General features: G+C 68.4%; 60 protein-coding genes. 46 read left to right on the top strand and 14 right to left on the bottom strand.

The features are described 5' to 3' along the window. Positions 1–174: 174 nt before the first annotated feature. On the bottom strand, positions 175–1,302 hold the full coding sequence (locus ACFVIV_RS22870; RefSeq protein ID WP_379199422.1) for an acyl-CoA dehydrogenase family protein: 1,128 nt from the start codon (positions 1,300–1,302) through the stop codon (positions 175–177). A gap of 2 nt (positions 1,303–1,304) precedes the next feature. Continuing rightward, a complete protein-coding gene (locus tag ACFVIV_RS22865; protein WP_379199395.1) occupies positions 1,305–2,540 on the bottom strand; it encodes an acyl-CoA dehydrogenase family protein in 1,236 nt (411 codons plus the stop codon). A gap of 161 nt (positions 2,541–2,701) precedes the next feature. On the opposite strand from ACFVIV_RS22865, the gene ACFVIV_RS22860 reads away from it, so the two are divergent. The 5 genes from ACFVIV_RS22860 to ACFVIV_RS22840 all read left to right on the top strand — a co-directional run bounded on the left by ACFVIV_RS22860 (position 2,702) and on the right by ACFVIV_RS22840 (position 5,054). Continuing rightward, the gene (locus ACFVIV_RS22860; protein ID WP_379199393.1) at positions 2,702–3,139 is read left to right on the top strand and encodes a DUF1707 domain-containing protein; all 438 of its coding nucleotides are present in this window, start codon (positions 2,702–2,704) and stop codon (positions 3,137–3,139) included. 5 nt (positions 3,140–3,144) lie between these two features. Next, on the top strand, positions 3,145–3,432 hold the full coding sequence (locus tag ACFVIV_RS22855; protein ID WP_379199391.1) for a hypothetical protein: 288 nt from the start codon (positions 3,145–3,147) through the stop codon (positions 3,430–3,432). Between the two features lie 9 nt (positions 3,433–3,441). After that, positions 3,442–3,618 (top strand): hypothetical protein, encoded by a 177-nt coding sequence (locus tag ACFVIV_RS22850; RefSeq protein WP_379199389.1) that lies wholly within the window; start codon positions 3,442–3,444, stop codon positions 3,616–3,618. Between the two features lie 150 nt (positions 3,619–3,768). Beyond that, positions 3,769–4,554, top strand: a complete 786-nt coding sequence (locus tag ACFVIV_RS22845) for a class I SAM-dependent methyltransferase (protein ID WP_379199387.1) — start codon at positions 3,769–3,771, stop codon at positions 4,552–4,554. Next, on the top strand, positions 4,551–5,054 hold the full coding sequence (locus ACFVIV_RS22840) for a GNAT family N-acetyltransferase (protein WP_379199385.1): 504 nt from the start codon (positions 4,551–4,553) through the stop codon (positions 5,052–5,054). The genes ACFVIV_RS22845 and ACFVIV_RS22840 overlap by 4 nt, the downstream gene beginning before the upstream one ends. A 75-nt stretch (positions 5,055–5,129) precedes the next feature. Here the strand turns inward: ACFVIV_RS22840 and ACFVIV_RS22835 are convergent, their stop codons facing one another. Beyond that, on the bottom strand, positions 5,130–5,333 hold the full coding sequence (locus tag ACFVIV_RS22835) for a cold-shock protein (RefSeq protein ID WP_379199383.1): 204 nt from the start codon (positions 5,331–5,333) through the stop codon (positions 5,130–5,132). A 285-nt stretch (positions 5,334–5,618) separates the two neighbouring features. Here ACFVIV_RS22835 and smc point away from each other — a divergent pair, with 285 nt between their 5' ends. Next, positions 5,619–9,227 (top strand): chromosome segregation protein SMC, encoded by a 3,609-nt coding sequence (gene smc / locus ACFVIV_RS22830; protein ID WP_379199381.1) that lies wholly within the window; start codon positions 5,619–5,621, stop codon positions 9,225–9,227. A gap of 4 nt (positions 9,228–9,231) precedes the next feature. On the opposite strand, the gene ACFVIV_RS22825 is transcribed toward smc, so the two are convergent. Both ACFVIV_RS22825 and ACFVIV_RS22820 read right to left on the bottom strand, forming a co-directional pair. After that, positions 9,232–9,900, bottom strand: coding sequence for a lysophospholipid acyltransferase family protein (locus tag ACFVIV_RS22825; RefSeq protein ID WP_379199379.1), 669 nt, complete (start codon positions 9,898–9,900; stop codon positions 9,232–9,234). A 64-nt stretch (positions 9,901–9,964) separates the two neighbouring features. Then, complete coding sequence (locus ACFVIV_RS22820; protein ID WP_379199377.1) at positions 9,965–10,504, bottom strand: DoxX family protein; 540 nt, start codon at positions 10,502–10,504, stop codon at positions 9,965–9,967. Between the two features lie 173 nt (positions 10,505–10,677). Between ACFVIV_RS22820 and ACFVIV_RS22815 the strand changes: the two genes are divergently transcribed. Further along, a complete protein-coding gene (locus ACFVIV_RS22815) occupies positions 10,678–11,340 on the top strand; it encodes an HAD family acid phosphatase (RefSeq protein WP_379199375.1) in 663 nt (220 codons plus the stop codon). Positions 11,341–11,397: 57 nt separating this feature from the next. On the opposite strand, the gene ACFVIV_RS22810 is transcribed toward ACFVIV_RS22815, so the two are convergent. Next, complete coding sequence (locus tag ACFVIV_RS22810; protein WP_379199373.1) at positions 11,398–12,294, bottom strand: NmrA family NAD(P)-binding protein; 897 nt, start codon at positions 12,292–12,294, stop codon at positions 11,398–11,400. 106 nt (positions 12,295–12,400) lie between these two features. On the opposite strand from ACFVIV_RS22810, the gene ACFVIV_RS22805 reads away from it, so the two are divergent. From ACFVIV_RS22805 to ACFVIV_RS22790, 4 genes are all read left to right on the top strand, one after another. Next, positions 12,401–13,225: a TetR/AcrR family transcriptional regulator gene (locus ACFVIV_RS22805; RefSeq protein ID WP_379199372.1), complete on the top strand. Its 825-nt coding sequence runs from the start codon at positions 12,401–12,403 to the stop codon at positions 13,223–13,225. Positions 13,226–13,234: 9 nt separating this feature from the next. After that, positions 13,235–13,630: a VOC family protein gene (locus ACFVIV_RS22800; protein WP_379199371.1), complete on the top strand. Its 396-nt coding sequence runs from the start codon at positions 13,235–13,237 to the stop codon at positions 13,628–13,630. A gap of 86 nt (positions 13,631–13,716) precedes the next feature. Further along, positions 13,717–15,078, top strand: coding sequence for a hypothetical protein (locus ACFVIV_RS22795; protein ID WP_379199370.1), 1,362 nt, complete (start codon positions 13,717–13,719; stop codon positions 15,076–15,078). A 106-nt stretch (positions 15,079–15,184) separates the two neighbouring features. After that, entirely contained in the window at positions 15,185–15,595 is a 411-nt protein-coding gene (locus ACFVIV_RS22790; RefSeq protein ID WP_379199369.1) for a hypothetical protein, read from the top strand. A gap of 75 nt (positions 15,596–15,670) precedes the next feature. Here ACFVIV_RS22790 and ACFVIV_RS22785 read toward each other — a convergent pair whose 3' ends face one another. Together ACFVIV_RS22785 and ACFVIV_RS22780 are read right to left on the bottom strand one after the other, a co-directional pair. Beyond that, positions 15,671–16,153, bottom strand: a complete 483-nt coding sequence (locus tag ACFVIV_RS22785) for a pyridoxamine 5'-phosphate oxidase family protein (RefSeq protein ID WP_379199368.1) — start codon at positions 16,151–16,153, stop codon at positions 15,671–15,673. 107 nt (positions 16,154–16,260) lie between these two features. After that, the gene (locus ACFVIV_RS22780) at positions 16,261–16,650 is read right to left on the bottom strand and encodes a DUF2237 family protein (RefSeq protein WP_181581079.1); all 390 of its coding nucleotides are present in this window, start codon (positions 16,648–16,650) and stop codon (positions 16,261–16,263) included. Between the two features lie 215 nt (positions 16,651–16,865). Here ACFVIV_RS22780 and ftsY point away from each other — a divergent pair, with 215 nt between their 5' ends. From ftsY to ACFVIV_RS22745, 7 genes are all read left to right on the top strand, one after another. Next, positions 16,866–18,494, top strand: coding sequence for a signal recognition particle-docking protein FtsY (ftsY, locus tag ACFVIV_RS22775; RefSeq protein ID WP_379199367.1), 1,629 nt, complete (start codon positions 16,866–16,868; stop codon positions 18,492–18,494). Positions 18,495–18,726: 232 nt separating this feature from the next. Then, positions 18,727–20,067, top strand: coding sequence for an ammonium transporter (locus ACFVIV_RS22770; RefSeq protein WP_379199420.1), 1,341 nt, complete (start codon positions 18,727–18,729; stop codon positions 20,065–20,067). A 4-nt stretch (positions 20,068–20,071) separates the two neighbouring features. Further along, complete coding sequence (locus ACFVIV_RS22765) at positions 20,072–20,410, top strand: P-II family nitrogen regulator (RefSeq protein WP_379199365.1); 339 nt, start codon at positions 20,072–20,074, stop codon at positions 20,408–20,410. A gap of 105 nt (positions 20,411–20,515) precedes the next feature. Continuing rightward, a complete protein-coding gene (locus ACFVIV_RS22760) occupies positions 20,516–22,987 on the top strand; it encodes a [protein-PII] uridylyltransferase (RefSeq protein WP_379199363.1) in 2,472 nt (823 codons plus the stop codon). 156 nt (positions 22,988–23,143) lie between these two features. After that, positions 23,144–23,458, top strand: a complete 315-nt coding sequence (locus ACFVIV_RS22755; protein WP_379199361.1) for a hypothetical protein — start codon at positions 23,144–23,146, stop codon at positions 23,456–23,458. 67 nt (positions 23,459–23,525) lie between these two features. Then, the gene (gene ffh / locus ACFVIV_RS22750; RefSeq protein WP_379199359.1) at positions 23,526–25,103 is read left to right on the top strand and encodes a signal recognition particle protein; all 1,578 of its coding nucleotides are present in this window, start codon (positions 23,526–23,528) and stop codon (positions 25,101–25,103) included. Between the two features lie 323 nt (positions 25,104–25,426). After that, positions 25,427–26,353 (top strand): LysR family transcriptional regulator, encoded by a 927-nt coding sequence (locus tag ACFVIV_RS22745; protein WP_379199358.1) that lies wholly within the window; start codon positions 25,427–25,429, stop codon positions 26,351–26,353. Positions 26,354–26,426: 73 nt separating this feature from the next. On the opposite strand, the gene ACFVIV_RS22740 is transcribed toward ACFVIV_RS22745, so the two are convergent. Beyond that, positions 26,427–26,813, bottom strand: coding sequence for a hypothetical protein (locus tag ACFVIV_RS22740; protein ID WP_379199356.1), 387 nt, complete (start codon positions 26,811–26,813; stop codon positions 26,427–26,429). Between the two features lie 125 nt (positions 26,814–26,938). Here ACFVIV_RS22740 and ACFVIV_RS22735 point away from each other — a divergent pair, with 125 nt between their 5' ends. Beyond that, positions 26,939–28,033 (top strand): amidohydrolase family protein, encoded by a 1,095-nt coding sequence (locus ACFVIV_RS22735; protein WP_379199354.1) that lies wholly within the window; start codon positions 26,939–26,941, stop codon positions 28,031–28,033. A 29-nt stretch (positions 28,034–28,062) separates the two neighbouring features. Here the strand turns inward: ACFVIV_RS22735 and ACFVIV_RS22730 are convergent, their stop codons facing one another. Continuing rightward, on the bottom strand, positions 28,063–28,236 hold the full coding sequence (locus tag ACFVIV_RS22730; RefSeq protein WP_379199352.1) for a hypothetical protein: 174 nt from the start codon (positions 28,234–28,236) through the stop codon (positions 28,063–28,065). Positions 28,237–28,357: 121 nt separating this feature from the next. Between ACFVIV_RS22730 and ACFVIV_RS22725 the strand changes: the two genes are divergently transcribed. The 20 genes from ACFVIV_RS22725 (at position 28,358) to ACFVIV_RS22630 (ending at position 45,573) form a co-directional block, all read left to right on the top strand. Further along, on the top strand, positions 28,358–28,912 hold the full coding sequence (locus ACFVIV_RS22725; protein ID WP_379199350.1) for a dihydrofolate reductase family protein: 555 nt from the start codon (positions 28,358–28,360) through the stop codon (positions 28,910–28,912). A 656-nt stretch (positions 28,913–29,568) separates the two neighbouring features. Next, the gene (locus tag ACFVIV_RS22720) at positions 29,569–30,147 is read left to right on the top strand and encodes a Uma2 family endonuclease (RefSeq protein ID WP_379199418.1); all 579 of its coding nucleotides are present in this window, start codon (positions 29,569–29,571) and stop codon (positions 30,145–30,147) included. Positions 30,148–30,396: 249 nt separating this feature from the next. Further along, the gene (rpsP, locus tag ACFVIV_RS22715; protein ID WP_379199348.1) at positions 30,397–30,840 is read left to right on the top strand and encodes a 30S ribosomal protein S16; all 444 of its coding nucleotides are present in this window, start codon (positions 30,397–30,399) and stop codon (positions 30,838–30,840) included. After that, positions 30,840–31,082 carry an RNA-binding protein gene (locus ACFVIV_RS22710; protein WP_029930032.1) on the top strand — a complete coding sequence of 81 codons (243 nt, stop codon included), beginning with the start codon at positions 30,840–30,842 and terminating at the stop codon, positions 31,080–31,082. Before rpsP ends, ACFVIV_RS22710 begins: the two co-directional genes overlap by 1 nt. Continuing rightward, positions 31,083–31,619 (top strand): ribosome maturation factor RimM, encoded by a 537-nt coding sequence (gene rimM, locus ACFVIV_RS22705; protein WP_379199346.1) that lies wholly within the window; start codon positions 31,083–31,085, stop codon positions 31,617–31,619. It abuts the gene before it with no gap. Between the two features lie 5 nt (positions 31,620–31,624). Further along, complete coding sequence (gene trmD, locus ACFVIV_RS22700; protein ID WP_379199344.1) at positions 31,625–32,308, top strand: tRNA (guanosine(37)-N1)-methyltransferase TrmD; 684 nt, start codon at positions 31,625–31,627, stop codon at positions 32,306–32,308. 48 nt (positions 32,309–32,356) lie between these two features. Further along, positions 32,357–32,683 carry an SANT/Myb-like DNA-binding domain-containing protein gene (locus tag ACFVIV_RS22695; protein WP_379199342.1) on the top strand — a complete coding sequence of 109 codons (327 nt, stop codon included), beginning with the start codon at positions 32,357–32,359 and terminating at the stop codon, positions 32,681–32,683. 49 nt (positions 32,684–32,732) lie between these two features. Continuing rightward, positions 32,733–35,186, top strand: coding sequence for a Tex family protein (locus ACFVIV_RS22690; RefSeq protein WP_379199340.1), 2,454 nt, complete (start codon positions 32,733–32,735; stop codon positions 35,184–35,186). A 293-nt stretch (positions 35,187–35,479) separates the two neighbouring features. After that, positions 35,480–36,433: a hypothetical protein gene (locus ACFVIV_RS22685; protein ID WP_379199338.1), complete on the top strand. Its 954-nt coding sequence runs from the start codon at positions 35,480–35,482 to the stop codon at positions 36,431–36,433. Positions 36,434–36,601: 168 nt separating this feature from the next. Continuing rightward, complete coding sequence (rplS, locus tag ACFVIV_RS22680; RefSeq protein ID WP_033086110.1) at positions 36,602–36,943, top strand: 50S ribosomal protein L19; 342 nt, start codon at positions 36,602–36,604, stop codon at positions 36,941–36,943. A gap of 74 nt (positions 36,944–37,017) precedes the next feature. Beyond that, entirely contained in the window at positions 37,018–37,827 is an 810-nt protein-coding gene (gene lepB, locus ACFVIV_RS22675; protein WP_379199336.1) for a signal peptidase I, read from the top strand. Positions 37,828–37,859: 32 nt separating this feature from the next. Next, on the top strand, positions 37,860–38,594 hold the full coding sequence (locus ACFVIV_RS22670) for a ribonuclease HII (protein WP_379199416.1): 735 nt from the start codon (positions 37,860–37,862) through the stop codon (positions 38,592–38,594). A gap of 43 nt (positions 38,595–38,637) precedes the next feature. Beyond that, on the top strand, positions 38,638–38,943 hold the full coding sequence (locus tag ACFVIV_RS22665; RefSeq protein WP_011210678.1) for a DUF2469 domain-containing protein: 306 nt from the start codon (positions 38,638–38,640) through the stop codon (positions 38,941–38,943). Positions 38,944–39,030: 87 nt separating this feature from the next. Beyond that, the gene (locus ACFVIV_RS22660) at positions 39,031–39,387 is read left to right on the top strand and encodes a YraN family protein (RefSeq protein WP_379199334.1); all 357 of its coding nucleotides are present in this window, start codon (positions 39,031–39,033) and stop codon (positions 39,385–39,387) included. Continuing rightward, positions 39,387–40,895 (top strand): YifB family Mg chelatase-like AAA ATPase, encoded by a 1,509-nt coding sequence (locus ACFVIV_RS22655; RefSeq protein WP_379199332.1) that lies wholly within the window; start codon positions 39,387–39,389, stop codon positions 40,893–40,895. The genes ACFVIV_RS22660 and ACFVIV_RS22655 overlap by 1 nt, the downstream gene beginning before the upstream one ends. Before the next feature lie 123 nt (positions 40,896–41,018). Beyond that, positions 41,019–42,173 (top strand): DNA-processing protein DprA, encoded by a 1,155-nt coding sequence (gene dprA, locus ACFVIV_RS22650; RefSeq protein ID WP_379199330.1) that lies wholly within the window; start codon positions 41,019–41,021, stop codon positions 42,171–42,173. A 433-nt stretch (positions 42,174–42,606) separates the two neighbouring features. Continuing rightward, positions 42,607–43,530: a tyrosine recombinase XerC gene (locus ACFVIV_RS22645; protein WP_379199328.1), complete on the top strand. Its 924-nt coding sequence runs from the start codon at positions 42,607–42,609 to the stop codon at positions 43,528–43,530. Beyond that, positions 43,505–44,329, top strand: coding sequence for an N-formylglutamate amidohydrolase (locus ACFVIV_RS22640; protein ID WP_379199327.1), 825 nt, complete (start codon positions 43,505–43,507; stop codon positions 44,327–44,329). The genes ACFVIV_RS22645 and ACFVIV_RS22640 overlap by 26 nt, the downstream gene beginning before the upstream one ends. A gap of 88 nt (positions 44,330–44,417) precedes the next feature. Continuing rightward, entirely contained in the window at positions 44,418–45,182 is a 765-nt protein-coding gene (locus tag ACFVIV_RS22635; protein WP_379199325.1) for a siderophore-interacting protein, read from the top strand. Between the two features lie 13 nt (positions 45,183–45,195). After that, on the top strand, positions 45,196–45,573 hold the full coding sequence (locus tag ACFVIV_RS22630; RefSeq protein WP_379199323.1) for a hypothetical protein: 378 nt from the start codon (positions 45,196–45,198) through the stop codon (positions 45,571–45,573). Positions 45,574–45,642: 69 nt separating this feature from the next. Here the strand turns inward: ACFVIV_RS22630 and ACFVIV_RS22625 are convergent, their stop codons facing one another. From ACFVIV_RS22625 to ACFVIV_RS22615, 3 genes are all read right to left on the bottom strand, one after another. Next, positions 45,643–45,975 (bottom strand): NIPSNAP family protein, encoded by a 333-nt coding sequence (locus ACFVIV_RS22625; protein ID WP_379199321.1) that lies wholly within the window; start codon positions 45,973–45,975, stop codon positions 45,643–45,645. A 39-nt stretch (positions 45,976–46,014) separates the two neighbouring features. Continuing rightward, positions 46,015–46,530 carry a DUF1990 family protein gene (locus ACFVIV_RS22620; RefSeq protein WP_379199320.1) on the bottom strand — a complete coding sequence of 172 codons (516 nt, stop codon included), beginning with the start codon at positions 46,528–46,530 and terminating at the stop codon, positions 46,015–46,017. A gap of 202 nt (positions 46,531–46,732) precedes the next feature. Further along, complete coding sequence (locus ACFVIV_RS22615; protein WP_379199318.1) at positions 46,733–47,329, bottom strand: M23 family metallopeptidase; 597 nt, start codon at positions 47,327–47,329, stop codon at positions 46,733–46,735. Between the two features lie 241 nt (positions 47,330–47,570). On the opposite strand from ACFVIV_RS22615, the gene ACFVIV_RS22610 reads away from it, so the two are divergent. From ACFVIV_RS22610 to tsf, 4 genes are all read left to right on the top strand, one after another. Next, positions 47,571–47,912, top strand: a complete 342-nt coding sequence (locus ACFVIV_RS22610) for a YidH family protein (RefSeq protein WP_379199414.1) — start codon at positions 47,571–47,573, stop codon at positions 47,910–47,912. Further along, positions 47,909–48,238 carry a DUF202 domain-containing protein gene (locus ACFVIV_RS22605; protein ID WP_379199316.1) on the top strand — a complete coding sequence of 110 codons (330 nt, stop codon included), beginning with the start codon at positions 47,909–47,911 and terminating at the stop codon, positions 48,236–48,238. The genes ACFVIV_RS22610 and ACFVIV_RS22605 overlap by 4 nt, the downstream gene beginning before the upstream one ends. Before the next feature lie 245 nt (positions 48,239–48,483). Next, positions 48,484–49,341: a 30S ribosomal protein S2 gene (gene rpsB / locus ACFVIV_RS22600; RefSeq protein WP_379199314.1), complete on the top strand. Its 858-nt coding sequence runs from the start codon at positions 48,484–48,486 to the stop codon at positions 49,339–49,341. Between the two features lie 100 nt (positions 49,342–49,441). After that, positions 49,442–50,266, top strand: a complete 825-nt coding sequence (gene tsf, locus ACFVIV_RS22595) for a translation elongation factor Ts (protein ID WP_379199313.1) — start codon at positions 49,442–49,444, stop codon at positions 50,264–50,266. Between the two features lie 105 nt (positions 50,267–50,371). On the opposite strand, the gene ACFVIV_RS22590 is transcribed toward tsf, so the two are convergent. Continuing rightward, positions 50,372–50,902, bottom strand: coding sequence for a cupin domain-containing protein (locus tag ACFVIV_RS22590; RefSeq protein ID WP_379199311.1), 531 nt, complete (start codon positions 50,900–50,902; stop codon positions 50,372–50,374). A 111-nt stretch (positions 50,903–51,013) separates the two neighbouring features. On the opposite strand from ACFVIV_RS22590, the gene ACFVIV_RS22585 reads away from it, so the two are divergent. The 3 genes from ACFVIV_RS22585 to frr all read left to right on the top strand — a co-directional run bounded on the left by ACFVIV_RS22585 (position 51,014) and on the right by frr (position 53,372). Further along, the gene (locus tag ACFVIV_RS22585; protein ID WP_379199309.1) at positions 51,014–51,952 is read left to right on the top strand and encodes a helix-turn-helix transcriptional regulator; all 939 of its coding nucleotides are present in this window, start codon (positions 51,014–51,016) and stop codon (positions 51,950–51,952) included. Between the two features lie 91 nt (positions 51,953–52,043). Continuing rightward, the gene (gene pyrH, locus ACFVIV_RS22580; protein ID WP_379199307.1) at positions 52,044–52,778 is read left to right on the top strand and encodes a UMP kinase; all 735 of its coding nucleotides are present in this window, start codon (positions 52,044–52,046) and stop codon (positions 52,776–52,778) included. 36 nt (positions 52,779–52,814) lie between these two features. Next, positions 52,815–53,372 (top strand): ribosome recycling factor, encoded by a 558-nt coding sequence (frr, locus tag ACFVIV_RS22575; protein WP_379199305.1) that lies wholly within the window; start codon positions 52,815–52,817, stop codon positions 53,370–53,372. Positions 53,373–53,523: the final 151 nt, after the last annotated feature.

The following is a 53,523-nucleotide window of genomic DNA, read 5'->3' as shown; positions in this document are numbered from 1 at the left end:
CCACACATCGAGGTGAGATCCCGGCCAAAAGCACGCCGGGATGACCGGGGTGGCCACGCCGGACTGACGGGGTGGCCATGCGGGATGATGGGTGGCCACGCCGGGATGATGGGTGGCCACGCCGGGATGATGGGTGGCCACGCCGGGATGACGGTGGGTGACGGGGACCGTGGACTACGGGCGGGTCAAGGCCGCGTAGCGGGTGATGTGCTGATCGGTGCTGCCGAATTCGTGCTGAACGGCGGTGAGGCGCTTGAAGAAGTGGCCGATGGCCAATTCCTCGGTCATGCCCATGGCGCCGTGCAACTGCACCGCCTCCTGGCCGATGAGGCGGGCGGCGCGGCCGATGGTGGCCTTGGCGGCGGAGGCGGCCTTGGCGCGATCGGCGGGGGCGGCATCCAGTTTCAGCGTCACCAGATAGGTTGCGGCAATGGCCTGTTCCAGCTCCAGGTGCATGTTCACCATGCGGTGCTGCAGCGCCTGGAAGCTGGCGATGGGGACGCCGAACTGCTTGCGCTGCTTGGTGTATTCGACGGTGTCGGCCACCACCTTGCGCATGATGCCGACCGCCTCGGCGCAGACCGCGGCAATGGCCTCGTCCAGGGTCGCGGCGATGGCGTCGGCGGCATTGCCGATCAGCAGGGCGTCGGCGGGCAGGCGCAGCCCCTCGAAGGCGAGGTCCGCGGCGCGGCGTTCGTCGATGGTGCGGTAGGTCTGCGCGGTCAGCCCGGCGGGCGGGTCGGCCGGATCGAAATCCACAGCGAACAGGGCGATCTCACCGCTGTCCAGGCGGGCGCTGACCAGCAGGTGGGTGGCCAGCGGGGCGGCGGTGACCACGATCTTGACGCCGTCGAGAATCCAGTCCTCGCCCTCGCGCCGGGCCGTCGTGGCGACCTTGGTGTAGTCGTAGCCCGAGCGCGGCTCCAGGGCGGCGAAACCGGTGATCACCTCGCCGGCGGCAATGCCGGAGAGCAGATCCTCGGCGCGCTTGCCGTCGGCGCGGCGCAGCAGGCCGCCGCCGACCACCACGGTGTCCACATACGGTTCGACCACCAGCGCGCCGCCGAGGGCCTCGGCAATGATCATCGTCTCGACCGGTCCGCCGCCGATGCCGCCCACCGATTCCGGCAGGCCCGCGCCGAGAATCCCGACCTCCTCGGCCAGTCCGCGCCAGATCTCCGGCTGCCAACCCGCGCCGACGCGCGCTGCGGCCCGGCTGGATTCGAGGTCGTAACGGGCCGCGAGGAATTCCGTGACGGTGTCGCGGAGCAGATCCTGTTCTGCGGTGAAAGAGAAGTCCATGGTCACAGTCCCAGCGTGGCTTTGGCGATGATATTGCGCTGAATCTCGTTGCTGCCGGCGTAGATCGAGCCGGCGCGGTCGTTGAAGTACCGCAGCGCGGCGACGGCCTGCCAGTCCGCGCCGCTGACGAAGCCATCGGCGGGAGCGGCGTAGTCGACGACCGGGCCGCCGGGCATGGTGGCGTGCGGCTGATAGGCGCGGCCCTGCGGGCCCGCGGCCTCCAGGGCGAGTTCGGTGAGGATCTGGCTCAACTCGGTGCCCAGGATCTTGATGGTGGAGGCGGCCGGCCCCGGATCCTTTCCGCTGGAAACCAATGCCAGCGTGCGGTATTCGAGGATCTCCAGCACATCCGCGCGAATGCGGGCATCGGCCAGCTTGGCGGCGAAGGCCGGATCGTCGATGAGCGCGCCCTCGCCGTTCGGATTCGGCTGCGCGAGCGCGGCCTGCGCCAGTTCCTCGGCCATCACCTGCAGGGCCGGGGCCGCCGCGCCGCCGCCGCGCTCGAAGTTGAGCAGGTATTTGGCCACGGTCCAGCCGTCGTCGATCGCGCCGAGCACATTGGCCTTGGGCACCCGCACCTGGTCGAAGAAGACCTGGTTCTGCACCTGCTCGCCGGAAATCATGACCAGCGGCCGGATTTCGATGCCCGGCGTGCGCATATCGATGAGGACGAAGGTGATGCCCTGCTGCTTCTTGGCCTGCTTGGAGGTGCGCACCAGGGCGAAGATCCAGTTGGCCTCGGTGGCGTGGGTGGTCCAGATCTTGGATCCGGTGACGACCAGATCCGCGCCGTCGTCCACGGCCGCCATGTTCAGCGAGGCTAGATCGGAACCGGCTTCGGGCTCGGAATAGCCCTGGCAGAAGAAGACCTCGCCGGTCAGGATGCGGGGCAGGAAGTAGTCCTTCTGCTCCTCGGTCCCGAACGCCATGATCGCGTGCGACACCATGCGAATGCCCATGGGGGACAGGTTCGGCGCACCGACGAGGGTGCATTCGCGCCCGAAGATGTAGTGCTGGGTCAGGCTCCACTTGCAGCCGCCGTACTTCACCGGCCAGGCGGGCGCGGCCCAGCCCTGCGCGTGCAGGATCTCCTGCCATTTCATGCTGGCTTCGTGATCGGGGTAGACGCTCGTCGCCAATCGACCGGCCCGGCGAAGATCGTCGGTTAACTTTTCGTCGAGGAAACGACGCACCTCATCTCGAAATGCCAGATCGTCGGGCGACCAGTCCAGATCCACGATGACTCCTTGTGCGAGAACCGACCCTAACCATCTCACCGCAAACCCCCTGCTGGCAAATGTGCTGGCACCCGCCCTCACTTCAACTCATTGACATTCCACAGTGGGTTGTTATCATCGAATAACAACGTTCCACAGTGGAACATCTTGGAAGGATCGACATGGACATCAACACCGGCACTCGCGCCTCGGACGCCGAGCGCGCCCAGATCGCGGATCTGCTCGGCCGTCACATGTCCGACGGCCGCCTCGACCTCGCCGAATACAACGAGCGGGTCGCCCGGGTCTACACCACCGTCTATCGGGAAGAACTCCAGCAGGTCCTCACCGACCTCCCCGAACTCACCAAAGCCGCTGTCGAGAAGCCGCGGTCGCGCACCCGTTTCCCGATCTGGCAGCGCATCGAGGGCAGCGCCTGGCTCGGCGTCAGCCTCCTGGTGCTCGGCATCTGGGCCGCGATCTCGCTGGCCGCGGGCGAATTCACGTACTTCTGGCCCGTCTGGGTAATCGTCCCGTGGGGCGCCGTCCTGGTCTTCCGGGTCCTCACCGGCTGGGAAGCCGGCGCCGCGAAGCACTGCGGGAGAGCCGTAATGAGGTAACCGTCATGTCCGCTTACGCCACCCTTCTCGCCTTCCACATCGTCGTCGGCGCCGCCGGGCTGGCGCTCGGCCCGGTCGTCGCCTGGGCCGACGCGCACACCTGGCCACACTCCCGCGAACTGGGCGCCTGGTACCTGGGACTCGTTGTCGCCGTCTGCATTTCCGCCTGCGCCCTGGTCTTCTGGCGCCGCACCGACCTGTGGTGGCTCGTCCCCGTCTCGGCCCTGACCGTGGCCCTGGCCCTGCTCGGCCGCTACGCCGTCGCCCGCCGCGGGGCCTGGACCCACGCCTAGGTCCACGGCATGGGCGGCTCCTATATCGCCCTGCTCACCGCGACGATCGTGGTCAGCGTCGCCATCGACGGCCCCCTCTACGGCGCGGCCCAGCTCATCGCCTGGCTCGCCCCCACCGCTGTGATCACTCCACTCCTCGAGGTGTGGCGACGCCGCATCACCCCCGCCGTCCCGGCGCGCGCGTAGCCCGACACTCCCGTACCAATCTGAAACAGCATCGACCGGGAACTGGTGGCGGTGGCTACTCGGGCGATGCCGCCACAGATTCCCGGTGATCGTCTGTCCAGGTCTACCAATGGGATTCGGGGGTGCCGGCCACGTGCTTAACATGGCTGGGTGGGCTCAGGCGGCAGGTGGGAAGTCGAGCATTCCGAGGTGTGGGCGCGGCGGGCGCGGTCGTTCGGGGCCGAGGCGGCGGCCTATGACCAGCATCGGCCGGACTACCCGATGGCGGGGGTGCGGTGGGCGCTGGAACCGTTGGGGGACAAAGACGATGCCGAGGTGCTGGATCTCGGGGCCGGGACCGGGAAGCTGACCGGGGTGCTGCTGGCGGCGGGGGCGCGGGTGCGGGCGGTCGAGCCGGACGACGCGATGCGCGCCACCCTCGCGGCGCGGTATCCGGAGGTGCCCGCGCTGGCGGGCACGGCGGAATCGATTCCGCTGCCGGATGATTCGGTGGACGCGGTGCTCGCCGGACAGGCGTTTCACTGGTTCGATCTGCCACGGGCGTTTCCGGAGCTGGCGCGGGTGCTGCGGCCGGGCGGCGTGGTCGCGGCCTTCTGGAACACCCACGACAGTTCGGTCGACTGGGTCGCCGAACTCGATCGGATCTCCCTCACCCGGCTGTCCTTCCGGCGATTCCCGGGCGACGGACTGCCCTCGCACGCCTTGTTCCACCCCTTCGAGCAGCGCGAGTTCGCGCATTCGCAGCGCCGCACCGCCGAAAGCCTGGCCGCCACCATCGGCACCCATTCCACCAGCCTGGTCGTCACTCCCGCCGAGCGCGGCGAGCTCCTCGATCGGATCACCGGCTATCTGAGGAGCCGTCCCGAGACCGGCAGCGGCGAATTCGAAATTCCCTTGCGCACAAAAGTCGTCCGCGCCACCATACGACCGGCATGACCAGTCGAAACGCATGGATCATCACCCCCGCCCCGGTGTGCGATCCCGAATCCGTGGCACTCCTGCGCGACTACCTCGTCGACGTGGCCAACAGCTACCGGCTGCATCGGCTGGGGCGGCTCTCGACGCGCGCCGAACTCGATGACGACTGGGCCGGGTTCACCACCGACGACCTCGTGCCGCCCCGGGGCGTCTTCCTCGTCGGCCGGTACGCGGGCCGCCCCGCCGCGTGCGCCGGGCTGCGCCTGGCCGAAACCGGCACGGTCGAATTGACCAGAGTCTTCGTCCGGCCCGCACAGCGCGGCACCGGCGGCGCGAAACGCCTGCTCGCCGCCATCGAGGAGGCGGCGATCGGCTTGGGGGCCAATCGGATCAGGCTCGACACCCGCCTCGACCTGATCGAGGCCCGCACCCTCTACCTCGGCCACGGCTACGTCGAGATCCCGCCGCACGAGGACCGCGAATACGCCGAGATCTGGTACGCCAAGGATCTCGCCTGACCGCCCGCCCGCCTCGGAATGCAGAACGACCCCGGAGCCACTCACTCCAGGGTCGTTCTATGTGAGCGAAATCGCTCAGATGGCGGCGATGTTCTCCGCCTGCGGGCCCTTCTGGCCCTGCGCGATGTCGAAGGAGACCTTCTGGCCTTCCTGGAGCTCGCGGAAGCCGTTGCCGGCGATGTTGGAGTAATGGGCGAAGACGTCGGGGCCGCCGCCGTCCTGCTCGATGAAGCCGAAGCCCTTCTCCGAGTTGAACCACTTCACGGTGCCGGTAGCCATTCTGGCTCTCCTTTTTACTGGTCGGAGGTCCGCACCTTGCGGACCCGATGTCGCTCTGGGGTGATTCCGGGTGGAATCACTGGGAAACACAAAAACGCGCCTGCTGAATTGTGTGCAGGCGCGTACAGAAGTCTGTGAGAACCAAGAATTGCAACACCGAAGACAATACCCGATCTTCCAGTCATCGGACGAATCGGCCTGTCATAGGGCGTGCCGCGGCACGGAACCGGACGCGTTGTCGGCATACTCGGGGCAATCGAGCCCGACGGGGTAACCTCGACGGCTGTGCACCTGAAGAGTCTGACGCTGAAGGGGTTCAAGTCCTTCGCGTCCGCGACGACCCTGCGGTTCGAACCCGGGATCACCTGTGTGGTGGGGCCCAATGGGTCGGGCAAGTCGAATGTCGTCGACGCGCTCACCTGGGTGATGGGTGAGCAGGGCGCGAAAGCTCTGCGTGGCGGGAAGATGCAGGACGTCATCTTCGCCGGCACCGCGGGCCGCGCCCCGCTCGGCCGTGCCGAGGTCACGCTGACCATCGACAACTCCGACGGTGTGCTGCCCATCGAGTACTCCGAGGTGTCCATTACCCGGCGCATGTTCCGTGACGGCGCCGGCGAGTACGAGATCAACGGCAACTCCTGCCGGCTCATGGATGTGCAGGAACTGCTCAGCGACTCCGGCATCGGCCGTGAGATGCACGTCATTGTCGGGCAGGGGCAGCTATCGGCGATTCTCGAATCGCGGCCGGAGGACCGGCGCGCGTTCATCGAGGAAGCCGCGGGTGTGCTCAAGCATCGGCGGCGCAAGGAGAAGGCCGTCCGCAAGCTCGATGCCATGCAGGCGAATCTGGCGCGGCTCACCGACCTGACCACGGAATTGCGCAGGCAGCTCAAGCCCCTGGGGCGGCAGGCCGAGGTGGCGCGGCGTGCAGCAACCGTCCAGTCTGAATTGCGGGACGCGCGTTTGCGGCTGGCCGCCGATGATCTCGTGACCCGGCGGCGCGAGCTCGAATCCCAGCAGAGCAAAGAGGCGTACGCACGCGAGCAGCAGGTGAACGTGCACGCCGAACTGGATGCCGCGAATGCCGCGCTGGCCCAGCAGGAATTCGAGCTGTCGCGCCTGACGCCCGGCGCGGAAGCCGCCGCGCAAACCTGGTTCCAGCTGTCCGCGCTGACCGAGCGCGTCAATGCCACTATCCGGATTGCCCGAGATCGTGCACGCAACCTGACCATCGAGCAACCCACCGGCGCCGGGCGCGATCCGGAACAGCTGGAGCGCGAGGCCGAACGGGTCGAGGCCGAGGAGGCCGAACTCCTCGAGGCCGTGGAGATCGCCACCGAAACCCTGGAAGCCGCGCGCGACGCCCTGCACGAGCGCGAACAGGCCGCCAAGGCCGCCGAACAGGCCCATCTGGCCGCGGTACGCGCCATCGCCGACCGCCGCGAGGGCCTGGCCCGGCTCTCCGGCCAGGTCGACACGCTGCGCTCACGCGCCCAATCCGTGGACGGCGAGATCGCCCGCATGTCCACCGGCATTGCCGAGGCCCGGCAGCGCGGCGCGGCGGCGGACGCCGAATTCGAGGCCGTCCAAGCCGAATTGAGCGAGCTCGACGCCGGTGAGGCAGGTCTCGACGCGCAGTACGAGCATGCCGCCCAGGCCCTCGAGAACGCCGACCAACGCGTCACCGAACTACGCGAGAAGGACCGCGAAGCCGGTAAGCGCGTCGCCTCCCTGACCGCCCGCATCGAGGCCCTCACCATGGGCCTGGCCCGCAAGGACGGCGCCGCCTGGCTGCTCGAACACCGCACCGACGGCCTGCTCGGCCCGCTCTCGGGCCTGATCAAGGTGCACGGCGGCTTCGAGGCCGCCGTCGCCGCCGCCCTCGGCCCCCTCGCCGACGCCGTCGCCGCCGACACCGGCCCCTCGGCCCACGCCGCCGTCCGAGCCCTCAAGGAAGCCGACGGCGGCCGCGCCGCACTCGTCTACGCCGGTGCGGCCCATGCTGGTTCGGGTTCCGGCGGTGCGCTGCCGGGTGGTGCGCGCTGGCTTGCGGAGGTTGTCGACTGCCCGGAGCGCATGCGTGCCGCGATTACCGCGCTGACGACCGGTATTGCTGTCGCCGAGGATTTGGACGCGGCCGCGCGGGTGCTGGCTGCGCGTCCGGAGTTGCGCGTAGTCACCCGCGAGGGTGATCTGACCGGTACCGGGTGGGTGCTCGGCGGGTCCGACCGTGCGCCGAGTCAGCTCGAGGTGCAGGCCGATATCGATTCCGCGGCAGCGGAACTCGCGTCCTGGCAGCGGCAGGCCGAGGAGCTCGAGGCGGCGCTCGCGGGTGCGCTGGCCGAGCAGACCGACCGCAAGGAAGCCGTCGATCACGCTCTGCTCGCGTTGCACGAATCCGATCAGGCGCTGGTGTCCATCTACGACCGGCTCGGCCGGCTGGGGCAGACGGCCCGGACGGCTCAGAAGGAATGCGAGCGCCTGCTCGCCCAGCGCGCCGAGACCGAGGCCGGTCGCGAGGAGACGCTGAGCAAGCTCGCCGAGCTCGAGGACCGGCTGCGCCACGCTGAGCTCGAGCAGTCCGAGATGGGTGCGGAATCCGCGGGCACCGAGGCCGCCGGATATGCCCGCGAGGAGGCCGCGGCCGCCCTCGCCGAGTCCCGCACCATGGAGGTCGAGGCCCGCCTGGCGGTCCGCACCGCCGAGGAGCGCGCCGAATCGGTGCGCGGCAAGGCGGATTCGCTGCGCCGCGCTGCCCGCGCCGAACGCGAGAACCGGGCCCGCGCCGAACGCGCCCTGGCCGCCCGCAAGCAGGCCGCCGCCGTCGCCGCCGTGGTGGCCGACTCCGCCGAGCGGGTGGCCGCCCAGCTCGAGCAGGTCGTGGCCGAGGCCGCCGCCCGCCGCGACGAATTGGTGCGCCGCCGCACCGAATTCGCGGCCCAGGTGGAGCAGACCAAGGAACGCGCCCGCGCCCTGAACAGCCAGCTCTCCCAGCTCACCGATGCGGTGCACCGCGACGAGGTGGCGCGCGCCCAGGCGGCGCTGCGCATCGAGCAGCTGGAGGCCACCATCTCCGAATCCTTCGGTCTCGCACTGGAAGACCTCATCGCCGAATACGGCCCGGACGTCCCCATGCCGCCGACCGCGCTGGAGATGATGGAGTACGAGCAGGCCAAGGAGCGCGGCGACCAGGTCACCGAGCCGCAGCCCATGCCCTACGACCGCACCACCCAGGAGCGCCGCGCCAAGCGCGCCGAGAAGGACCTCACCACCCTCGGCAAGGTGAATCCCCTGGCCCTGGAAGAGTTCGCGGCCCTCGAGGAGCGCTACAACTTCCTCGCCACCCAGCTCGAGGACGTCAAGAAGGCCCGCCAGGACCTCCTGGACGTCGTCGCCGAGGTCGACGCCCGCATCCTGCAGGTCTTCACCGAGGCCTACGAGGACGTGGAACGCGAATTCGTCGGCGTCTTCAGCCGGCTCTTCCCCGGCGGCGAGGGCCGGCTGCTGCTCACCGACCCCAGCGACATGCTCACCACCGGCGTCGAGGTCGAGGCGCGCCCGCCGGGCAAGAAGGTCAAGCGCCTCTCGCTGCTCTCCGGCGGCGAGAAGTCGCTGACCGCCGTCGCCCTGCTGGTCGCCATCTTCCGCGCCCGCCCCTCACCGTTCTATGTCATGGACGAGGTCGAGGCGGCCCTGGACGACACCAACCTGCGCCGCCTCATCGGCCTGTTCGAGCAGCTGCGCGAGAAGAGCCAGCTCATCGTCATCACCCACCAGAAGCCGACCATGGAGATCGCCGATGCGCTCTACGGCGTCAGCATGCGCGGCGACGGCATCACCCAGGTGATCTCGCAGCGCCTGCGCGGGGAGAACCTGGTCGGCGCGGCCACCTGAGCGCTCATCCGCGCAGGTCCTCGATGCGATCGCGGAGATGATCCAGCAGCTTGTCCGGATCGTCGAACTCCGCCGGATCGATGGGCGCGCCGAAATGGATGGTCACCGGCTGGCGGCGATCGAAGGCGGGACCGTCGCCGCGGTGCCGGCGCATGGGTAGCACGCGATCGGTGCCGGTCGTACCCACGGGAATGATGGGAATGCCGGTCGCCAGCGCCAGTTTCGCCACCCCGGGCTTGTAGGGTTCGCTCTCGCCGGGCGCGACCAGGCGGCCCTCCGGATAGATGATCAGCACGCCGCCGTGCCGCAGGATCTGCTCGGCCTGCGACAGCGCGGCGCCGCCGGATTCATTGTCGCGGCGCACCACCGGAATCTGGCCCAGCCGGCGCACCAGCCAGCCGACCACCGGCCACGACCACAGCTCGGCCATGGCGATGGCGATCGCCCTGCGGCGCAACGCACCCCAGAGGAAGACGGCGTCAAGCATCGAGATGTGATTGCTCGCGATGATCACGGGCCCGGTCTTCGGCACCCGCTCGCGTCCGAGCACGGTGACGCGGACGATATTCGACCAGGCCAGCGTGCGCAGGATGCGACGCACGAATTGAGTTGTGAGCCAGGCGCGTTTGCCCAGGCCCTTGGGCCGCCGCGCGGTGTTGTCGTTCGATGCCACGCTCACATCCTGGTATGCGGGCGGCGAGCGCGGCACCGGGGAACTACTCAGGCGCGGGAATTGCTCAGTCGCGCAACAACAGCAGGATGAACGCCAGCACGACCGCCAGCACCAGGGCCGCCACACCGTAGGTCAGGCGGTGCGAGCGCACGCCGGGCAGGAAGGCGTCCACGGAATAGCGGCCGGGGCCGGTGAGGGCCAGGCCGCCCGCGGTGACGAGCAGGACGATCTCGTATTCCAGACCCGGACCGGATTGGGATCCGAGCCAGCCCGCACCCCATCTGACGGCGAGCGCATTGATCATGACGCCGACCAGGGCGGCCGCCGAGAGCGGCGTGAGCGCGCCGAGCGCGACGCCGAGCCCGCCGACGAATTCGCTGAGCCCGGCGAGCACGGCCATGAACTCGCCGGCCGGATAGCCGCTCTGCTCGAAGCCCTGTCCGGTGCCGGTGATGCCGTAGCCGTCGAACCAACTGAACAGTTTCTGGGCGCCGTGGGCGGCCATGGTCAGTCCGATACCGAGGCGGATCGCCAGCAGGCCCACGTCATAGGCGTGCACGCTGGTTGTGTGATTGGTGGAGACAGGAGCGCTGGTGGTGGTCATTTCGCGTTCTCCTTCGGCAACAGCCAAATGAAACATATGGCACATATGGCCCACCCGGGCTAGAGAATACCCCCGTTGATCGCCACGGACCGTCCCACTGACCGGGAATTTCGGTGCGAGACAATGTGAAACGTCTGCGCGTCTGATGTGCCGGGCGCTAGCGTCCAGCGGTCATGAGACGTTCTATAGCCGCCATTGCCGCAGGTGTCACCGTCACGCTCGCCGCGCCGCTGCCCACCGCGCTGGCCGACACCGGATCCTCCTCGCTGTCCGGGGGCACCGGATCCTCCTCGCTCTCGGGCGGCGGCTCCGGCTCGTCGTCGCTCTCCGGCGGCGGCGACCTGCCCAGCTACGCGCAGTGGATCGCGGATGTCACCGTGGTCGCCAATGAGGCGCAGGCCTACCTCGCCACCCGACTGCCCTCCGGCGGGAAGCCCGCCATCGTGTTCGACATCGACAACACGACACTGGAGACGCAGTACAACCCGAGCCCCATCACCCCGGCCATCGCGCGCATGCTGCAACTGGCGCAGTGGGCCGACGGGCAGGGCGCGGCGATCATCTTCGTCACCGGCCGCCCGGCGGTCATGAATCTCTATACGCAGCTGAATCTTTCGGCCGTGGGCTATCCGGTGGAGCGCCTGTACGGGAGCCCGCTGACCACGTTGTCGGCGGGCTCGGCCGGGCTGGAGGAATACAAGACGGCCAGCCGCATCGATATCGAGAGCAAGGGCTACACCATCGTCGCGAATATCGGCAACAGCGCGTCCGATCTGGCGGGCGGCCATGCCGAGCGCACCTTCAAGCTGCCCGACTACGACGGAGCGTTGTCGTGAACTGAGCGCGTGGCCCGCGCCCCGCCGTCATCGTGCGGCAGACTCTCGATCGGGTGCTCAGCGCTCCAGCAGCGCTTTCAGCTGCGCACCACCGGTTTCGGCGAGCCAGGCGTCCAAGGTGCGCAGACTCGGCAGGATTTCGCGCAGGGCGGGGATGTCGGCATGCCAGCCCTGGCCCGCGCGGGTCTGCCGCCAGACATTGGCCAGTTCCGGGCCCATGGCCTCGGCCTCCGCCATGGTGATCTCCTGGTATCGGATCGGATGGCCGGTGCTCTCGCTGATCTCGGCCGCCGCGCCGACCGGGGTGGGGGAGTCGCCGGCCAGTTCCAGGATCTCGCCGTGGAAGCGGGCCGGATCGGTGAAGGCCAGCACCGCGAAGGCGGCGACATCGTCGACGGCGATCATCTGCAAGGGCTGATCGCCGGCGAACAGGTGCCGGTGCACACCGTCGACGATGCCGTCCACGACCGAACCCTCCAGCAGATAGTTCTCCATGAAGCGGACCGGGCGCAGGATGGTCCAGCGCAGGCCGCTCGCCCGGACGGCGTCCTCGATGCGGCGCTTGCCGACCGAGCCCCAGTTCCGTTCCTCCCGGAACGATGCGATACCGGTGAAGACGATCTGATCGACGCCCGCCGCCACGGCCGCCGCCACCAGGTTTTGACCGCGGCGCGCTTCCAGATCGACATCCCAGCCACCGGCCTGATAGAGCGCGGGCGGCACCAGCAGCACCGCCCCGACACCGGCGAGTGCCGCCGCGATGCTGTCACGATCATCGAAATCGCCGACCGCCAGCTCCGCGCCCGCGGCCGCGAGCTCTTGCGCGGCAGCCGATTCCCTGTCGCGAACCAGCGCGCGGACCGGGCGGCCCGCGCGCAGCAGCTGCCGGGCCGTCGCGCCGCCCTGCTTGCCGGTGGCGCCGGTGATCAGAACGAGGTCGCTGTGAGAAGACATGTTCACCTTGTCTGTTCGGTAGTATTCGGGTCGGATGACCCGGATCCCGACGCTACGAGCAGCCGAATCCGGTTGGCCAGCACCGCGGAAGGAACTCCGTAACGAAATGACCGCCCCACCGCTGCCACCCGGCTCCCCCGATGGCCGTGCCACCGCGGCGAACTCGCGCGCGGATGCGCGCCGCAATCGCGCCCTGGTGCTGGCCGCCGCCCAACGCGCCTTCGCCGAGATCGGCGTCTCGGCCTCGCTGGCGGAGATCGCCCGCCGCGCCGGGGTCGGCGCGGGCACCGTGCACCGGCACTTCCCCAGCAAGGACCATCTCCTGGAAGCGGTTCTGCAACAACGCATCGACCGCCTCACCGCCCTGGCCGTCGGCTATCGCGACGCCCCCGACGCCGGTGTGGCCTTCTTCGCCTTCTGCACCGAGGTCATCACCTCCACGCCCCGCAACCAGGACCTGTGCGACGGCGTGTTCGACAGCGACGGCTGGCCGCGAGACCTGCTCCGCGAAGCCGGCGAGCGCTTCCATCGAGCCCTCACCGCCCTGCTCGTCGCCGCCCAACGCCAGGGCGCGGTCCGCCCCGACCTCACCCTCGCCGACGTCCTCGCCATCTTCACCGGATGCGTTGCCATCCAACGGCTCCCGGGCAACCAATCCGGCCTGGCGCGCCCCGCCGCACTGGTATTGGACGCACTGCGCCCGCGAGCCCCCGTCGCCCGGGTAACGAAACCCGGAACTCCCGTACCGGACCGTAACGAAACATCCGACCGTAACGAATCCGCGGCCGCCCACTGCCCGATCTGCGCCACCCCCGTCCGGCACACCGGCCCCGGCCGCCCCGCCCGTTACTGCTCCCCGGCCTGCCGCCAGAAGGCGCACCGCCGTCGTCACGCGCAGTCCTCGGTCGCGGGGACATCCGCCGGGCAGTAGATTCCGGGCATGCCTCTCGGTCACCTGGGCGTCAATGTGTCCGATCTCGTCGCGGCGCGGGCCTACTACGACGAGTTGATGCCGCTCGTCGGATACGCGCCCTTGCTGAGCGACGACACCCAGTTCGCGTACCTCCCGGCGGGCGGGAAGATCGGGACGTATCTGTTCTTCTATCCCGCCGCCGAACCCGGGTACTCGCGCAGCCGGGCGGGACTGCAGCATTTGGCCTTCATGATGCGCTCCCGCGCCGCCGTGGACGACGTGCACGCGTGGGCGGTCGAGCGGGGCGCGGAGATCCTGCATCCGCCAAGGGAATTCCCCGAGTACCCGCCGCCCTACTACGCGACCTTCTGGACCGGGTACGACGGTCTCATGCTCGAAGCGGTGTGTCACAAGCCCGCATGACCTCGGCGAGAGTCGCTGGCGGGTATACGGATTCGTGATCCGGTTGGGCGGGACGGGAGGGTGGGGTGCCGGGATAGGCTCGCGGCGTGGTGTGGGTATCGGCTGTGGCATTCGGGGTCGCATGGTGGCTGGGGTTGTATCTGCTGGCGCGGGATTCGCGGAAGGCGGTGTTGCGCAGGGCGGGTGTGGGGATGCTCGCGTATGCGGCGGCGGTGGTCGGGGATGGGCTGGCGACCGGGGACGAGTGGTTCGACGGGTTGCGGATCGTGCTGGTGTGCCTGCCGGGGATCGCGTGGACGGGGGTGTTCGTGCGGTTGTGGCCGGAGCGGTTCGCCGAACGGGGGGACCGGATCTGGCGGCTCGGGGTGGTTCCGGTGTGTGCGCTGCTGGCCATGCCGGCGGGGGCCGGGCTGATGCCGGTGGCGTATCTGCTGGGTGCGCTCGTCATCCTCATGCTGCTGGTCGCCATGCTGGGAATGCTGAATCAGCAAGCCGATTGGGCCGATGACGCACGGCGCTCGGTGGCGGGGCTGCTGTCGGTCGGCGCGCTCATGTTCGGGCTCAGCGTGGCCCTGATCCTGCTGGGATTCAATGTGGTGCCGCGCACGGCCATGCTCTCGGCCGTGGCGGTGGATCTGCTGCTGCTCGGACTGGGCATCGCCGTGCTGGACGCCTTCGACGAAGGGGAAGCGCTGCGCGGCGACATGATTCGCTCGCTGCTGGCCTCGGCGGTGACGGCGGTGGTGTTCGGCGGCCAGGCGGCGGTCGCCATCGTGCTGGCGGGGGAGCGGACCGGGCTACTGGCCCTGCTGTTCGGCGCCATTGCCGCGGCCATCGCCCTGCAGGTGCTCAACGCACCCCTGCAAGCGGGCGTGGACCGGCTCGCCTTCGCCTCCGCGCCGCGGCTGCGCGAGGCCCGCGGCGAATTGCGCACCGCCGCGGAAGCCCTCCCGCGCAAGGTCGCCGACACCGGCCTGGCCGCCCTGGAGGAGGACGAGTTCGCCCGCCTCACCCGCCGCGCCCTCAGCCACTACGCCGATCTCGGCAAGCTGGTCTCGAGCCCGCTCATCGATCTGCCCGCCATCGACGACAGGCTCTCCGGCCGCGACGCCTCCGGCCCGCTGGACCGCGCCACCGAACTCAAGGCCCTGCTCACCGAATCCATCACCCGCCTGAAACCGCGCACCGGCGAGGAATTCGGCACCAGCGAGGAGTGGCGGCACTACAACTCGGTCTACTTCTATTACGTCGTCGGCATCCGCCCCTACAGCGTCCGCACCAAACGCACCGACCTGGACCCGGTCGCCCGCCGCGCCCTCGCCTGGTTCGTCGACCAGGTCCCCGAACGCACCCTGCACAACTGGCAGAACTCGGCAGCGAAGCTCATTGCCGCCCAACTGCGCTCGGGCCTGCCCAGCATTCCCTCCGAAACAAGAAACAACGCCTGACCAGCGATTGGCAGTAGTAGGCAGCACTTGGCGTGGTGTTGGCAGTGCCCCTCCGGCGACTGTCGGAGTGTCGCAAGCGAACACCCCGACCGAAGGACTGGTCCCCATGACCTACACCGCCACCGCCTCCCGCACCATCGCCGGCATGTCCCCCCTGCGCCTGGCCTACGAACTCGACGGCATCATGACCCTCGTCTCGGGCATCGCCCTCATGGCCCTCGCAGGCGTCCTCGACTCCCCGCTCGGCCTGTCCACCCCACTGCTGCTGGGCGTCGGCGCCTTCTTCACCGCCTACGCCATCGGCGTCCTGATCGTCGCCACCCGTAAGAACATCCCCCGCAAGCCCGCCGCGGTGATCGCCGGCATCAACGCCTTCTGGACCCTGGACAGCCTCATCACCCTGGCCGCCGGCTGGATCGAACCCACCACCCTGGGCACCATCGGCGTCCTGTTCATCGCCGCCTTCACCGCCCTCATGGCCGCCGCCCAGGTCTACACCCTGCGCACCGACCGCTGAACCCCGGCGCACAACCGAAACACCGCCAGCGGCAATGCCGTCCGGATCATCCGGGCGGCATTGCCGCATGCCGCATCAGGCGAATTTGACGATGGCGGGAGTGACGTCGCCGGCCGCCAGCTGTTCGCCGTGGAGCAGCTGGATGCGATCGGGGTCCAAGCGGAGCACGGTGAAGGACGGATCCTCGGGACCCGTTGCGCCGAATTCGGTCAGGTCGTAGCCCAGCGGGGGCGGGGTGGTCATGAACATGTCCCAGACGTGTTTCTTCGTCGCGGCGTCGTCGACCCAGCTGGTGCGGGCTTCGCCTTGGACGACGTTCTGGGCCGGGCTCCAGTAGGAGAAGGCCACGACCGGGTTGGCGGACAGGTGCCGGGCCTTGACCGGGGAGGGGAAGGTGAAGATCCAGCCGACGGGGCGGTCGCCGTCCATTTCCCAGATGGGGTGCAGGATGCGGGAGCGGGGGCGGCCGCCGGGGGCGACGGTGGTGATGGTGCACCAGACGATATCGCTGGTGAAGCGGAAGAAATCAGCCTTGATGGCGTCGAAGGTCGTGGGCATTGCGGCCTCTCGAGGGTTGCGCGGCACAGATGGATTGCATGCTCGCACGACCCACCGACAAGAAATGCGGAGCCGTGGGGGAGGAGGGGGTGAATTGCCTTGTCGCGCTAGAGGAGATCGCTGACGTCGTCGGGGACGTCGACGGCGTATTTGCGCAAGGTGTCCATCGGGACCACCTCGAGGGCGTTCTCATGGGTGGCGGCCAGGACCACCGGGGCGGCCACGCCGTCCTCGTGGGCGTGCAGCCAGCGGACGGCGACCACGCACCAGCGGTCGCCGGGTTGCAGGCCCGGGAAGTTGTTCTCCGGGCGCGGGGTGATGAGGTCGTTGCCGATCGACTTCTGATGCTCCAGGAACTCCGCGGTCACCACGGTGCACACGGTGTGGCTGCCAAGATCTTCGGGGCCGGTGCTACAGCAGCCGTCCCGGTAGAAGCCGGTGAGAGGATCGGTGCCACACTCCTCCAGCGGTCCCCCAAGCACATTTCGATCGGTCACGTCGCCGATCCTATTGTCTCGGTGTCGCATTCGCCGCTCCTTCCGCACTGTGGTGCGATGTTGTGCAGACCGGTCGGTCGTTGTCTCGATTCGAGGCCCGCGGTTCGGCGTGTCCATAGCCGTTACCCATTGATGTGTGCTACTGAACACTGCTCCGCGACCCGAGGGTAGGTGCACGAATCGGGCGATAGATCCACCTCTGAAAGGATGGGGGCGTGACTGCTCAAGCCTGGATCCTCATTGCCGCGATCGCCGCGGTGCTGCTGGTGGCCTTCGTATCGGGATTCGTCCTGTACAAGCGCCGGCGCATCTCGCTGGCGCCGACCGCTCCGGAGAAGGAGCTGACGGAAAAGACCGACCGGTCAGGTGGGTACAAGTCGGCGGGCGGATTCAGTTTCAGTCAAGGCGGCGGGACCGCAACGCTCCCCAAGCCCGAGCCGGTGCCGGTCGAGCGCACCGATACCGAGGGCCAGCCGCACGTCGGCGACGATGCCGCCATCCCGCGCGATTCGGGCAAGCGCAGCATTACCGATGTCCGCCTGCCCGAGCCGGTGCAGGGGCCCGAGCCCGCCACCGACACCGCCGCGCTCGCGGACGCCGCGGCCGCGGAAGCAGTCACGCCCGCCGATGTCGTCGCGCCGGTCGAGCCGACCACCGCTCCGGACGAAGCCCCCGCGCCCGCCGAAGCCGCCGCGCCGGCCGAACCCGCCGAGCGCGTCGAAACCCCTGAAACGGTGGAGACCGGCGGGCCCATCGAGATCGTCGCCCCGGCCGATACCGCGCCGCCCGCGGCCCCGGTTCCCGCCGAAACCCCGGCTCCCACCGAAACCCCGGCTCCCACCGAAACCCCGGCTCCCGTCGAGGCTTCCGCCCCGGCCGAGACCGCCGCCCCGGCCGAACCCGAAGTGTTCGTCCCGGACATCGAGCCCACCGCCGGCCGCCTCACCCGCCTGCGCGGCCGCCTGTCCCGCTCCCAGAACGCCGTCGGCAAATCCCTGCTCGGCCTGCTCGGCGGCGGCGACCTCGACGAGGACTCCTGGGAGGAGATCGAGGACACCCTGGTGATGGCCGATCTCGGCACCGCCAGCACCGCCGCCATTGTCGAGCGCCTGCGCGCGGAAATGGCCGCCCGCAGCGTCCGCACCGCCGTCGACGCCCGGAATGTGCTGCGCGACGTCCTGATCGAGGCCCTGCGCCCCGAACTCGACCGCTCCATTCGCGCCCTGCCGCACGCCGATCACCCGTCGGTGCTGCTGGTGGTCGGCGTGAACGGCACCGGAAAGACCACCACCACGGGCAAACTCGCCCGCGTCCTGGTCGCCGACGGCCGCCGCGTGCTGCTCGGCGCCGCCGACACCTTCCGCGCGGCCGCCGCCGATCAGCTGCAGACCTGGGGTGAGCGCGTGGGCGCGGAGACCGTGCGCGGCAAGGAGGCCGCCGATCCGGCCGCCGTCGCCTTCGACGCCGTCAGCGCCGGCATCGATCGCGGCGTGGACGTGGTCCTCATCGACACCGCCGGCCGCCTGCACACCAAGACCGGCCTGATGGACGAGCTCGGCAAGGTCAAGCGCGTGGTGGAGAAGAAGGCCGAAGTCGACGAGGTGCTCCTCGTACTCGACGCCACCGTCGGCCAGAACGGTCTCATGCAGGCCCGCGTCTTCGCCGATGTCGTCGACATCACCGGCGTTGCCCTGACGAAGCTGGACGGAACCGCCAAGGGCGGCATCGTCTTCCAGGTGCAGCACGAGCTCGGCGTGCCCGTGAAACTGGTCGGTTTGGGCGAGGGCGCGGATGATCTCGCTCCGTTCGAGCCCGGCGCCTTCGTCGACGCCCTGCTCGGATAACCCGCGCCGACGTGGGCGGATGATGTGTCCTGAGATCATCCTCACAATCCGCCCGTAACAGAGGTGCGGTTTCGGAAACCTGACTGCAACAGTGCACGCTCATCCGTTCACCTAGGTGAAACGCCGCAGGTTCACGGAGGAAACACCGACTGAGGAACCTCATTGCAGGCCCGATTTGCCGTGTACCGGCGGGGCTCGAGATGAGGAGGACAAGAAGGTGGACTTCCCAGTAATGGGCGCGCCTGACGCCGGAGACACCGCATGGATGCTGGCAGCTTCAGCACTCGTGCTGCTAATGACACCCGGACTCGCGTTCTTCTACGGCGGCATGGTCCGCTCGAAGAACGTGCTGAACATGATCATGATGAGCATCAGCGCCATGGGCGTGGTGACCATCCTGTGGTCGCTCTACGGTTTCTCCATCGCCTTCGGCGATGACAAGGGCAACCTGTTCGGCGATCCGGCCCAATACTTCGGCCTGAAGGGCGTTTTCGGCGGCGCCGACCAGTCGAACGTGCTCGCCGACGTCGAAACCAGCGTGCCGCTGGCCGGCACCATCCCGCTACCGGTGTTCGTCGCGTTCCAGCTGATGTTCGCGATCATCACCGTCGCGCTGATCTCCGGCGCGGTGGCCGACCGCATGAAGTTCGGCGCCTGGCTGCTGTTCGCGGCGGTCTGGGCCACGGTCGTGTACTTCCCGGTCGCGCACTGGGTGTTCGCCTTCGACAACATCACCGGTGAAGAGGGCGGCTGGATCGCCAACAACCTCAAGGCCATCGACTTCGCGGGCGGCACGGCCGTCCACATCAATGCCGGTGTCGCCGGTCTGGTCCTCGCGCTCATCCTCGGCAAGCGCAAGGGCTGGCCCAAGACCCCCATGCGCCCGCACAACCTGCCCTTCGTCATGCTCGGCGCCGGTCTGCTGTGGTTCGGCTGGTACGGCTTCAACGCCGGTTCCGCCGTCGGCGCCACCGCCACCGCCGGTGAGACCTTCCTGACCACCACCATCGCGACCGGCACCGCCATGCTGGCCTGGCTGCTGGTGGAGAAGATCCGCGACGGCAAGCCCACCTCGCTGGGCGCCGCCTCGGGCATTGTGGCCGGTCTGGTCGCCATCACCCCGGCCTGTTCCTCGGTGAACGTGCTCGGCGCCATTGCCATCGGCGCGGTCGCGGGTGCGCTGTGCGCCCTGGCGGTCAGCCTGAAGTTCAAGCTCGGCTTCGACGATTCGCTCGACGTGGTCGGCGTGCACCTGGTCGGCGGCCTTGTCGGCACCCTCATGGTCGGCCTGGTCGCCGCGCCCGAGGCGCCCGCCGGTGTGACCGGTCTGTTCTACGGCGGTGGCATCGAGCAGTTCAAGCTGCAGTCCGTCGGCGCCCTCGCCGTACTGGTGTTCTCCGCGGTCGCGACCGCCATCATCGCCTTCGCGATCAAGTTCACCATCGGCCTGCGCGCCGACGAAGAAGGCGAGTTCCAGGGCTTGGACGAGTCCGAGCACGCGGAATCGGCATACGATTTCGCTGCTGTGGGTGGAACGGCCCGTACCACCGCCGCGACCGTCAAGGAGGCATGACGCAATGAAACTGATCACTGCAATCGTCAAACCGTTCACGCTCGAGGACGTCAAGAGCGGGCTGGAGCAGGCGGGCGTACTCGGCATGACCGTGAGCGAGGTGCAGGGGTACGGACGTCAGAAGGGCCACACCGAGGTCTATCGCGGCGCCGAGTACTCGGTCGACTTCGTCCCGAAGGTCCGGGTCGAGGTGGTCGTGGACGACGCCTCCGTCGAGAAGGTCGTCGAGACCATCGTCGAGGCCGCCCGCACCGGAAAGATCGGTGACGGCAAGGTCTGGGTGACCCCCGTGGAGGCGGTCATCCGGGTCCGCACCGGCGAACGTGGGTCCGACGCTCTCTAAAGAGATGGATCGAGTGGCGGCCCCGCACCCGCCGGTGTGAACCGGACGGGACGGGGCCGCCCCCGTGCTCGGGGATGACGAACTGAATGAGATGGGTGGTGGGTTGTGGGTTTCCAGCAGGCACGCGACGAGAAGGTTCCGAACGGGAAAGTCTCCAACGGGGCGTCGGACTTGGTCCGGGCTCGTGACCAACTGCTGGGGGAGCACCACGCCAATGGCCGCACATCGAAACTGGATTCGGAGGCGCTGCGCCAGGCGCTGGTGGACCTGTTCGAATTGTGGCTGACCACCAAGGCTTCCGATGTCGGCATCACGCCCGACAGCGGATTGGCCATTCTCGCCGTGGGCGGCCTGGGGCGCCGGGAGATGCTGCCGTACTCGGATCTGGATCTGGTGCTGCTCTACGACGACGTCGACCCGCATAAGGTGGCCGAGGTCGCCGATCAGCTCTGGTATCCGTTGTGGGACGCCCACATCAAGCTCGACCACAGCGTGCGCACCGTGCCGCAGGCGCTGCGCGTGGCCTCCGACGATCTCACCGCCGCGCTCGGCATGCTCGAAGCACGGCACATCGTCGGCGACGAAGGGCTGAGCAATCTGCTGATCAGCGGCGTGCGGCGGGATTGGCGCAGCGGCATCCGCTCCCGCTTCGACGGCCTGATCGCCCAGGCCGAAACCCGGTGGCGGCGCAGCGGAGAGATCGCGCATCGCGCCGAACCCGATCTCAAGCACGGGCGCGGCGGCCTGCGCGATATCCAGCTGCTCGACGCGCTCGCCATCGCACAGCTGACCGACGCCATGCCGGGGCTCGGTCCGGATGTGCCGGGCGGCGGTCTCGCCCAAGCCCATCGGCGACTGCTGGATGTGCGCACCGAACTGCACCGGGTCGCCGGGCGCGGGCGCGACCAGCTGCGCGCCCAGGACGCCGACGAGATCGGGGCGGCCCTGCGCATCGGGGATCGCTTCGATCTGGCCCGCACGCTCAGCGATGCCGCGCGCACCGTCTCCTATTCGGTGGATGTCGGATTGCGCACCGCCGCCAATGCCCTGCCCCGGCGCGGCCTCGCGCGCCTGCGCCGCATGCCGGTGCGCCGACCACTCGATGAGGGGGTGGTCGAGCATTCCGGTGAGGTGGTGCTGGCCCGCGACGCCCGCCCGCAGCGCGATCCCGGGTTGATACTGCGCGTGGCCGCGGCCTCGGCGCAGACCGGGCTGCCCATGTCGGCGACGACCCTCAACCGGCTCTCCGAGGACGCGCCCGAACTGCGCGAACCGTGGCCCAAGGACGCCCTCAACGATCTGCTCGTGCTGCTGGGCGCGGGGCCGGGCACCATCGACGCCATCGAGGCGCTGGACCGAACCGGCTTGTGGGGCAGGCTTTTCCCGGAATGGGGCGTGGTGCGCGATCTGCCGCCGCGCGATGCCATGCACACCTGGACCGTGGACCGCCACCTCATGGAGGCCGTCGCCCAGGCCAGCGCGCTGTCCACCCGGGTGGCGCGCCCGGACCTGCTGCTGCTCGGCGCGCTGCTGCACGATATCGGCAAGGGACGCACCGAGGATCACAGCGTGGTCGGCGCGGAGCTGGCCACCTCCATCGGCCGCCGGCTGGGGCTGTGGCCCTCGGATGTGCGGACGCTCTCGGCCATGGTGCGCCACCATCTGCTGCTGCCCGATACCGCCACGCGCCGCGACCTCGCCGATCCCGACACCGTGAAAATGGTGATCGACGCTCTCGACGGCGATCCGCAACTCCTCGAACTGCTGCACGCGCTCGCCGAAGCCGATTCCCTGGCCACCGGGCCCGGTGTGTGGAACGACTGGAAGGCCTCGCTCATCGGCGATCTGGTGCGCCGCTGCCGCCTCGCCATGGCGGGGGAGGAACTGCCCGAACCCGAACCCATTCCCGACGAGTTGCTCGAACGCGCCGAATCCGGTGGCGTGCACGTGGAATTGAAACCGGGCGAAGGCCGCTACACCCATATCGTCACCGTGGTCGCGCCCGACCATCCCGGATTGCTCTCCGATGCGGCCGGTGTGCTGGCCCTGCATTCCTTGCGCGTGCTTTCCGCCGATCTGGCCGGGGTCGGGAAATCCGCTATCGACACTTTCGTGGTCGCGCCGCGATTCGGTGATCCGCCGGATCCGGGCTTGCTGCGTCAGGAATTGATCCGGGCCATCAATGGGGATTTGGATTTGGCGTCCGTGCTCGCGCGCAAGGAACGCGAGGCCGGCGGCACCCAGCCGAGTCCTTATGCGCGGGCGAAACCGCGGGTGCTGTGGTCGGAAACCGCCGAGCCCGGACGCGTGCTGCTGGAATTGCGCGCCGAGGACCGAATCGGTTTGCTGAGCCGGCTGGCCGCCGCGCTCGCGGATTCCGGTGCGAATGTCTCCTGGGCCAAGGTGGTGACCATGGGCGCGGCCGTCGTGGACTCGTTCTGCCTGGATCTGGGCGCTTTCGACAGCCCCGAACTGCGGGCCCGGATCGAGGCCGCGGTGCTCGCGGTGGTACCGCCGCAACAACCCAAGAAAGCCCCCGAATCGGACACGGAAAACGGATCAACCTCGGTTTTCTGACCATTCGCCATGAAGCAGGATTAACTGGCAAACCGCACGTTTGCCAGTTAATCTGATTGTTGCACGGAATTTGCTGCAATTAGGATCTGGCACTCCGCGTTGCGCCCTACGATCGCATCGATCACAAGCTTGTCGCGAGCATGAGGGGAGCAGTCGGTGGCAATAGAAGTTGTTTCCGCGTCCATGATGACGAGCGACATGACCTCGCACATCGCGCGCTGCGTCGGCGGCGACCGCTGGGTCGTTTCCTGGCTACCGGGCCGCACTCTCACCGGGCAGCAGGCGGTGACCGCCATGACCATCGCCTCCACCGTCGCCGACCATCAGCCCTCCGACTCCGAATGGGCCCTGCTCGACGGCCTCGCCCTCGGCCTCGGACTCACCGCCCGGGAGGCGGTCGGCATGGTCCTCAGCGAGAATCACGATCTCCGCCGTCCGCCCACCGGACGCCGTCCACGCAGCCTGGAATAACAGCTCTCCGCCGATCCCACTACCCTGGTATCTCGAGTGACCACCCTCGAGATCAGGAGCGCGATCGGTGTTCGAATCCCTTTCCGACCGGTTGACCGGTGCCCTCAAGGACTTGCGCGGCAAGGGGCGCCTTTCACCGGCCGATATCGACGCGACCGCGCGCGAGATCCGGTTGGCCCTGCTCGAGGCCGATGTGGCGCTGCCCGTCGTGCGCGGCTTCATCGCCAAGATCAAGGAGCGCGCCAAGGGCGCGGAGGTCTCCGCGGCGCTGAACCCGGCCCAGCAGGTCGTCAAGATCGTCAACGAGGAACTCATCGGAATTCTCGGCGGCGAGACGCGGCGGCTGCAGTACGCCAAGAACCCGCCCACGGTCATCATGCTGGCCGGTCTGCAGGGCGCCGGTAAGACCACCCTCGCCGGCAAGCTCGCGAAATGGCTGAAGGGACAGGGACATCAGCCGCTGCTCGTGGCCTGCGACCTGCAGCGTCCCGGCGCCGTCACCCAGCTCCAGGTGGTCGGCGAGCGGGCCGGGGTGCCGGTGTTCGCACCGCATCCGGGCACCTCCATCGGCGGTGGCGAGAACCCCCTCGGGATCTCCGCGGCCGATCCGGTGAACGTGGCGCGCGCGGGCATCGAGGAAGCCAAGACCAAGCAGTACGACATCGTGATCGTCGACACCGCCGGCCGCCTCGGCATCGACGAGGAGCTCATGGCGCAGGCCGCGGGCATCCGCGATGCCGTGCAGCCCGACGAGATCCTGTTCGTCCTCGACTCCATGATCGGCCAGGACGCGGTCACCACCGCCGAGGCCTTCCGCGACGGCGTCGGCTTCACCGGCGTGGTGCTCACCAAGCTCGACGGCGACGCCCGCGGTGGTGCCGCGCTGTCGGTGCGCGAGATCACCGGCCAGCCCATCCTTTTCGCCTCCACCGGCGAGAAGCTCGAGGACTTCGACGTCTTCCACCCCGACCGCATGGCCAGCCGCATCCTGGGCATGGGCGATCTGCTCTCCCTGATCGAGCAGGCCGAACAGGTCTACGACCAGCAGCAGGCCGAGGAGGCCGCCCGCAAGATCGGCTCCGGTGAGCTGACCCTGGAGGACTTCCTCGAGCAGATGCTGGCCATCCGCAAGATGGGCCCCATCGGCAATCTGCTCGGCATGCTGCCCGGCGCCGGCCAGATGAAGGACGTGCTCGCCCAGGTCGACGACAAGCAGCTCGACCGCGTGCAGGCCATCATCCGCGGCATGACCCCGGCCGAGCGCGCGAATCCGAAGATCATCAACGCTTCTCGCCGCCTGCGCATCGCCAATGGCTCCGGCGTCACCGTCACCGACGTCAACCAGCTCGTCGACCGCTTCTTCGAGGCCAAGAAGATGATGGGCGCCATGAGCCGCCAGTTCGGCCTGCCCGGCGCGGGCCGCGGCGGCAGCAAGGGCAAGGGCAAAGGCAAGAAGGGCAAGAAGGGCGGACGCGGTCCGACGCCGCCGAAGGTGCGCGGCGGTTTCCCGGGCGGCATGCCCGCCCTGCCCGGCGGCATGCCCGCCGGTATGCCCGACCTGTCGAACCTGCCCCCGGGGCTGAACGAATTGCCGCCGGGGCTGGAAGGTTTCGACCTCAGCAAGTTCAAGTTCCCGAAGAAGTAACCCGAACCACGCGCTCGGCCCCGGCGGATACCCGCCGGGGCCGAGCGCGTATCAGCGCGGTGCGGCGTCAACCGTTGTACATCGGCCGGGGAGCTCCGGAACCGGTGGGGCCGAGCCGCATTCGGACCGAACCGCACGCGCAGCGGGTGTAGGTCACCACGCCTTCCGAGGTGCGATGGCGCGACAGCGTTTCGAAGGGTTGGTCGCTGGGCCATCCGCAATATTCGCAATGTCCGGTTCTCGCTGCCATATGTCCAGTTTTTCGCGGCGGCGTAGCATCGGTCTATCGAATATTTTCACAGCGAATCGTTTGGAATCACCACATGATCGATCCGCGATTGCAGACCTTGCGGGTGCTGGCCGAGCGGGGGACGGTCACCGCGACCGCGGCCGCGCTGCATCTCACGCCCTCCACCGTGTCGCAGCAGTTGCGCGGGCTGGCACGGGAATTGGAGGTGGAGCTGCTCGAGCAGGTGGGGCGGCGGGTGCGGCTGACCGCCGCGGCGCATGCGCTGCTGAAGCACGCGGATGCGATGGCCGCCGAATCGGAAAGGGCGCGCGCGGAACTGGCGGCGCATCGGGCGGGCATGGCGGGGGTGCTGCGGATCAGCGCGATGCCGACGGCGCTGGCGGCCCTGGTGGTCACCGCGGCCGCGCGGCTGCGCGACGCGCATTCCAGGCTCGCCGTGGAGTTGGTCGAGGACGAGAGCCGGCACTGCTTCGACCTGCTGCTCGCGGGCGACAGCGATATCGGCGTGGTGCTGCCCGCGCCGGGCAGCCCGCCGCCGGATGATCAACGCTTCGAACAGCATCCGCTGCTCGACGAACCGCAGGATCTGCTGGTGCCCGCCGATCATCGGCTCGCCGGTCGGGCGAGCGTGGCGCTCAGCGAGGCCGCCGCGGACGCGTGGATCAGCGGGCCGGAGCGGATCACGCACCATCAGGTGGTGACCGCCGCCTGCGCCGCAGCAGGATTCAGCCCGCGCATCACCGGCCGCGCGGTCGACTTCATCGGAGTGGCCGCCATGGTCGGCCGTGGTTTCGGCGTCAGCCTGGTCTCTCGTTTGGCATTCATCCCACCGGAATTCGGGGTGGTGCGCGTGCCCCTGCACGGCGATTCGGTCCCGATCCGCCGTCATCTCACCGTGGTTCGCCGCGGCGCCGCCGCGCACCCGGTCATCGCGGCGGGTCTCGCGTCGATCCGCGAAGTCTGCCGCGAGCGCACCGACATCACCGTCCTCGCGCCCTGACGCGCCGGGCTTGACCTGGACGGTTGATCACCGGGAACTGGTGGCGGGGGCTACTCGCACGATGCCGCCATGGCTACCCGGTCGGTGATGTTTCGGATTTGGTGCGGCGACGCCGGCGGGCAATGAGCTCGGGATCGACGTCGGGGGTGGACCAGGAGGCGGCGAGGGCCAGGCTGGGGGCGCGACCGGCGGCCACGTGGGCGAAGGCGCAGGCCGCGGCGGCATTGCGGTCACCGGCGGCGATATGGGCGAAGAGGGCCTCGTGCTCGGTGAGCTGCTCGCCGGGATCGCGGTCGGCGGTGAGGCGGAACAGCCACTCGGTGCGGGCTTCGAGGGGGGCGCATCTGGGTCCCGTTCCACGAGCCGCTGGCCGGGGAGCAGTTCGACGCCGACGATGCGCTGCTTGATCGTTTCGTAGGCGCGCGTGCGCACCGCCCCAGGTTCCGCCACGGGCGTTCACGTTATCGAGCCCGACCGACGGTCTGTGTACACCCGCGTACGCATGTCGCCGCGGGCCCCGGCCGCGATATGCGGCGGACGCGGCCGATCTAGGATGGGAAGCGGTCCGAGGCCAGGAGGTCGGGTATGCATCTGCGGGGTGTGGTTCTGCCGGACGAGGACGTGCGCGATCTGTGGGTGCATCGGGGCCGGATCTCCTTCGAGCCCGTGCCCGGAGTCGAAACCCTGTGCGGCACAGGGTGGATCGTGCCCGGACTGGTCGACGCCCACTGTCACGTCGGCATCCGCTACGGCGGCGGGCACGAGGACCACGAGGGCGCGATCGCCCAGGCCGAAACCGAACGCGACGCGGGAGCCCTGCTGCTGCGTGACGCGGGCTCACCCATCGACACCCGCTTCCTCGAAACCCGCGACGACCTTCCCGAGATCATCCGCGCCGGACGTCATATCGCCCGCCCCAAACGCTACATTCGCGAACTCGGCATCGAACTCGACGACGAACGCGACCTGCCGGAGATCATTGCCGAACAGGCTCGCCTGGGCGACGGCTGGGTGAAGATCGTCGGCGACTGGATCGACCGCTCGGCCGGTGATCTGCGCCCGCTGTGGTCGGACGCCATCCTGAAGGAAGCCATCGACGCCGCCCATCGCGAAGGCGCACGCGTGACGGCCCACGTCTTCGGCGAGGACGCCCTCTACGGCCTGCTCGACGCCGGTATCGACTGCATCGAGCACGGCACCGGCCTCACCGACGACACCATCGAGATGATGGCCGCTCGCGGCACCGCCCTGGTCCCGACCTTGATCAATATCGACACCTTCCCCGGAATAGCCGACAGCGCAGGCAAATTCCCCATCTACGCCGCCCACATGCGCGACCTGCACCGCCGCTCCCGCGAGACCGTCGCCAAAGCGCACGACGCCGGCATTCCCATCTACACCGGCACCGACGCCGGCGGCTCCATCCGCCACGGTCGCATAGCCGACGAGATCACCGCCCTCATGGCAGCCGGCCTCTCCCGCCACGATGCCCTCGGCGCATCCTCCTGGAACGCCCGCACCTGGCTGAACCGCCCCAATATCGAACCGGGCGCCCCCGCCGATTTCGTTGTCTACCACCAAGACCCCCGCACCCATCCGGAAGTCCTGGCCAACCCCTCCTGGGTGGTCCTCCGCGGTCGCGTCCACAACCGTCCCGACCCGGTCACCGGTCACCGCTGACCCGGTTCCCCGCCTTCGGCCGCTGCCGATCAGCCCAGCAGATTCGCGAGTCCGCGCAGCGTGGCCCGAGCGGCGACGAACAGTAGCTCGGCGACGCCGGGAGCCTCGGCCGCCACGGTTCCGGCAATGAGCGCCGCCTCGGTCTTGTCGACGACATCCGGCCTGTCGTCACGGCGGTCACGATCGTCCTGGGGTGCTTGCATACCGAGTTATCGGGCGGTGCGGGCGAGGCGTTCTCGCCATTCGCCGAATCGACGCCGATGAATTCCTGCGTGCGGGGCAGTCCCAACTCGAGGAGACATTCGCCGATTCGGGAGGCCAACCATGCGAGATCTTGTTATCACCGAGAACATCACCCTCGACGGGGTAATCGACGCCACCGCCGGATGGTTCACCGTGGGCGACGACGAAAGTGTCGACCAGTCCGACATTCTGGACGAGTTGCACGCACACACGGAACGCTGCGATGCCGTGCTGTTCGGCCGGGCCACCTTCGAGGACATGCGGGGCTACTGGCCGCTGCAGACCAATGACCGGACCGGTATCACCGACTCCCTGAACCAACTGCGGAAATACGTGGTGTCGCGAACCATGACCGACCCCCAATGGGCGAACTCGGTCGTGCTGCGAAACCTGGACGAGTTGCGCGCGCTCAAGGAGCAGCCGGGCAAGGACATCGTCAGCACCGGCAGCATCCACCTGGTACACGACCTCATCGCGGCCGACCTGATCGACGAATTCCGCCTGTTCGTCTACCCGGTGGTGATCGGCCAGGGCGCCCGGCTGTTCGAGGAGGGCGCGAAGGTGCCGCCGCTGAAGCTGGTGGAGAGCAAGCAGTTCCGCTCCGGCGTAGTGCTGCTGCGCTATCGGACCCGCTGAGCGGAATCGGTTATCGAATCGGTCACTGCCCCTTGGCTTTCGGTTGGCGCGCATAAGATCACCTTCTCCGCGACCGGACGGTTGCGGAGCGTGGTACTTCACGGGTGGGGATGGATCTTGCACGACCAGTCGACCGATCACTTCGATACGCCTCCCGGGGCCGCGCCCGAGGCGGCGTATCCGGTCACGCCCGGGTACGACCCGGCCCACCTTCCGCCGCAGCCGCCGCGACGGTCGTTCATCCGGCGGTGGTGGGTGGCGTTCGCGTTCGTCGCGGGCGTCTCGAGCGCGGGCGCGTCCATCTTTCGGCTATGCCGTTCCTCGTGAAGAATCCATCCGATGCGCCGGTGGCGATTGCGACGTAACGTCCTTCGCCGGTGCGCTGCCCACCAAATACCTGTGCACCGACGGCAAGGCGCAGTACCGCATCTCGCATCGTGACGACTGTGGTTCTGCCGCGCCACGGACGCGTCGCCGGGCCGCCCCGACATCTGCTCTGATCCCGGTTGCCAGTCACCGCCGAGCTTGAAGCGCGTGATTCGGTGCCGGCCGTACCAAATCAAGCGATCGGCTGCTTACACTGGCTGTGCTGACGTGTCGTTGCAGCGTGGCAATCTTCCTGATCAGGAGCCGGAGGCGACGAGAGGGCCGTGACGATGACCGCCGAGGTTTCGATGATCCACCCCTTGGGACCCACGACCGTGGAAGACTGGCTAGCCGAAGAGCAGCCGTCCGATGGATCTCGTCTCGAGCTCATCCTGGGGTACCTCTACATGACACCTGCGCCTACGGGGTCGCATCAGTTTGCGGCTGGCGAGCTGTTCGTCGCTCTTCGGGAGGCCGTGAAGGCCGCGGGTCGGTCAGATCTGCACGTCTTGCCGGGGGTGGCAGTGAAAATCAGCACGGCTTTCCGGACCGGTGTTATTCCCGATGTAGCGGTTGTTTCCGTTGATGTCGACCGGACGAGCTTCGAACCCGAGGACCTGGTGTTGGCCGTCGAGGTGTGGTCACCGGGTAACAAGCGCGAGGAACGCGATACGAAGATGGCGGGCTACGCCGCCGCGCGCGTTCCATACCTGTGGATAGTCGAGCTGCCGAAGAACAAGCCCGCCAAGTTTTGCGGCTATCGGCTCGGCGGGACCGCCTATCGGCAGGAGGTCTGTGTGTCGGCGGGTGAAACAGTCACCCCACCCGCGCCGGTGCAGATCATCATCGATACGTCTGAGCTGCGCTGACCCATCGATGCCCTGATCAGCTGCCGCTGAGTGCTGCGATCAGGGCCGATTTCCAGTGTTCGGCGCGGTCTGGCAGAATGGACCACCGTTCTCGTTCGAGGACAGTGTCAGCCCGTCTCCGGTTACGTACCGCGCGGCGGTCACAACACTCAACGCAAAACCGGACCCACCGCGTGTGGGTTGCTGAATTGCGGCCGTGACCACTCGGTGAGCCCCTCGGGGTTCGCCACCACCTGAAAGGGAGCAGCAATGGCTGTTCGTATCAAGCTGACCCGCATGGGCAAGATCCGCAACCCGCAGTACCGCGTCGTCATCGCCGACGCCCGTACCCGTCGTGACGGTCGCGCCATCGAGTCCATCGGCATCTACCAGCCGAAGCAGGAGCCCTCGCTCATCCAGATCGACTCCGAGCGCGCCCAGTACTGGCTGGGTGTCGGCGCGCAGCCGACCGAGCCCGTGAAGCGCCTGCTGGAGATCACCGGCGACTGGCAGAAGTTCAAGGGCCTGCCGGGCGCCGAGGGCACCCTGAAGGTCGCCGCGCCGAAGCCGTCCAAGCTGGACCTGTTCAACGCCGCGCTGGCCGCCGCCGACAACGAGCCGGTCGCCGAGGCCGTCACCCCCAAGAAGAAGGCTGCCAAGAAGGACGAGGCCGCCGAGGCCGAGGCCCCGGCCGAGACCGAAGCCGCCGAGTAATGAGTGCCGTGGTCGCCGATGCCGTCGAGCACCTGGTGCGCGGCATCGTCGCCAATCCCGACGATGTGCACGTCGAGCTGATCACCAGCCGTCGTGGCCGGACCGTCGAGGTGCACGTGCACCCGGACGATCTGGGCAAGGTGATCGGTCGCGGTGGTCGTACGGCCACCGCGCTGCGCACCCTCGTCGCCGGGATCGGCGGTAAGGGCATTCGCGTCGACGTGGTCGACACGGATCAGTAGATGGAACTGGTCGTCGGGCGGGTCGCCAAATCGCACGGTGTGCGCGGCGAACTCGTCGTAGAAGTCCGCACCGACGAGCCGGAACTGCGTTTCGCGCCCGGCAGCACCCTCACGGGCAAGCTGCCGCGGTCGAAGCAGACGCAGCAGTACGTAGTGGAGTCGGCCCGGGAGCACTCGGGCCGGCTCCTGCTGCGTCTGGACGGTGTGGACGATCGTGATGTGGCGGATGCGTTGCGCGGCATGCTCTTCGTCGTCGACAGCACGGATCTGCCGCCGTCGGAGAATCCGGACGAGTTCTACGATCACGAACTCGAGGGACTCACCGTGCAACTCGGGGACGGGACCGTTGTCGGCGCCGTCGAGGAGGTGCTGCATTCGGCTGCGGGAGAACTGCTTTCGATCAAGGCGTCCGAGGCGTTCCCGCCGGCGGGGCGAGAGATCCTGGTGCCGTTCGTGACCGCGATGGTGCCGACCGTGTCGATCGCCGAGCGGCTGATCGTCATCGATCCGCCCGAAGGTCTGCTGGATCCGGAGTGAGCGCGATGCGCATCGACGTAGTCACGATCTTTCCCGAATACCTCGAGCCGCTGCGAACCGCCTTGCTGGGCAAGGCGATCGACAAGGGCCTGCTCGAGGTCGAGGTGCACGATCTGCGCCGCTGGACCCACGACGTGCACAAGGCCGTGGACGACTCGCCGTACGGCGGCGGGCCCGGCATGGTCATGAAGCCGACCGTATGGGGCGACGCCCTGGACGAGGTGTGCCCGGACGACGCGCTGCTCGTGGTGCCGACGCCGGCGGGCGTCCCGTTCACCCAGGCCACCGCCGAGCGCTGGTCGGCGGAAGAGCACATCGTGTTCGCCTGCGGCCGCTACGAGGGCATCGATCAGCGGGTCTTCGACGACGCCGCCAAGCGCGTGCGCGTCGAAGAGGTCAGCATCGGCGATTACGTGCTGATCGGCGGCGAGGCCGCGGTGCTGGTCATGACCGAGGCGTTCGTGCGGCTCATCCCGGGCGTGCTCGGCAATCAGCAATCGCACGAACAGGATTCGTTCTCCGACGGCCTGCTGGAAGGGCCCTCCTACACCCGCCCGGTGTCCTGGCGCGGGCTCGACGTGCCCGAGATTCTGCTCTCCGGCAATCACGCCAAGATCGACGCGTGGCGGCGCGAGCAGTCCCTGGAACGCACCCGGGAGCGACGCCCCGATCTGCTGCCGCCCGACTGAGGCTATTGTCTTCCTGCTCGACCTCGATTCGGACGACGAAAGGCAGGTATGGAAGTGCTTCGTACAGTTGTCGTTTTCGCCGCAAGTGTCGTTTTCATCGGTTTTGGTGCTGCCGTCGCGCACGCCTTCACGCCACAGGAAGAACTTCGCTTCCTGCTGTTGAAGCATCAGCACCAATCCGACAACTTCAAGGCCATCTCCGCCATGGCCGGTCACAAGACGTGCGCCGAGATCGACCGTTATGGCCAGGGCCGCAAAGCATTCCGCATCGCCTTCGATCGCATGCACCCGGAAACCAATGTCGCCCTCAATGGCATGACCGTCACCGAAATCGACATCCTCACCTATTGCCCGCAACACATGTTGCCCGCCTGAGTGCGCCACCCTGTCGTGTCGCCGGACCGCGCCGGTAGTGTCTGCGGGCGTGACGACTGCCTCCGAAACCGTCAGCACTGAGAATCCCCCGAGCACGGGGACCGTCCGCCTAGCCAGCGTCGGCCGGCGTATCGCCGACGAACTGGGGGTGCGCGAAGAGCAGGTGCGTGCCGCCGTCGAACTACTCGACGCGGGATCGACCGTGCCCTTCGTCGCCCGCTACCGCAAGGAGGTCACCGGCGGCCTGGACGACGCGCAACTGCGGCAGCTCGACGAGCGGCTGCACTACCTGCGCGAACTCGACGAGCGGCGGACGTCGATCATCGAATCCATTCGCGGCCAGGGCAAATTGGACGAGGCGCTGCACGCGCAGATCATGCTCGCCGACACCAAGGCCCGCCTGGAAGACATCTACCTGCCCTACAAGCCCAAGCGGCGCACCAAGGCGCAGATCGCCCGCGAGGCCGGGCACGAGCCGGTCGCCGACGCGCTGCTCGGCGACCCCACCACCGATCCGGCCCAGTACACCGCCGAGCAGCTCGACGGCGCCCGCGCCATCCTGGTCGAACGCTTCGCCGAGGACGCCGACCTGGTCGGTGAACTGCGCGAGCTCATGTGGAGCCGCGGCCAGATCACCTCGACCGTGCGCGCCGGCAAGGAAGAGGCGGGCGCCAAGTTCGCCGACTACTTCGACTTCAACGAGCCCTTCGACAAGCTGCCCTCGCATCGCATCCTGGCGCTGCTGCGCGGCGAGAAGGAAGAGGTGCTCACCCTGCACCTCGAACCCGATGCCGAGGAGCCGGAAGAGGGCGAGCGGACCATCTTCGAGGGCCGCATCGCGCACAAGTTCGGCATTGCCGCGCAGGGCCGCGCCGCCGACACCTGGCTGCTCGACACCGTGCGCTGGGCCTGGCGCACCAAGCTCCAGGTGAGCCTGGGCATCGACATCCGCATGCGGCTGCGGCAGTCCGCCGAACGCGATGCCGTCGACGTGTTCGCCGCCAATCTGCGTGATCTGCTGCTGGCCGCGCCCGCCGGCACCCGCACCACCATGGGCCTGGACCCGGGCTACCGCACCGGCGTGAAGGTGGCCGTGGTCGACGCCACCGGCAAGGTCGTCGCCACCGAGGTCATCTACCCGCACAAGCCGCAGGGCCAGACCGAGAAGTCCCTCGCCGTGCTGGGCGCGCTGGTGGCGCGGTTCAATGTCGAGCTCATCGCCATCGGCAATGGCACCGCCTCGCGCGAAACCGACGCGCTGGCAGCCGAACTCATCTCCCGCATTCCGGAGAACAAGCCCACCAAGATCGTGGTCTCGGAGGCGGGCGCCTCGGTGTACTCGGCCTCGGCCTACGCCACCCAGGAACTGCCGGATATGGACGTCTCGCTGCGCGGCGCGGTGTCCATCGCCCGGCGCCTGCAGGATCCGCTGGCGGAACTGGTGAAGATCGATCCGAAGTCCATCGGCGTCGGCCAGTACCAGCACGACGTGTCCGAGACCCTGCTGGCCCGCTCGCTGGGCGCGGTCGTCGAGGACGCGGTGAACGCGGTCGGCGTGGACGTCAACACGGCCTCGGTGCCGCTGCTGTCGCGGGTGTCGGGCATTACCGGCTCGGTCGCGGAAAGCATTGTCGCCCACCGCGATGCCCATGGCCCGTTCCGCAGCCGCACCGCGCTCATGGACGTGCCGCGCCTGGGCCCCAAGGCGTTCGAGCAGTGCGCGGGCTTCCTCCGCATTCCCGAGGGCGACGATCCGCTCGACAGCTCGTCGGTGCACCCCGAGGCCTACCCGGTCGTGCGGCGCATCCTCGATGCCAGCGGCCGCGGCGTGAAGGAGATCATCGGCAACACCACGGTCCTGCGCGCGCTGCGCCCGGCCGACTTCACCGATGAGCGCTTCGGCGTGCCGACCGTCACCGACATCATCGCCGAGCTGGAGAAGCCCGGCCGCGACCCGCGCCCCGAATTCAAGACCGCCGAATTCGCCGCGGGCATCGAGAAGGTCGCGGACCTGCAGCCCGGCATGGTCCTCGAAGGCGTCGTCACCAATGTCGCCGCCTTCGGCGCCTTCGTCGATGTCGGCGTCCACCAGGACGGCCTGGTCCACGTCTCGGCCATGTCGCACAACTTCGTCAAGGATCCGCGCGAGGTCGTGAAATCCGGTGACGTGGTCAAGGTCAAGGTCCTCGAGGTCGACGTCCAGCGCCAGCGCATCGGCCTGTCCCTGCGCCTGGACGACGAGCCCGGCGCCGCCAAACCCGAACGCGGCGAAGGCCGTCCGCGCGGCGGCCAGGGCCAGCGCGGCAACGACGGCCGCCCCCGTCAGGGCGGCCAGGGCGCGAACAACCGCCAGGGCGGTCAGGGTGGTGGTCGTCAAGGCGGCCAGGGCGGTCAGGGCGGACGCCAGGGCGGTCAAGGCGGCCGTCAGCAGGACCGCCGCAACCAGCCCGCCCCCAGCGGCGCGATGGCCGACGCCCTCCGCCGCGCGGGATTCGGCAAGTAGCCCACCGGCTGACGCACTGACGAGAACGCCCCGGAATCAAGCGATTCCGGGGCGTTCCGTGTATCCGGGCGCTGGGGCAGCCCGGAGCGCGTGTCCGACACTCCGGCGGGCGTAGCTCGGTCGTGGACCGCGATGGCAGTGGTCGGCACGCCCGTCGGTCCGGGGTCGGCGGCCACCGCGTCGCCCGGGGTTCATCCCTCCGTCGGCGGCTCGGAGCACAATGGCGGGCGGCATGGCTAGGCTGCGGGGCGGACACGCAGGTGACCGTGGGCCGATCGTGGAGACGAGAGGGTATGGCGGGTTTTCAGCGGTGGTGGAATGAGGTCATTGTCGGCGACGGGCGACTGCCGCTGGCATGTTTGCTGCTGGGATTCATTATCGGATTTCTGCTGATCCGAATCAGCGTGCGGCTCATCCGGAAACAGGTGCGGTGGTGGCCGGGGAATGTGCGGGCCGGGGATGTGCACATTCACCACATGGTTTTCGGGGTGATCCTGGTGCTCAGTTCCGGGGTCGGGCTGGTCACGCTGTGGCAGAGCAGCATGGGGGTGATCAGTCTGCTCGCGGGGCTCTTCGGGGTGGGGGCCGCGCTGGTGCTCGACGAATTCGCGCTCATCTACTACCTGCGCGACGTGTATTGGGAGGAGCAGGGCCGCACCTCGGTGGACGCGGTCTTCGTGGCCATCGCGGTCACGGGGTTGCTGCTGCTGGGTTTTCATCCGCTCTGGTTGCTCGACATCAATGAACTGCGGACCGAGCCGGGCGTGTGGGAGCGCCTCATCATCGCCGCGTTCGCCGTGGTGAACCTCATGCTGGCCGCGATCGTCATTGCCAAGGGAAAGATCTGGACCGGTCTGTTCGGAATGTTCTTCCCGCCGCTGCTCGTCGTGGGTGCGCTGCGCCTGAGCCGGCCGGGCGCGCCCTGGGCGCGCTGGCGGTATTCGTCCCGATTGCGGCTGATGCGGCGGGCCATCGTGCGGGAACGCCGGTATCGGCGGCCGATGATCCGCGCCAAGATCTTCGTGCAGGATCTGCTGGCGGGCAGCCCGGATGTCGCGCACGTGCGCCGCGCGGCGGAGGAGGAGCTGGTGCGGACCGTGGTCCCGGCCCCGCCCGCGCCGCCGCCGTCGCTGCACTTCATAGGTAGCCGTAAGGTCGCGGACGTATCGTCGGAGCCGGAGGAGCAGCGGACCACCGCGCCGAGCGCGTCGTCCACCGCTCCCAGCGCGTCAACGGGGGCCGATTAACCGTCGAGCCCCGCCATCTGGCACAATGCTCAGGTTGCCTCGAGCCAGTGCTCCTCGTGATCGCTGCTGCTCGCGGGCACCGCCCAATTATCCGGAGCACGAACCGGTCGAGCGCCATGTCGCTGCCGCCAGGTTCCTCTGTTCGCGCGAAACTCCAAAAGGACGGAAATGAACACCCTCGACTTCGTCGACGCATCGTCGCTGCGCAGCGACATCCCGGACTTCCGCCCGGGTGACACGGTCAACGTGCACGTGAAGGTTATCGAAGGCAACAAGGAGCGCATCCAGGTCTTCAAGGGCGTCGTGATCCGCCGCCAGAACGGTGGCATCCGCGAGACCTTCACCGTTCGCAAGGTCTCCTTCGGTGTCGGCGTGGAGCGCACCTTCCCGGTGCACAGCCCCAACCTCGACAAGATCGAGGTCGTGACCCGCGGTGACGTCCGCCGGGCCAAGCTGTACTACCTGCGCGATCTGCGCGGCAAGGCCGCCAAGATCAAGGAAAAGCGCTGAAGTAGCTTTTCCGCCCGAACGCCGAGTAGCCCGGCACCGCATGGATTCCCGCGGTGCCGGGCTACTCTGTTCCGGTGGCAGACGAGAGCGAGTCGGTAGCGGTGTCCGGGTCGGATGACGACGGCCGGGCCGAGCAGGCCAAGCCCAAGAAGAAGCAGCGTCCGTTCTGGCAGGAACTGCCGATGCTGATCGGCATCGCGGCGGTCATCACCGCGCTGGTCGTGACGTTCATCGGCCGGCCCTACGTGATCCCGTCGCAGTCCATGGAACCCACCCTGCACGGGTGCGCGGGCTGCACCGGCGACCGCATCTACGTCCAGAAGCTGAGCTACTACTTCGGCGATCCCAAGCCGGGCGACGTGGTGGTGTTCGTCGGGCCGACCGACGACTGGAACAAGACCTACCGCTCGATCCGCTCCTCGAATGCCGCCGTCCGCGGCGTGCAGAACTTCCTGTCCTTCTTCGGCCTGGTGCCGCCGGATGAGAACGACCTGGTGAAGCGCGTGATCGCGGTCGGCGGGCAGCAGGTCAAATGCTGTGACGCGGAAGGCCGGGTCATGGTGCGCGAGGACAAGCCGGGCGCCGAATGGAAGGCCCTCGATGAGCCCTACGTCGATCCCAAGCGCAACAACCCCTTCGATCCGGCGCATCCGGATATCCCGTTCAATGCGGGCGGCCGCGCCTTCGGCCCGGTGACCGTGCCGGAGGGCAACCTGTGGGTGATGGGCGACAACCGCCGCGAATCGGCCGATTCCCGCTGGCACATGGGCGATGAGCTGCAGGGCACCGTGCCGGTGTCGGACGTGCGTGGTAAAGCCATTTGGAAGATCTGGCCGATCGGCCGGATCGGGCTGGTCCGCTCCGAGGACCCGCAGACGAACTGAACTACTAGCGAGATAATCGACCGGTGGGGAAGATGGCGAACGGTGCGGCCCGGAAGCGGCCGGGCGGCAAGAAGATTCAGCGGATCGAACGCGGCGACTGGCCCCCGCGCGTGGTCATGCGCCCCGCGGGCGGGCTACGCACCCTCGAGGCCGCGCTGATCCGCAGCGGGCTGGGTCCCGTCGCGGGCGTCGACGAGGCCGGGCGCGGCGCGTCGGCCGGACCGCTGGTTGTTGCGTCCTGTTTGCTCGCACCCAAGGCGCACGCGGCGCTGGCCGGGCTCGACGACTCCAAGAAGCTCACCGAGAACGTGCGCGAGGAGCTGTTCCCGATCATCCAGCGCCTCGCCCTGGCGTGGGAGGTGGTGGTCATCCCGGCCTGGGAGATCGACTCCATCGGCATCCACGTGGCCAATATCGAGGGCATGCGGCGTGCGGTGGCCGGCTTGGACCCGGTGCCCGGGTACGTTCTGACCGATGGCTTCCGGGTGCCCGGCATTCCGGTGCCGTCACTGCCGGTGATCGGCGGGGATGCGTCCGCGGCGTGTATCGCCGCGGCCAGCGTCCTGGCCAAGGTGACCCGGGACCGCATGATGGTGGCGATGGACCAGCAGTTCCCGGGCTACGGCTTCGCCGCCCACAAGGGTTACAACACACCGGAACACACCGAGGCGATGCAGCGTTTGGGCGTCACCAGCGAGCACCGGCGGTCCTGGCGAAACGTGCGGGAGACCGGCCGAGTGGCTACCGATACCGCGTATGCGGGATGATGGCTCTACCACCAGTGTGGCGATAAGGAGGACGTTCCACCCGATGAGCGCCGAGGACCTCGAGAAGTACGAAACCGAGATGGAACTCTCGCTGTACCGCGAGTACAAGGACATCGTCGGTCAGTTCTCGTACGTGGTGGAGACCGAGCGCCGCTTCTACCTCGCCAATTCTGTCGAACTGCGTCCGCAGAACGCCGACGGCGAGGTGTACTTCGAAGTGCGCATGTCGGATGCATGGGTATGGGACATGTACCGGCCCGCACGCTTCGTGAAGCATGTTCGCGTCATCACGTTCAAGGACGTGAATATCGAGGAGTTGGAGAAGCCCGACCTGCGGCTTCCGGAGTAATCCACAACCCCTCGTTATCCACAGGAATTCTGTTTTCCCAGGTCGGCATGGCCGGGTCCCCCTACGGGCCCGGCCATGCTGGCATCCATGGCAAGCAATCTCGCGCTCGGCGCGCACGGGGAGGAGCTGGCGGCGCAGTACCTGCGCGCGGCCGGCATGGAGATCGTTGCCCGCAACTGGCGATGCCGCTACGGCGAGCTGGACCTGATAGCCCGGGACCGGGGCGTCACCTGCTTCATCGAGGTGAAGACCCGCAGCGGCCTCGGCTTCGGCCCGCCCGCCGCGGCCGTCACCTTCGATAAACAGCAGCGAATCAGGCGCCTGGCGCTGCTGTGGCTGCACGAACAGGACGGGCCGTGGCTCCGCATCCGGTTCGACGTGGTCTCGGTGCTGCTGCGCCCCGGTCAGGACCCGGCGATCGAGTACCTCCAGGCGGTGTTCTGATGCCCCTCGGAAAAGCGTTCTCCGTGGCCGTCACCGGGGTTGACGGGCAATTGGTCGAGATCGAGGCCGACATCGGGCAAGGACTGCCCTCGGTGCACCTGGTCGGGCGGCCGGACAGCGTCCTGCAGGAATCCCGGGACCGGGTGCGGGCCGCGGTCACGAACACGGGGGAGAAGTGGCCGGACGGCCGCGTGATCCTGGCTCTGTCTCCCGCCACCCTGCCCAAGGTGGGCAGCGCCTACGACCTGGCCTTGGCGGCAGCCGTGCTGGACGCCGCAGGCTCGATTCCGTCCTATCGGCTCGGCGATGCCGTCCTGCTCGGTGAACTCGCCCTGGACGGCCGAGTCCGCCGCGTCCGCGGCATCCTGCCCGCCGTGATCGCCGCCCGCAATGCGGGCCGCAAGACGGTGATCGTGCCCACAGCGGCCCTGGCCGAAGCCGGCCTCGTGGACGGCATCCGCGTCCTCGGCGCCTCGACGCTCACCGACCTGGTGGATTGGCTGCGCGGCGGGGCAGAACTCGCCCTCCCCGAGCCGATGGAGGTGACCCCGGTCCGCACGGCGGGCGATCTCAGCGAGGTCGTCGGCCAGGACGAGGCCCGCTGGGCCCTCGAGGTCGCTGCGGCGGGCGGCCACCATCTCCTCCTCACCGGCCCACCCGGCATAGGCAAAACAATGCTGGCGCAACGCCTTCCGAGCCTCCTGCCGCCCCTGCGGGAACGAGACTCGCTGGAGGTGACCGCTATTCACTCCGTAGCGGGCACATTGTCGGACGACCATCCCCTGATCACCTCTCCGCCGTTCGTCGCGCCCCACCACTCGTCCTCGGTGGCATCGATGATCGGCGGCGGCTCCGGATCGGCCCGGCCCGGCGCGGTGAGCTGCGCCCACCGTGGCGTCCTGTTTCTCGACGAGTGCGCCGAGATCTCCACGAAAGTCCTGGAAGCCCTGCGCACTCCGCTCGAAGAGGGCGAGGTCCGCATCGCACGCCGCGACGGCGTCGCCCGCTACCCGGCGCGCTTCCAGCTCGTCCTCGCCGCGAATCCCTGCCCCTGCGCCCCCGCCCGCGATATCGATTGCATCTGTGCGCCTTTGGCTCGCCGCCGCTACCTCGGCAAACTGTCCGGCCCCCTCATGGACCGCATAGACCTGGCCGTCCAAATGCACGCCCAGGCAGCCGGCGCCTTCAGCGGCGAGGAAGTCGAAAGCAGCGAAGCGGTCCGAGCCCGCGTAACCGCCGCCCGCGCGGCGGCAGCCGAACGCTGGTCCTCCCTGAACATGTCCACCAACGCCGAAGTCCCCGGCCACGTTCTGCGCCAACGCTTCCGGCTCCCCCGCGAGGCCCTCGCCCCGGTGGAGAACGCCCTCAAACACGGCCGCATGTCCGCCCGCGGCGCAGACCGCGCCATCCGCGTCGCCTGGACCGTCTGCGACCTCCGCGGCGGCGACCTGCCCACCGCCCAGGACGTCCTGCAAGCGTTGAACTTTCGCCAGCGAGGTGCCGCATGAGCGCATCCAGCCCGGCGCTGACGGCGACCGAGCCGGTCGGCTCCAGCATGCCAAGCAGAGCCGGCGTCGGCATGCCGGGCCGATCTGGCACCAGCATGACGAGTCGAGTCGGCGAGGTGTCGCATGAGTGAATCCGATGCGGACGAGCGCAGATTGGCGTGGGTGTATCTGTCGCGTGTGGTGGAGGGGCCGTGTGCGGCGCTGTCGGCTCTGATCGAGTCGGTCGGGGTGGTCGAGGCGGCGCGAGCGGTGCGGGAGTGCGCGCTGCCGGAGGCGTTGCGGGGGCCGACCGAGTTGCGGCGCGGGATCGAGCGAGCCGAACAGGATTTGGCACATATCGCGCGGCTCGGGGGCAGAGTTGTGACGCCCGATGACGCGGAGTGGCCGGCATGGCGGATGCTCGGGCTGAAGCAGCTCGATCCCGAGCGGGACGAGGCCGCTGCCGCACCTCTGGTGTTGTGGGTTCGGGGGCAGCGCTCGCTGGTCGAATGCACCGAGCGGGCGATCGCGGTCGTCGGGGCGCGGTGCAGTACCGGCTATGGCAACCATGCCACCGGTGATATCGCCGGTGAACTGGCCGTCCGTGGCTGGACCATTGTTTCCGGCGCGGCCTTCGGTATCGACGGCATGGCCCACCGGGCCGCGCTGGCGGTCGGCGGGCTGACCGTTGCCGTGCTGGCGTGCGGGCCCGACCGCCCTTATCCGGTCCAGCACGACCACCTCTTGGCCGAGATCGCGGACACGGGTCTGGTCGTCACCGAATATCCGCCCGGCACCAGTGCCCGCAAGCACCACTTCCTGGCCCGCAATCGCCTGATCGCCGCACTGGCCGACGGCGTCGTCGTGGTGGAGGCGGGCGCCCGCAGCGGAGCCCGCAATACCGTGAAATGGTCGCGCCGCCTGGGCCGTCCGGCCCTGGCTGTGCCCGGCCCCATCACGTCCGCGTCCTCGGTCGGCTGTCATCGCATGATCCGGGAGGGTGAAGCACTCATGGTCACCACCGCCGAGGAAGTGCTCGACGAGGCCGGACCACTGCGGCTCTCACTCCCCGGCGCGGTCCCGCCCAACCCGGAGGACAACCTCACCCTCGACGAGTCCCTCGTCTACGCCGCCCTCCCACCCACCGGCTCCCGCCTACCTCGCTCCATATCGGAAACCGCAGGACTGACGGTCGCCGCCACCCGGGCAGCCCTCTCGTCGCTGGAACTCGCCGGCCTGGTCGGCTGCGACGAAAACGGTTGGTACCGAATGACCCAACCGAAGGGAGGGCAGATATGACCCGCTGACCACTGGTCCAACCGCACAAGCAGCCGCACGGGCGACCGCCTCCGCGTTGGGGCGACAGGCGATCGCCCGTGCGAGCTGCGATCTGGCGACCCGTAGCTTTCCGGCGGACGTGTTCGGTGTCCTTGTTGCGAGACCAGACCTGTCCGGCTCACCTCACACGAGTAGCGGTGGCCGCGTGGTTGCCTCGGAGGATGAAGGCTCGAGAGTGGCTGGGGCGCTGCCTGTAGTGGTCGATCCCCGTGGGCGACTGGTCGACTGCACGTGTCGTGCGGGCTGCTTGGTCTGACTGCGGGCTCGCCTGCCGGTGGCGGTGGCGCGATTGTGTACGACTCCGGGAAGGCGGGGCAGAGGCCGTGGCTGAGCTGGGGGCTGCGATGCGGCGCGGTGGCTTGCTTTGTGGGGGTGGGGCGGTGAACGTGGGGGGATGGGTGAGTTGCCGGAGGACCTGGAGGCGTTGCTGGTTGAGTACGGGCGGCATTTGAGGTTGGGGCGGAATCGGTCGGAGCATACGGTTCGGGCTTATGTGGGGGACGCGCGGTCGTTGTTGGTGCATTTGGTGGGGCGGTCGGCGGATTCGGGGGTGGGGGAGGTGGATTTGGCTTTGTTGCGGTCGTGGTTGGCGGGGCTGGCCGAGGGTGGGGCGGCACGGACGACCATGGCGCGGCGGTCGTCGGCGGCGCGGACGTTTACGGGGTGGTTGACGCATACGGGGCGGTTGCGGGTGGATCCGGGGCCTCGGCTGGCTTCGCCTCGGGCGCATCGGGTGTTGCCGGCGGTGTTGGGGCGGGAGCAGGCTCGGTCGGCCATGGAGGCGGCGGAATCGGGGGCGGCGCAGCAGGATCCGATGGCGTTGCGGGATCGGTTGATCGTGGAGATGTTGTATGCGACGGGGATTCGGGTGAGTGAGTTGTGCGGGCTCGATATCGAGGATGTGGATCGGGAGCGGCGGTTGGTACGGGTGCTGGGGAAGGGGAACAAGGAGCGGGCGGTGCCGTTCGGGGGGCCCGCGGATCAGGCTCTCGACGCATGGCTGCGGTCGGGGCGCGCGTCGTTCGCCACCGAGCGGTCGGGGCGGGCGCTGTTGCTGGGGCGGCGGGGGCGGCGGCTCGATCCGCGGCAGGCGAGGACCGTTGTGCACGAGGTTGTTTCGGCCATTCCGGGGGCGCCCGATATGGGGCCGCACGGGCTGCGGCACTCCGCGGCGACCCATCTGCTCGAAGGGGGTGCGGACCTGCGAGTGGTTCAGGAGATTCTCGGGCATGCCAGCATGGCCACCACGCAGCTGTACACGCACGTCTCCATTGATCGCCTCAAGAAGGTTCATGACCAAGCACATCCGCGCGCCTGAGGGCGCGCCGCAGGTCCCGGACAATGTCGAGCTGATTCCCGGTGCACCCGATTCACCGGTGATCCTGCATGTTCCGCACTCCGCGCGCCACATTCCGCCGGCGGTTCGAGCCGGGATCCTGCTGGGCGACGACGCTGTCGAACGGGAACTCGACCACATCACCGACGCGCACACCGCGCTGATCGCCGCGACCGCCGCGAGCCGGTCGGCCCGGCGCCCCTGGCAATTCGTCAATCGCCTGTCTCGCCTGGTCGTCGACCCCGAACGCTTCCCGGACGACCGCGAGGAGATGCTCACGGTCGGCATGGGCGCGGTCTACACACAGACGACGCAGCGAACGGCATTGCGCCCCAGCGACTTCGATCCGGCCCCGCTGCTGGACCGCTATTTCCACCCCTATGCCCGCGCCATGGCCGACCTCGTCGCCGCGCGGCTGGCCGCCACGGGCCGGGCCGTCATCATCGACGTGCACTCCTACCCGGCCGAGCGGCTGCCCTACGAACTGCACGGCGACGGTCCCCGGCCACCCATCTGCTTGGGTACGGACGACTTTCACACCCCACCGGAGCTGACGGCCCTCGCCGGAAAGATTTTCGCCGAGTTCGGTGTTGTGGGCATAAATAGTCCGTTCATGGGTACATATGTCCCGCTGGACCGCTACGGCACCGATCCCCGCGTCGCCGCCCTGATGGTGGAGATCCGCCGCGATACCTACATGACCGAGCCGGGCGGTCCCGCCGGTCCGGGGCAGGTGCGGCTCGCCGCGGCGCTGGCCGAGCTCATTGCTCGCCTCCCGTGATCAACGTCATATCGACAACGTATCGACGACCTATCGGAAAAGCTGTGGTACCTTCACTTAGGTAACCCTAATTATGGAGGTGTTCCTCTTGGCACGCGCTCGTACGACCCTCGTGGTTCAGAACACGATCCAGCTGACCGATCATCTGATTCGCGTCCACCTGGGCGGCCCCGGTTTCGCGGCCTTCCAACCCAATGGGTTCACCGATGCCTACGTGAAGCTGGTCTTCCCCGGCGCCGACGGCGAGATCATGCGCACCTACACCGTGCGCTCGGTCGACCCGGCCGCGCAGGAGATCGCGATCGATTTCGTGTACCACGGCGACGAGGGTGTGGCCGGACCGTGGGCGGCCGCCGCCGAACCGGGCGACACCATCGACGTGATGGGCCCCGGCGGCGCGTATTCGCCGCGCCCCGACGCCGACTGGCACCTGCTCGCGGGCGACGAATCCGCCCTGCCCGCCATCGCCGCCGCCTGCGGCGCCCTCCCGCTCGATGCCGTAGGCCGCGTCTTCGTCGAAATCGCCGGCCCCACAGACGAACTCACCTTCCAGCGCCCGGAAGGCGTCGAACTGACCTGGATCCACCGCGGCGACGCCGAGCCCGGCGAGAAGCTCGCCGACGCCGTCCTCGCCGAACCGTGGCGCGAAGGCCAAGTCCAGGTCTTCGTCCACGGCGAGGCCCAGGCCGTCATGCATCGCATCCGCCCCTACATCCGCAAGGAACGCGGCATCCCCGCCGAATGGGCCTCCTCCATCTCCGGCTACTGGCGCCGCGGCCGCACCGAAGAGGGCTTCCGCCAATGGAAGTCCGACCTCGCCGAACGCGAGAAGGCCGCCCCCGCAGGCGTTTAGTACGTTGGAGCGCATGTCCGCCGAATCGAGCAATGGCGCCGCCCCACTTCGTGACCGGCTGCGGGCCGCGCTGCCCACCGCCATGAAGTCCCGCGACAAGAACGCGACCGCGGCCCTGCGATCCGCCCTGGCGGCCATCGACAATGCCGAGGCGGTGGACGGCTCCGACATGAAGGCGGGCGCGATCGAAGCGAGCCCGGTTGGCCTCGGTACGGCCGAGCGGCCCCGCCGAGACCTGACCGAGGCGGACATCGAGGCCATCGTCCGCGCCGAAATCGCCGAACGCCGCACCGCCGCCGCCGAATACGCCGGCCGCGGCAGCAGCGCCGACGACCGCGCCGCCGCCCTGCGTGCCGAAGCCGCCGCCCTGGAAGCCCACGTCGGCGGCTGAGCACGGTGGCTCCGAGCACGCCGCCATCGGGCAGACTCCGTCGGCGTGCTGCCGCGGATATTCCTCCGGCTAGCGTCGGAGGGCTGCGACGGCGTTCTCGGAAGCTTCGATGACGATGGTGTGATAGCTCTCGATTCGGGACACGATCGCCTCCCGCGGCCCTTCCCGCCATTGCACACTGGCGTAGAACCCATCCTCCTGCCGCCGGTGCTCCTCGCGGGACGCGAACGCACGGATGAGGTACGCCTCCTCATGACCGTCCTCATCGACAAGCGAAGCGCCGCAGTCGATCACATCGATGCCGTACTCCCTCAGCAGCGGAACCGACTGATTGCGCATGACGTCGATGAACTCGTCGCGAGTGCCGCGTTTCAGGCGGTATGTACGGATCTCGATGACCATGCCGGCGACTCTAGCCACGACTCCCACTGTGCCGCAGGGTCATTGCGGCCGGATGGTGTTGATGTAGCGGTTTGCGAACCAGTGCTGGATGAGCCGGACTACGGGGCCGCCCAGGCGGGTGTACCAGGTGCCGGGGCGGGAGAAGGCGGCGACTACGCCGTAGACCGAGTCATCGGTGGGGTCGTATTCGACGGCGAACAGTTCCTCCCCGATTTCGGGGTGGCCGGGCAGCGTGCCGTAGGCGAAACCACGGCGGTTGGGCTCGTCGAGGATGTAGACCACGCGGCACGGGGCGGTGATGCCCAGCGAGCCCACGCCGAGGAAGACTGTCAGGTCGGTGCCGTTCTCGGCGGTAGCGGTGGTCGCGCCCCGGAAGATGCCGGTGCCCTTCTGCATTCGATATGCCAGGATCTGTGCGCCCGCCTCCTCGAACAGGACGCGACCCGTGCCGATACGGCGGCGTAGCCGGAACTGGTGATAGCCGGGCGGGAATTCGCCTGCGGTCGCGCCGACGTCGGGGTAGGTGAACGGCGGAGTGGCGGGCTCGTGCGACATATTCACATCCTGGTCCGATGCTTGCGAGCGGGATAGGGGCGGGCGGTGTGAGAGTCGTCCCGGACACGGAAGCCGCCGCCGGGCACAGGGTCCGGGTTTGCTCCGCACCCGCTATGAGGACGGGGTGGCCGGTACCCGAGCGGGGCTACCCGTACCTCGAGAGGGGGCGACGAGGTGGCCGACGCCCGACCAGAGATCCGGGCTAGCTCGGAGAAAGCGGCTTCAGGCGGATCGGCGCTTGGCGAATCAGGCCGAGCGGGTCGAGGTAATCGCGGTCGCGGCGTGCGCCCCAATGGAGGCACGCGTCCACCGGGCAACCGGCGTGGCCCGCTGCCAGGATGCCGATCGCGGTGCCGCGAGAGATCCTCCGGCCCACCGGGATCGAGGCTGTCACCGGTTCGTAGGTGGTACGCAGTCCGCCGGGGTGGTCGATCGAGACCACCGGCTTGTCGGCCACGGCCCCGGCGAAAACGATGATTCCGTCTCCGGCGGCGAGTACCTGCTGCCCAGTGCTGCCCGCCAGATCCACACCGCGATGTCCGGGCAGCCAATTCCGCTCCGGTTCGTCGAATGCCCGGACCACCGTCGGCCGTGGCCGTAGCGGCCAGCCGAACTGCCCCGCCGCAGCGCCAACCGGCGCGGCTCCGAGTGGCGCGGCTCCGAGTGGCGCGGCTCCGACCGGCGCGGCTCCGACCGGCGCGGCCCCGAGCGGCGCGGCCCCGAGCGGCGTTGCGACGAGTAGCGATCCCAGCAGCGCCGGGGCCAACCAGGTGAGCATCCTCGACATGGGCGTGTGCATGTACACAGCGTGCGCCGGTCGGAGCCTGCGCGGGATACCGTGGTCGGCGAGTGTGGATAGCTCCCACGCATGTGAACAGCGCACGTCCGGACCGGTAGCGATCTCGCGCAGGAGGGCACAGTTCATGGGCTCCGCAGAGCCGAACACCGAAGAGCCGAATATCGCCGGGTCGAACATGGCGAACACGGCTGGGTCGAACACGGCGAGGCCGAAGACCGTGGAGTCGAAGGCCGTGGAGCCGATCGCGGAAACCGAAGCGGCGCTGATTGATTACCGCTTCACCCTCGCCAACGAGCGCACCTTCCTGGCGTGGATGCGCACCGCTCTCGGGCTGCTCGCCGGTGGTGTGGCGGTGCACGAACTGGTTCGGCCGTTCCGGCATCACGGCGCGCGCACAGCGGTCGCCATGGGGTGCATCGTGCTGGCCACCATCGTCGCGGTCGGCGCCTATGGTCGTTGGAAGCATGTGCAGGCGGCCATGGAGCGTGGCGACAAGCTGCCGCACACCGTGATGGTTCCCATTCTCGCGTTCGGCATCGCCGTCATCGCGGTGCTGGCCAGTATCGGCTTGCTGCTGTCGTGACCAGTCCGGAAGCCGGTCTGGCCGCCGAGCGCACCGCCCTGGCGTGGTGGCGCACCGCCATCGGATCCATGGCCAATCTGGTGTTGTTCGTGCACGCCGCCTTCACCGTGGATTGGCGTCCGGTCAGCGTGCTCTGCTTCGTGGCGACCGGGGCGCTGGCGGTGGTCACCGTCGTCTGCGTCCGCCGCAGCCGGGTGCTGCATTCGCACAAGAAGGGCGATTGGGGTGACGGCACCCGCGCCGTCACCTTCGTCGCCACCGCAATTACCGGAGTGGTGCTGACCGCCTTCGCGATGGCCCTGGCCTATGCCCTGCATCTGCCCTGACCAGCCCCGTAACCGCGCCGCCCGGTCATTCCAAGATCGTCGCCCCGAACCCCGATTTCATCTCCGCGCAGCGGCCCCGTAAACTGGTCCAGCGGTTTGCGGAACGCAGACCGACTTCGCGCGCCCAGATCAAAGGGTCGCCGGCTGGTCCCCTGAATCATCTCGGAGGGTCCGGCGGCCGTGGGCGCCAGGGCAGGGGTCGCCGATCCCTGTGCGAACCAGCAACGAAAGGAATTACGGGAGCCATGGCTGTCGTAACAATGAAGCAGCTGCTCGACAGCGGCGCGCACTTCGGCCACCAGACTCGTCGGTGGAACCCGAAGATGAAGCGGTTCATCTTCACCGACCGCAACGGCATCTACATCATCGACCTGCAGCAGACGCTGACCTACATCGACAAGGCCTACGAGTTCGTCAAGGAGACCGTCGCCCACGGTGGCACCGTTCTCTTCGTCGGCACCAAGAAGCAGGCCCAGGAGTCGATCGCGGCCGAGGCGACTCGCGTCGGGATGCCCTACGTCAACCAGCGCTGGCTGGGTGGCATGCTCACCAACTTCTCCACCGTGCACAAGCGTCTGCAGCGCCTCAAGGAGCTCGAGGCCATGGAGCAGACCGGTGGCTTCGACGGACGCACCAAGAAGGAAATTCTCATGCTGACGCGTGAGAAGACCAAGCTGGAGCGCACCCTCGGCGGCATCCGGGACATGGCCAAGGTTCCGTCGGCCATCTGGGTCGTCGACACCAACAAGGAGCACATCGCCGTCGGCGAGGCTCGCAAGCTGAACATCCCGGTCATCGCGATCCTGGACACCAACTGCGATCCCGACCTGGTCGACTACCCGATCCCGGGTAACGACGACGCGATCCGTTCCGCCGCGCTGCTGACCAAGGTCGTGGCTTCCGCCGTCGCCGAGGGCGTGCAGGCTCGTGCCGCGCGTGCCACCGGCGATGCCAAGCCCGAGGCCGGCGCCGGCGAGCCGCTCGCCGAGTGGGAGCAGGAGCTGCTGGCTCAGGCCGCCCCGGCCGCCGAGGCCCCCGTCGAGACGGCCGCCGAGGCCGAGCTCAAGGAAGTTCCCCCGGCGACCACCCCGGCCGACTTCTGATCCACGCTCCGGCGTTTGTTCACCCTGCCGCCCCCTCCCGTTCGGGAGCGGGCGGCAAGGTGTGACCACCACAGACCAACACTGAGGAGGCTCGCCCCAGATGGCGAACTACACCGCCGCTGACGTGAAGCGGCTTCGCGAGCTCACCGGCTCCGGAATGATGGACTGCAAGAAGGCCCTGGAAGAGACCGCGGGCGATTTCGACAAGGCCGTCGAGGTCCTGCGCATCAAGGGCGCCAAGGATGTCGGCAAGCGCGCCGAGCGCGCCACCGCCGAGGGTCTGGTCGCGGCGCAGGACGGCGTCATGATCGAGATCAACTCCGAGACCGACTTCGTCGCCAAGAACGCGGAGTTCCAGGAGCTCGCCAACAGCATCGTCGCGGCCGCCGCCAAGGTGCGCCCGGCCGATCTGGACGCCCTGAAGGCCGTCGACCTGGGCGGCAAGACCGCCGATCAGGCCGTGCAGGAGCTGGCCGCCCGTATCGGCGAGAAGCTCGAGCTGCGTCGCGTCGTGTCCTTCGAGGGCCCGGTCGCCACCTACCTGCACAAGCGTGCCACCGATCTGCCGCCGGCCGTCGGCGTGCTGGTCGAGTACACCGGTGAGGGCGAGGCCGCCGCCGATGTGGCTCGTGCCGCCGGTATGCAGGTCGCGGCCCTCAAGGCCAAGTACCTGACCCGCGAGGACGTTCCGGCCGACCTGGTCGAGAAGGAGCGCTCCATCGCCGAGGCGACCGCTCGCGAAGAGGGCAAGCCGGAAGGCGCGCTGCCCAAGATCGTCGAGGGCCGCGTCAACGGTTTCTACAAGGACGTCGTCCTGCTGGAGCAGGCGTCCGTGACCGACTCCAAGAAGACCGTCAAGGCGCTGCTGGACGAGGCCGGTGTCACCGTGACCCGTTTCGCGCGCTTCGAGGTCGGCCAGGCGTAATCGCCCGCTGAAGTCGAAAAGGCCCCCTGCGCAACGTGATTGCGCAGGGGGCCTTTCGCGTGAGGTCGGCGCGACGGATCGCGGACGGGTGAAATCCGAGCTCGATCAGTGCGTGTGCGGCCGGTTCTGCAACGGTGTCAGCTGGTGAATGTCGTGCCGCAGGCGCAGCTCGTCGACGCGCTCAGGTGTGGCCTCGCCGGAGCGCAGCAGCTCGCCGAGTTCGGCCAGGTATTTCTCGTGCCCCGCCGGCGTCACCAGGAAAAGCATTGTGGCCGTGGCATTTCCGGGGTTGTGGAAGGCGTGCGGGCAGCCCGCGGGGACATGCATGAAGCTGCCCGGCCCGCCGCGGAAGACGGTGGTTCCGTCCTGGGCCTCCCAGGTGGTCCAGTCGCCGACCGGTTCGGTGACGGGATGGAAGGCCAGCAGATCCAGTTCGCCCTCGACGATGTAGAAGATCTCCTCGGCGTGCCCGTGCCAGTGCGCGCCGACATCGAAACCCGGTGGCACCGTGGCCTCGAAGGCGGACCAGATATCGGAGTGCTCGGCTCCGACCTTCAATGTCATGGTTTGCTGCACCCTGTCGCCCGCGCCGGGCGGCAACAGCAATCCGTCGGCGGCGAGCAGTCCATCGGTCATGGCGGGCTCCTGGAGAGTTCCGGACGATGACGATCACGCTAGGAATGCGCGCGCACAGCTGTCCTGGTAGTGATACTGCTACCCAGAACGTGGTGCAGGGGGACAGGCCAAATGGTAAGCGGCAACGACCATCCCGGATCGGGGCACGAGCGGCATCAGCAGCTCGGCCGGTTCCTGCGCGCGCAGCGGGAACGGCTGCAACCTGGGGATGTGGGCTTGGTGCCGTTCGGCGATCCCGCCCGCCGCCGGACCCCGGGCCTGCGCCGGGAGGAGGTCGCGGAGCTGTCCGGGGTGGGCCTGACCTGGTACACCTGGCTGGAACAGGGCCGGGAGGTGGAAGCCAGCCGCCAGGTCATCGACGCGCTGGCCCGGACGCTGCGGCTGGATCCGGATCAGCATCGGCATCTGCGGTTCCTGGCCGGTCTCGCCGATCCGTGGGTGGCCGAGGACGCGGACGATCGCGCCCGCCTGCAGTATCTCGTCGATGCCGTCATGCCGAATATCGCGTCCATCTACGATCCGGCCTTCGATTTCCTGGTGTGGAACCGGGCGTACGCCCTCGCGCGCCGCGATCCGCTCGAATTGCCCGCGCAGCGCCGCAATCTGCTGTGGATGATGTTCACCGACACCGTGAATCGCGCCATGATGCCGCACTGGGAGCAGGCCGCCCGCGCGGTCATGGCCCAGTTGCGCGAGGCCATGGGCCGCCGCCCGGACGATCCGCGCCTGACCGCGCTGGCGGAGCGGTTGTGCGCGGCCAGTCCGGAGTTTCGTGATTGGTGGCCGGATTACCGGGTACGCCGTTTTCGCCCCGCCGGCATCGTCATCGACCATCCGCACGCCGGACCGATCGAGCTGAAGGTGTTCCAGATGCGCCCGGTCGAGAACCCGAACCTGCTGCTGGTCGTGCAGGTTCCGGCCACGCCCGCGGCCGCCGCCCGGGTGGCCGCCTTGCTGACGTATGCCGAATCGGGACGCAATGGCGACAAATCCGAACCGGTATCGAGGGTCGGCTCACCCTCGGGAGGTCCCGTGAGGCAGGATAGATGAAGCTTTGTTGCCGTCCCGCGCGATTTCCGCGTCCGGGATGGTCTTTTCATGTGCATGCGCACGCTCGAATGCCGAGGACAAAAGGAGACCGATGACGGACCCGGATACGGCCCCCGACCGCAAGGGCTATCGCCGAGTGCTCCTCAAGCTGGGTGGCGAGATGTTCGGCGGCGGCCGCGTGGGTCTCGATCCCGATGTGGTGCAGACCGTGGCCGAGCAGATCGCCGAGGTCGTGGAGGACGGCGTCCAGGTGGCCGTGGTCATCGGCGGCGGCAATTTCTTCCGCGGCGCGGAACTCGAGGAGCGCGGTATGGAGCGCGCCCGCTCGGATTACATGGGCATGCTGGGTACCGTTATGAATTCCCTTGCGCTGCAGGACTTCCTGCAGAAACAGGGCATCGACACCCGGGTGCAGACCGCCATCACCATGGGGCAGGTCGCCGAACCGTATCTGCCGCTGCGAGCCAAGCGGCATCTGGAGAAGGGGCGCGTCGTCATCTTCGGCGCGGGTATGGGCATGCCCTACTTCTCCACCGACACCACCGCCGCCCAGCGCGCGCTGGAGATCGGCGCCGAGGTCGTGTTGATGGCCAAGGCCGTGGACGGCGTCTACAGCGATGACCCGCGGGTCGATCCGGACGCCACCATGTTCACCGAGGTCACCCACAAGGAGGTGCTGGAGCGCGGCCTGAAGGTGGCCGACGCCACCGCGTTCAGCCTCTGTATGGACAACCAGATGCCCATGCTGGTGTTCAATTTGTTGACGAAGGGCAATATTGCCCGCGCAGTCGCCGGTGAGAAGATCGGCACGCTGGTCCGGTCGTGACCGACGAAAGAACGATGACCATGTGGAGGAATCGCCGTGATTGAAGAAGCGCTCTTCGACGCCGAGGAAAAGTTCGAGAAGGCCGTCTCGGTGGCGAAGGACGACCTGGGTTCCATTCGGACCGGTCGCGCGAATCCGGGCATGTTCAACCGGGTCGTCGTCGACTACTACGGGTCGCCCACCCCCATCACCCAGATGGCCAGCATCAACTCCCCGGAGCCGCGCATGCTGGTCATCAAGCCCTATGAGCAGAGCCAGCTCAAGGAGATCGAGACCGCGATCCGCAATTCGGATCTGGGGGTGAACCCCACCAACGACGGTCACATCATCCGCGTCATCGTCCCGCAGCTGACCGAGGAGCGGCGCCGCGAGATGGTCAAGCAGGCCAAGTCCAAGGGCGAGGACGCCAAGATCGCCATCCGCAATGTGCGGCGCAAGACCATGGACGAGCTGGGCCGCATTCAGAAGGACGGCGAGGCCGGCGAGGACGAGGTCGGCCGGGCCGAGAAGGAACTCGACAAGACGACCGCCAAGTACGTCAGCCAGGTCGACGAGCTGGTGAAGCACAAGGAATCGGAACTTCTCGAGGTCTAATCGACCGGGCTGTCCGCGTGACCGGCAGCTCGAGTCTGGACGGGCGGCCCCGTGTGGGGGGGGGCGGCCGGGGGGGGGGGGGGACCGGCGAAAAGTTTGGGGAGGGGCAAAAATGGGCGAATAAACAACCGCCCCCCGCGCTGTGGGGGCG

The organism is Nocardia sp. NPDC127526 (assembly GCF_042672265.1).
GTDB lineage: Bacteria > Actinomycetota > Actinomycetes > Mycobacteriales > Mycobacteriaceae > Nocardia.
This window is presented reverse-complemented; position numbering and strand designations above follow the sequence as displayed.

Excerpts from the sequence above, each read along its gene's own strand:
- ACFVIV_RS22710 (WP_029930032.1), top strand. The coding sequence starts at position 30,840 with ATGAGTGCCGTGGTCGCCGATGCCGTCGAGCACCTGGTGCGCGGCATC.
- ACFVIV_RS22785 (WP_379199368.1), bottom strand. The coding sequence starts at position 16,153 with ATGCCCACGACCTTCGACGCCATCAAGGCTGATTTCTTCCGCTTCACC.
- ACFVIV_RS22805 (WP_379199372.1), top strand. The coding sequence starts at position 12,401 with ATGACCGCCCCACCGCTGCCACCCGGCTCCCCCGATGGCCGTGCCACC.
- ACFVIV_RS22815 (WP_379199375.1), top strand. The coding sequence starts at position 10,678 with ATGAGACGTTCTATAGCCGCCATTGCCGCAGGTGTCACCGTCACGCTC.
- ACFVIV_RS22860 (WP_379199393.1), top strand. The coding sequence starts at position 2,702 with ATGGACATCAACACCGGCACTCGCGCCTCGGACGCCGAGCGCGCCCAG.
- ACFVIV_RS22720 (WP_379199418.1), top strand. The coding sequence starts at position 29,569 with ATGACCGCCGAGGTTTCGATGATCCACCCCTTGGGACCCACGACCGTG.
- ACFVIV_RS22735 (WP_379199354.1), top strand. The coding sequence starts at position 26,939 with ATGCATCTGCGGGGTGTGGTTCTGCCGGACGAGGACGTGCGCGATCTG.
- ACFVIV_RS22645 (WP_379199328.1), top strand. The coding sequence starts at position 42,607 with ATGGGTGAGTTGCCGGAGGACCTGGAGGCGTTGCTGGTTGAGTACGGG.
- rpsP (WP_379199348.1), top strand. The coding sequence starts at position 30,397 with ATGGCTGTTCGTATCAAGCTGACCCGCATGGGCAAGATCCGCAACCCG.
- ACFVIV_RS22670 (WP_379199416.1), top strand. The coding sequence starts at position 37,860 with ATGGCGAACGGTGCGGCCCGGAAGCGGCCGGGCGGCAAGAAGATTCAG.
- ACFVIV_RS22665 (WP_011210678.1), top strand. The coding sequence starts at position 38,638 with ATGAGCGCCGAGGACCTCGAGAAGTACGAAACCGAGATGGAACTCTCG.
- rpsB (WP_379199314.1), top strand. The coding sequence starts at position 48,484 with ATGGCTGTCGTAACAATGAAGCAGCTGCTCGACAGCGGCGCGCACTTC.
- ACFVIV_RS22685 (WP_379199338.1), top strand. The coding sequence starts at position 35,480 with ATGGCGGGTTTTCAGCGGTGGTGGAATGAGGTCATTGTCGGCGACGGG.
- ACFVIV_RS22590 (WP_379199311.1), bottom strand. The coding sequence starts at position 50,902 with ATGACCGATGGACTGCTCGCCGCCGACGGATTGCTGTTGCCGCCCGGC.
- rplS (WP_033086110.1), top strand. The coding sequence starts at position 36,602 with ATGAACACCCTCGACTTCGTCGACGCATCGTCGCTGCGCAGCGACATC.
- ACFVIV_RS22870 (WP_379199422.1), bottom strand. The coding sequence starts at position 1,302 with ATGGACTTCTCTTTCACCGCAGAACAGGATCTGCTCCGCGACACCGTC.
- ACFVIV_RS22630 (WP_379199323.1), top strand. The coding sequence starts at position 45,196 with ATGTCCGCCGAATCGAGCAATGGCGCCGCCCCACTTCGTGACCGGCTG.
- ACFVIV_RS22625 (WP_379199321.1), bottom strand. The coding sequence starts at position 45,975 with ATGGTCATCGAGATCCGTACATACCGCCTGAAACGCGGCACTCGCGAC.
- ACFVIV_RS22855 (WP_379199391.1), top strand. The coding sequence starts at position 3,145 with ATGTCCGCTTACGCCACCCTTCTCGCCTTCCACATCGTCGTCGGCGCC.
- tsf (WP_379199313.1), top strand. The coding sequence starts at position 49,442 with ATGGCGAACTACACCGCCGCTGACGTGAAGCGGCTTCGCGAGCTCACC.
- ACFVIV_RS22835 (WP_379199383.1), bottom strand. The coding sequence starts at position 5,333 with ATGGCTACCGGCACCGTGAAGTGGTTCAACTCGGAGAAGGGCTTCGGC.
- ACFVIV_RS22615 (WP_379199318.1), bottom strand. The coding sequence starts at position 47,329 with ATGCACACGCCCATGTCGAGGATGCTCACCTGGTTGGCCCCGGCGCTG.
- ACFVIV_RS22695 (WP_379199342.1), top strand. The coding sequence starts at position 32,357 with ATGGAAGTGCTTCGTACAGTTGTCGTTTTCGCCGCAAGTGTCGTTTTC.
- ACFVIV_RS22655 (WP_379199332.1), top strand. The coding sequence starts at position 39,387 with ATGCCCCTCGGAAAAGCGTTCTCCGTGGCCGTCACCGGGGTTGACGGG.
- ACFVIV_RS22745 (WP_379199358.1), top strand. The coding sequence starts at position 25,427 with ATGATCGATCCGCGATTGCAGACCTTGCGGGTGCTGGCCGAGCGGGGG.
- ACFVIV_RS22790 (WP_379199369.1), top strand. The coding sequence starts at position 15,185 with ATGACCTACACCGCCACCGCCTCCCGCACCATCGCCGGCATGTCCCCC.
- ACFVIV_RS22765 (WP_379199365.1), top strand. The coding sequence starts at position 20,072 with ATGAAACTGATCACTGCAATCGTCAAACCGTTCACGCTCGAGGACGTC.
- ACFVIV_RS22820 (WP_379199377.1), bottom strand. The coding sequence starts at position 10,504 with ATGACCACCACCAGCGCTCCTGTCTCCACCAATCACACAACCAGCGTG.
- ACFVIV_RS22585 (WP_379199309.1), top strand. The coding sequence starts at position 51,014 with ATGGTAAGCGGCAACGACCATCCCGGATCGGGGCACGAGCGGCATCAG.
- ACFVIV_RS22810 (WP_379199373.1), bottom strand. The coding sequence starts at position 12,294 with ATGTCTTCTCACAGCGACCTCGTTCTGATCACCGGCGCCACCGGCAAG.
- rimM (WP_379199346.1), top strand. The coding sequence starts at position 31,083 with ATGGAACTGGTCGTCGGGCGGGTCGCCAAATCGCACGGTGTGCGCGGC.
- ACFVIV_RS22840 (WP_379199385.1), top strand. The coding sequence starts at position 4,551 with ATGACCAGTCGAAACGCATGGATCATCACCCCCGCCCCGGTGTGCGAT.
- trmD (WP_379199344.1), top strand. The coding sequence starts at position 31,625 with ATGCGCATCGACGTAGTCACGATCTTTCCCGAATACCTCGAGCCGCTG.
- dprA (WP_379199330.1), top strand. The coding sequence starts at position 41,019 with ATGAGTGAATCCGATGCGGACGAGCGCAGATTGGCGTGGGTGTATCTG.
- ACFVIV_RS22660 (WP_379199334.1), top strand. The coding sequence starts at position 39,031 with ATGGCAAGCAATCTCGCGCTCGGCGCGCACGGGGAGGAGCTGGCGGCG.
- ACFVIV_RS22620 (WP_379199320.1), bottom strand. The coding sequence starts at position 46,530 with ATGTCGCACGAGCCCGCCACTCCGCCGTTCACCTACCCCGACGTCGGC.
- ACFVIV_RS22770 (WP_379199420.1), top strand. The coding sequence starts at position 18,727 with ATGGGCGCGCCTGACGCCGGAGACACCGCATGGATGCTGGCAGCTTCA.
- ACFVIV_RS22730 (WP_379199352.1), bottom strand. The coding sequence starts at position 28,236 with ATGCAAGCACCCCAGGACGATCGTGACCGCCGTGACGACAGGCCGGAT.
- pyrH (WP_379199307.1), top strand. The coding sequence starts at position 52,044 with ATGACGGACCCGGATACGGCCCCCGACCGCAAGGGCTATCGCCGAGTG.
- ACFVIV_RS22800 (WP_379199371.1), top strand. The coding sequence starts at position 13,235 with ATGCCTCTCGGTCACCTGGGCGTCAATGTGTCCGATCTCGTCGCGGCG.
- ACFVIV_RS22850 (WP_379199389.1), top strand. The coding sequence starts at position 3,442 with ATGGGCGGCTCCTATATCGCCCTGCTCACCGCGACGATCGTGGTCAGC.
- ACFVIV_RS22640 (WP_379199327.1), top strand. The coding sequence starts at position 43,505 with ATGACCAAGCACATCCGCGCGCCTGAGGGCGCGCCGCAGGTCCCGGAC.
- ACFVIV_RS22725 (WP_379199350.1), top strand. The coding sequence starts at position 28,358 with ATGCGAGATCTTGTTATCACCGAGAACATCACCCTCGACGGGGTAATC.